The sequence below is a fragment of the Ensifer sp. EB106-05-01-XG146 genome (assembly GCF_058791875.1).
Map to the genome: position 1 here is coordinate 3,510,924 of NZ_JBYTDX010000001.1, position 54,387 is coordinate 3,565,310.

General features: G+C 63.1%; 56 protein-coding genes, 1 tRNA gene and 1 riboswitch (1 of these 58 cut by a window edge). Of the genes, 32 read left to right on the plus strand and 25 right to left on the minus strand.

The window, feature by feature from the left end; genetic code table 11:
• Positions 1 to 60 precede the first annotated feature (60 nt).
• Entirely contained in the window at positions 61 to 495 is a 435-nt protein-coding gene (locus tag AC3WVQ_RS17385; RefSeq protein WP_034802708.1) for a metallopeptidase family protein, read from the plus strand.
• Positions 496 to 770: 275 nt separating this feature from the next.
• Here the strand turns inward: AC3WVQ_RS17385 and AC3WVQ_RS17390 are convergent, their stop codons facing one another.
• Complete coding sequence (locus tag AC3WVQ_RS17390) at positions 771 to 977, minus strand: DUF1737 domain-containing protein (RefSeq protein WP_034802710.1); 207 nt, start codon at positions 975 to 977, stop codon at positions 771 to 773.
• The gene (locus AC3WVQ_RS17395; protein ID WP_090295273.1) at positions 974 to 1,879 is read right to left on the minus strand and encodes an HpcH/HpaI aldolase/citrate lyase family protein; all 906 of its coding nucleotides are present in this window, start codon (positions 1,877 to 1,879) and stop codon (positions 974 to 976) included. The genes AC3WVQ_RS17390 and AC3WVQ_RS17395 overlap by 4 nt, the downstream gene beginning before the upstream one ends.
• A gap of 125 nt (positions 1,880 to 2,004) precedes the next feature.
• Between AC3WVQ_RS17395 and AC3WVQ_RS17400 the strand changes: the two genes are divergently transcribed.
• From AC3WVQ_RS17400 to AC3WVQ_RS17440, 9 genes are all read left to right on the plus strand, one after another.
• Complete coding sequence (locus AC3WVQ_RS17400; protein WP_060521435.1) at positions 2,005 to 2,259, plus strand: hypothetical protein; 255 nt, start codon at positions 2,005 to 2,007, stop codon at positions 2,257 to 2,259.
• A 217-nt stretch (positions 2,260 to 2,476) separates the two neighbouring features.
• Entirely contained in the window at positions 2,477 to 2,893 is a 417-nt protein-coding gene (locus AC3WVQ_RS17405; protein ID WP_034802718.1) for a VOC family protein, read from the plus strand.
• A gap of 155 nt (positions 2,894 to 3,048) precedes the next feature.
• Positions 3,049 to 3,654 carry a 3-isopropylmalate dehydratase small subunit gene (leuD, locus tag AC3WVQ_RS17410; RefSeq protein WP_034802725.1) on the plus strand — a complete coding sequence of 202 codons (606 nt, stop codon included), beginning with the start codon at positions 3,049 to 3,051 and terminating at the stop codon, positions 3,652 to 3,654.
• A gap of 9 nt (positions 3,655 to 3,663) precedes the next feature.
• Positions 3,664 to 4,044, plus strand: coding sequence for a RidA family protein (locus AC3WVQ_RS17415; RefSeq protein ID WP_492382879.1), 381 nt, complete (start codon positions 3,664 to 3,666; stop codon positions 4,042 to 4,044).
• A 104-nt stretch (positions 4,045 to 4,148) separates the two neighbouring features.
• The gene (locus tag AC3WVQ_RS17420) at positions 4,149 to 4,988 is read left to right on the plus strand and encodes an AAA family ATPase (RefSeq protein WP_034802731.1); all 840 of its coding nucleotides are present in this window, start codon (positions 4,149 to 4,151) and stop codon (positions 4,986 to 4,988) included.
• Positions 4,985 to 5,428 (plus strand): NUDIX hydrolase, encoded by a 444-nt coding sequence (locus AC3WVQ_RS17425; protein WP_090295271.1) that lies wholly within the window; start codon positions 4,985 to 4,987, stop codon positions 5,426 to 5,428. The genes AC3WVQ_RS17420 and AC3WVQ_RS17425 overlap by 4 nt, the downstream gene beginning before the upstream one ends.
• 242 nt (positions 5,429 to 5,670) lie before the next feature.
• A riboswitch (SAM riboswitch) is annotated at positions 5,671 to 5,748 on the plus strand.
• 61 nt (positions 5,749 to 5,809) lie between these two features.
• Complete coding sequence (gene metA, locus AC3WVQ_RS17430; protein WP_034802737.1) at positions 5,810 to 6,736, plus strand: homoserine O-acetyltransferase MetA; 927 nt, start codon at positions 5,810 to 5,812, stop codon at positions 6,734 to 6,736.
• Positions 6,737 to 6,742: 6 nt separating this feature from the next.
• Complete coding sequence (locus AC3WVQ_RS17435; RefSeq protein ID WP_090295270.1) at positions 6,743 to 7,927, plus strand: vWA domain-containing protein; 1,185 nt, start codon at positions 6,743 to 6,745, stop codon at positions 7,925 to 7,927.
• Between the two features lie 263 nt (positions 7,928 to 8,190).
• A complete protein-coding gene (locus AC3WVQ_RS17440) occupies positions 8,191 to 9,207 on the plus strand; it encodes an aldose epimerase family protein (protein ID WP_034802744.1) in 1,017 nt (338 codons plus the stop codon).
• A gap of 166 nt (positions 9,208 to 9,373) precedes the next feature.
• Here the strand turns inward: AC3WVQ_RS17440 and AC3WVQ_RS17445 are convergent.
• Positions 9,374 to 9,448, minus strand: a tRNA-Gly gene (locus AC3WVQ_RS17445).
• A gap of 251 nt (positions 9,449 to 9,699) precedes the next feature.
• Here AC3WVQ_RS17445 and AC3WVQ_RS17450 point away from each other — a divergent pair.
• The 4 genes from AC3WVQ_RS17450 (at position 9,700) to AC3WVQ_RS17465 (ending at position 12,315) form a co-directional block, all read left to right on the plus strand.
• A complete protein-coding gene (locus AC3WVQ_RS17450) occupies positions 9,700 to 10,209 on the plus strand; it encodes a prolyl-tRNA synthetase associated domain-containing protein (protein WP_082572987.1) in 510 nt (169 codons plus the stop codon).
• Positions 10,210 to 10,267: 58 nt separating this feature from the next.
• Positions 10,268 to 11,242, plus strand: coding sequence for a thioredoxin (gene trxA / locus AC3WVQ_RS17455; protein ID WP_034802750.1), 975 nt, complete (start codon positions 10,268 to 10,270; stop codon positions 11,240 to 11,242).
• 192 nt (positions 11,243 to 11,434) lie between these two features.
• The gene (locus tag AC3WVQ_RS17460) at positions 11,435 to 12,115 is read left to right on the plus strand and encodes an LON peptidase substrate-binding domain-containing protein (protein WP_034802753.1); all 681 of its coding nucleotides are present in this window, start codon (positions 11,435 to 11,437) and stop codon (positions 12,113 to 12,115) included.
• Positions 12,116 to 12,126: 11 nt separating this feature from the next.
• Positions 12,127 to 12,315, plus strand: coding sequence for a Trm112 family protein (locus AC3WVQ_RS17465; protein ID WP_034802755.1), 189 nt, complete (start codon positions 12,127 to 12,129; stop codon positions 12,313 to 12,315).
• Positions 12,316 to 12,481: 166 nt separating this feature from the next.
• Here AC3WVQ_RS17465 and AC3WVQ_RS17470 read toward each other — a convergent pair whose 3' ends face one another.
• Positions 12,482 to 13,696, minus strand: a complete 1,215-nt coding sequence (locus tag AC3WVQ_RS17470) for a ubiquinone biosynthesis hydroxylase (RefSeq protein WP_034802758.1) — start codon at positions 13,694 to 13,696, stop codon at positions 12,482 to 12,484.
• Between the two features lie 84 nt (positions 13,697 to 13,780).
• On the opposite strand from AC3WVQ_RS17470, the gene tesB reads away from it, so the two are divergent.
• The 7 genes from tesB to AC3WVQ_RS17505 all read left to right on the plus strand — a co-directional run bounded on the left by tesB (position 13,781) and on the right by AC3WVQ_RS17505 (position 23,795).
• Positions 13,781 to 14,665: an acyl-CoA thioesterase II gene (gene tesB / locus AC3WVQ_RS17475; protein WP_060521446.1), complete on the plus strand. Its 885-nt coding sequence runs from the start codon at positions 13,781 to 13,783 to the stop codon at positions 14,663 to 14,665.
• 234 nt (positions 14,666 to 14,899) lie between these two features.
• On the plus strand, positions 14,900 to 15,238 hold the full coding sequence (locus tag AC3WVQ_RS17480; RefSeq protein WP_034802765.1) for a P-II family nitrogen regulator: 339 nt from the start codon (positions 14,900 to 14,902) through the stop codon (positions 15,236 to 15,238).
• Positions 15,239 to 15,266: 28 nt separating this feature from the next.
• Complete coding sequence (locus AC3WVQ_RS17485; protein WP_060611213.1) at positions 15,267 to 16,628, plus strand: ammonium transporter; 1,362 nt, start codon at positions 15,267 to 15,269, stop codon at positions 16,626 to 16,628.
• A gap of 236 nt (positions 16,629 to 16,864) precedes the next feature.
• Complete coding sequence (locus tag AC3WVQ_RS17490) at positions 16,865 to 19,522, plus strand: FtsK/SpoIIIE family DNA translocase (protein WP_110818896.1); 2,658 nt, start codon at positions 16,865 to 16,867, stop codon at positions 19,520 to 19,522.
• A 206-nt stretch (positions 19,523 to 19,728) separates the two neighbouring features.
• The gene (locus AC3WVQ_RS17495) at positions 19,729 to 20,391 is read left to right on the plus strand and encodes an outer membrane lipoprotein carrier protein LolA (protein WP_492382880.1); all 663 of its coding nucleotides are present in this window, start codon (positions 19,729 to 19,731) and stop codon (positions 20,389 to 20,391) included.
• A 180-nt stretch (positions 20,392 to 20,571) separates the two neighbouring features.
• Positions 20,572 to 21,378 (plus strand): exodeoxyribonuclease III, encoded by an 807-nt coding sequence (locus AC3WVQ_RS17500; protein WP_060611217.1) that lies wholly within the window; start codon positions 20,572 to 20,574, stop codon positions 21,376 to 21,378.
• A 143-nt stretch (positions 21,379 to 21,521) separates the two neighbouring features.
• Positions 21,522 to 23,795 (plus strand): TonB-dependent siderophore receptor, encoded by a 2,274-nt coding sequence (locus tag AC3WVQ_RS17505; protein WP_492382881.1) that lies wholly within the window; start codon positions 21,522 to 21,524, stop codon positions 23,793 to 23,795.
• 19 nt (positions 23,796 to 23,814) lie between these two features.
• Here the strand turns inward: AC3WVQ_RS17505 and AC3WVQ_RS17510 are convergent, their stop codons facing one another.
• Complete coding sequence (locus AC3WVQ_RS17510) at positions 23,815 to 24,270, minus strand: cyclic nucleotide-binding domain-containing protein (RefSeq protein ID WP_492382882.1); 456 nt, start codon at positions 24,268 to 24,270, stop codon at positions 23,815 to 23,817.
• A 123-nt stretch (positions 24,271 to 24,393) separates the two neighbouring features.
• Positions 24,394 to 25,077 carry a response regulator transcription factor gene (locus AC3WVQ_RS17515; protein WP_034802783.1) on the minus strand — a complete coding sequence of 228 codons (684 nt, stop codon included), beginning with the start codon at positions 25,075 to 25,077 and terminating at the stop codon, positions 24,394 to 24,396.
• 143 nt (positions 25,078 to 25,220) lie between these two features.
• On the opposite strand from AC3WVQ_RS17515, the gene AC3WVQ_RS17520 reads away from it, so the two are divergent.
• A complete protein-coding gene (locus AC3WVQ_RS17520) occupies positions 25,221 to 25,769 on the plus strand; it encodes a L,D-transpeptidase family protein (protein WP_090295264.1) in 549 nt (182 codons plus the stop codon).
• Positions 25,770 to 25,787: 18 nt separating this feature from the next.
• Here the strand turns inward: AC3WVQ_RS17520 and AC3WVQ_RS17525 are convergent, their stop codons facing one another.
• The 5 genes from AC3WVQ_RS17525 to rplS form a co-directional block, all read right to left on the minus strand.
• Positions 25,788 to 26,324: a SixA phosphatase family protein gene (locus AC3WVQ_RS17525; protein ID WP_034802788.1), complete on the minus strand. Its 537-nt coding sequence runs from the start codon at positions 26,322 to 26,324 to the stop codon at positions 25,788 to 25,790.
• Positions 26,325 to 26,455: 131 nt separating this feature from the next.
• A complete protein-coding gene (gene leuC / locus AC3WVQ_RS17530; RefSeq protein WP_060521449.1) occupies positions 26,456 to 27,865 on the minus strand; it encodes a 3-isopropylmalate dehydratase large subunit in 1,410 nt (469 codons plus the stop codon).
• Positions 27,866 to 28,108: 243 nt separating this feature from the next.
• The gene (locus AC3WVQ_RS17535) at positions 28,109 to 28,930 is read right to left on the minus strand and encodes an amino acid ABC transporter permease (RefSeq protein WP_060521450.1); all 822 of its coding nucleotides are present in this window, start codon (positions 28,928 to 28,930) and stop codon (positions 28,109 to 28,111) included.
• Between the two features lie 9 nt (positions 28,931 to 28,939).
• On the minus strand, positions 28,940 to 29,749 hold the full coding sequence (locus AC3WVQ_RS17540; RefSeq protein WP_034802798.1) for a transporter substrate-binding domain-containing protein: 810 nt from the start codon (positions 29,747 to 29,749) through the stop codon (positions 28,940 to 28,942).
• A 126-nt stretch (positions 29,750 to 29,875) separates the two neighbouring features.
• Positions 29,876 to 30,394, minus strand: coding sequence for a 50S ribosomal protein L19 (gene rplS / locus AC3WVQ_RS17545; protein ID WP_043625625.1), 519 nt, complete (start codon positions 30,392 to 30,394; stop codon positions 29,876 to 29,878).
• 327 nt (positions 30,395 to 30,721) lie between these two features.
• Between rplS and AC3WVQ_RS17550 the strand changes: the two genes are divergently transcribed.
• The gene (locus tag AC3WVQ_RS17550) at positions 30,722 to 31,468 is read left to right on the plus strand and encodes a sulfite exporter TauE/SafE family protein (RefSeq protein WP_060521571.1); all 747 of its coding nucleotides are present in this window, start codon (positions 30,722 to 30,724) and stop codon (positions 31,466 to 31,468) included.
• On the opposite strand, the gene trmD is transcribed toward AC3WVQ_RS17550, so the two are convergent.
• The 6 genes from trmD to AC3WVQ_RS17580 form a co-directional block, all read right to left on the minus strand.
• On the minus strand, positions 31,450 to 32,142 hold the full coding sequence (trmD, locus tag AC3WVQ_RS17555; protein WP_060521572.1) for a tRNA (guanosine(37)-N1)-methyltransferase TrmD: 693 nt from the start codon (positions 32,140 to 32,142) through the stop codon (positions 31,450 to 31,452). The two genes, AC3WVQ_RS17550 and trmD, sit on opposite strands and share 19 nt — an antisense overlap.
• An 11-nt stretch (positions 32,143 to 32,153) precedes the next feature.
• Entirely contained in the window at positions 32,154 to 32,717 is a 564-nt protein-coding gene (rimM, locus tag AC3WVQ_RS17560; protein WP_034803120.1) for a ribosome maturation factor RimM, read from the minus strand.
• A gap of 145 nt (positions 32,718 to 32,862) precedes the next feature.
• Positions 32,863 to 33,225 (minus strand): 30S ribosomal protein S16, encoded by a 363-nt coding sequence (gene rpsP / locus AC3WVQ_RS17565; RefSeq protein ID WP_060521452.1) that lies wholly within the window; start codon positions 33,223 to 33,225, stop codon positions 32,863 to 32,865.
• Between the two features lie 37 nt (positions 33,226 to 33,262).
• Entirely contained in the window at positions 33,263 to 33,598 is a 336-nt protein-coding gene (locus AC3WVQ_RS17570) for a chorismate mutase (RefSeq protein ID WP_492382883.1), read from the minus strand.
• Positions 33,599 to 33,612: 14 nt separating this feature from the next.
• Positions 33,613 to 35,178: a signal recognition particle protein gene (gene ffh / locus AC3WVQ_RS17575; protein WP_492382884.1), complete on the minus strand. Its 1,566-nt coding sequence runs from the start codon at positions 35,176 to 35,178 to the stop codon at positions 33,613 to 33,615.
• A gap of 255 nt (positions 35,179 to 35,433) precedes the next feature.
• On the minus strand, positions 35,434 to 35,916 hold the full coding sequence (locus AC3WVQ_RS17580) for a MarR family winged helix-turn-helix transcriptional regulator (RefSeq protein WP_090295261.1): 483 nt from the start codon (positions 35,914 to 35,916) through the stop codon (positions 35,434 to 35,436).
• Between the two features lie 78 nt (positions 35,917 to 35,994).
• Here AC3WVQ_RS17580 and AC3WVQ_RS17585 point away from each other — a divergent pair, with 78 nt between their 5' ends.
• The 6 genes from AC3WVQ_RS17585 to AC3WVQ_RS17610 all read left to right on the plus strand — a co-directional run bounded on the left by AC3WVQ_RS17585 (position 35,995) and on the right by AC3WVQ_RS17610 (position 42,447).
• Entirely contained in the window at positions 35,995 to 37,008 is a 1,014-nt protein-coding gene (locus tag AC3WVQ_RS17585; protein WP_034802812.1) for an MBL fold metallo-hydrolase, read from the plus strand.
• Positions 37,009 to 37,100: 92 nt separating this feature from the next.
• Positions 37,101 to 38,012, plus strand: a complete 912-nt coding sequence (gene dapF, locus AC3WVQ_RS17590; protein WP_110818917.1) for a diaminopimelate epimerase — start codon at positions 37,101 to 37,103, stop codon at positions 38,010 to 38,012.
• Positions 38,009 to 39,283, plus strand: coding sequence for a tRNA (N(6)-L-threonylcarbamoyladenosine(37)-C(2))-methylthiotransferase MtaB (gene mtaB / locus AC3WVQ_RS17595; RefSeq protein WP_090295259.1), 1,275 nt, complete (start codon positions 38,009 to 38,011; stop codon positions 39,281 to 39,283). Before dapF ends, mtaB begins: the two co-directional genes overlap by 4 nt.
• An 18-nt stretch (positions 39,284 to 39,301) precedes the next feature.
• Positions 39,302 to 41,116, plus strand: a complete 1,815-nt coding sequence (gene ftsY / locus AC3WVQ_RS17600) for a signal recognition particle-docking protein FtsY (protein WP_492382885.1) — start codon at positions 39,302 to 39,304, stop codon at positions 41,114 to 41,116.
• 108 nt (positions 41,117 to 41,224) lie between these two features.
• Complete coding sequence (locus tag AC3WVQ_RS17605; RefSeq protein ID WP_090295448.1) at positions 41,225 to 41,857, plus strand: septation protein A; 633 nt, start codon at positions 41,225 to 41,227, stop codon at positions 41,855 to 41,857.
• A gap of 5 nt (positions 41,858 to 41,862) precedes the next feature.
• Positions 41,863 to 42,447, plus strand: coding sequence for a DUF2585 domain-containing protein (locus AC3WVQ_RS17610; protein WP_060611309.1), 585 nt, complete (start codon positions 41,863 to 41,865; stop codon positions 42,445 to 42,447).
• A gap of 259 nt (positions 42,448 to 42,706) precedes the next feature.
• Here the strand turns inward: AC3WVQ_RS17610 and AC3WVQ_RS17615 are convergent, their stop codons facing one another.
• The 5 genes from AC3WVQ_RS17615 to ccmA form a co-directional block, all read right to left on the minus strand.
• Positions 42,707 to 43,315, minus strand: coding sequence for a DsbE family thiol:disulfide interchange protein (locus AC3WVQ_RS17615; protein ID WP_060521458.1), 609 nt, complete (start codon positions 43,313 to 43,315; stop codon positions 42,707 to 42,709).
• Positions 43,312 to 43,488 carry a heme exporter protein CcmD gene (gene ccmD, locus AC3WVQ_RS17620; RefSeq protein WP_090295256.1) on the minus strand — a complete coding sequence of 59 codons (177 nt, stop codon included), beginning with the start codon at positions 43,486 to 43,488 and terminating at the stop codon, positions 43,312 to 43,314. Before ccmD ends, AC3WVQ_RS17615 begins: the two co-directional genes overlap by 4 nt.
• Positions 43,485 to 44,255 carry a heme ABC transporter permease gene (locus AC3WVQ_RS17625; RefSeq protein ID WP_060611226.1) on the minus strand — a complete coding sequence of 257 codons (771 nt, stop codon included), beginning with the start codon at positions 44,253 to 44,255 and terminating at the stop codon, positions 43,485 to 43,487. The genes ccmD and AC3WVQ_RS17625 overlap by 4 nt, the downstream gene beginning before the upstream one ends.
• 164 nt (positions 44,256 to 44,419) lie before the next feature.
• Positions 44,420 to 45,079: a heme exporter protein CcmB gene (gene ccmB, locus AC3WVQ_RS17630; protein ID WP_034802831.1), complete on the minus strand. Its 660-nt coding sequence runs from the start codon at positions 45,077 to 45,079 to the stop codon at positions 44,420 to 44,422.
• Positions 45,080 to 45,142: 63 nt separating this feature from the next.
• Complete coding sequence (gene ccmA / locus AC3WVQ_RS17635; RefSeq protein ID WP_090295254.1) at positions 45,143 to 45,793, minus strand: heme ABC exporter ATP-binding protein CcmA; 651 nt, start codon at positions 45,791 to 45,793, stop codon at positions 45,143 to 45,145.
• A gap of 271 nt (positions 45,794 to 46,064) precedes the next feature.
• On the opposite strand from ccmA, the gene acnA reads away from it, so the two are divergent.
• The 3 genes from acnA to AC3WVQ_RS17650 all read left to right on the plus strand — a co-directional run bounded on the left by acnA (position 46,065) and on the right by AC3WVQ_RS17650 (position 50,453).
• Complete coding sequence (gene acnA / locus AC3WVQ_RS17640) at positions 46,065 to 48,755, plus strand: aconitate hydratase AcnA (RefSeq protein ID WP_034802837.1); 2,691 nt, start codon at positions 46,065 to 46,067, stop codon at positions 48,753 to 48,755.
• A gap of 205 nt (positions 48,756 to 48,960) precedes the next feature.
• Positions 48,961 to 49,734 carry a DUF1223 domain-containing protein gene (locus tag AC3WVQ_RS17645; protein ID WP_090295252.1) on the plus strand — a complete coding sequence of 258 codons (774 nt, stop codon included), beginning with the start codon at positions 48,961 to 48,963 and terminating at the stop codon, positions 49,732 to 49,734.
• 314 nt (positions 49,735 to 50,048) lie between these two features.
• A complete protein-coding gene (locus AC3WVQ_RS17650; RefSeq protein ID WP_176960281.1) occupies positions 50,049 to 50,453 on the plus strand; it encodes a DUF2794 domain-containing protein in 405 nt (134 codons plus the stop codon).
• A gap of 118 nt (positions 50,454 to 50,571) precedes the next feature.
• On the opposite strand, the gene AC3WVQ_RS17655 is transcribed toward AC3WVQ_RS17650, so the two are convergent.
• The 3 genes from AC3WVQ_RS17655 to AC3WVQ_RS17665 form a co-directional block, all read right to left on the minus strand.
• Positions 50,572 to 51,126: a GNAT family N-acetyltransferase gene (locus tag AC3WVQ_RS17655; protein ID WP_034802847.1), complete on the minus strand. Its 555-nt coding sequence runs from the start codon at positions 51,124 to 51,126 to the stop codon at positions 50,572 to 50,574.
• A gap of 123 nt (positions 51,127 to 51,249) precedes the next feature.
• Positions 51,250 to 51,996, minus strand: a complete 747-nt coding sequence (locus tag AC3WVQ_RS17660; RefSeq protein WP_090295248.1) for a Bax inhibitor-1/YccA family protein — start codon at positions 51,994 to 51,996, stop codon at positions 51,250 to 51,252.
• Between the two features lie 221 nt (positions 51,997 to 52,217).
• Positions 52,218 to 54,387: the 3' portion of an ABC transporter permease gene (locus AC3WVQ_RS17665; RefSeq protein ID WP_110818895.1), read on the minus strand. It continues 383 nt past the right edge of the window; 2,170 of the gene's 2,553 nt are visible here — the last part of the coding sequence; the start codon falls outside the window, past its right edge; it ends in the stop codon at positions 52,218 to 52,220.

Here is a 54,387-nt window from a genome sequence, read left to right on the forward strand (position 1 = left end):
GAATTCAACACTCGAAAAACAAAGGCAAAATCGCTATATGGAGGGCAACAAGGAGTGCCTATGGCCCGCATTGACCAGACCGATGATTGGCGGGAACGCCACGCACCGACGCTTACCACTTTCGAGCAGCTTGCGCTGGAGGCCTATGGCCACCTGCCGCAGGAATTCCGCCAGCTGACGACCGACCTTATCATCGAAGTTGCCGACTTCCCGAGCGACGACGTTTTCGAGGACATGGCGCTGGAAACGCCTTTCGACCTGCTCGGCCTCTTCGAAGGCCGCGGCATCAGCGAACGCTTCACCATGGAAACCGGCCAGTTTCCGAACCGCATCACCCTCTACCGCCGCCCAATCATCGACTATTGGGCGGAGAACGAGGAGACGCTGGGTGACATCATCACCCACGTGCTGATCCACGAGATCGGCCACCATTTCGGCCTCTCCGACGACGACATGGAACGGATCGAGGCCAGCGTCGAGCACGTCGGCGGCTGACACTTCATTTGCCTATCATCGCGCGGTGAGGGCCGCCCCTCATCCGCACGGTGAGGAAGCCTCTCATCCGCCTGCCGGCACCTTCTCCCCGCAGGCGGGGCGAAGGAAACTCGCGATACGCATCCCAATCGGAGCACGACCGATTCCAGAAAGCAGGCCTCACACGCCGATTGTGAGCATCAACCGCGTCCCCTCGCCCCGCCTGCAGGGAGAGGTTAGTCCTCGGGCTAAACCCGAGGAGAGGGGCAAACCTGCGCGACGGCAAACAGCCTCGACTACTGCTCCGACAGCTTGATATCCGGGGTGTATTCCTTGCCTTCGACCTCCTTCACCACCGCCTGGCCGCACTGCATGTGCTGCGTGTCGGCATTGAAAGCATAGGTGGGCGAGCCATGCAGGCTCCAGCCCTGGTTTAGCGCCGCCGTCACCTTGTGGCAGAAGGAAGCGTCGTCAGGGCCGGTCAGGAAGCGGAAGAGTTTCAAGATCTTGTCTTTCGTTTTTCGATGAGGTCCGCCTTGGCGGCAAGCGTGACGGCCTGGTCGAGGTGCAGCCGCTCGACCATCCGCCCGCTGAGGTTGATGACGCCCTTGCCGGCGTTTTCGGGCAGCGCGAAGGCGGCGATGATCGCGCGCGCCTCGTCGACGGCGATCTGATCGACGCCGAAGCGCTCGTTCGCCGGGCCGATCTGCGCTGGATGGATCAGCATTTTGCCGTCATAACCCATGTCGCGGCCCTGCCGGCATTCCTCGTCGAAACCGGCACCATCGCGGAAATCGTTGAACACGGCGTCGATGACATCGAGCCCGCCGCCGCGCGCGGCAAGCAGGATCTGCATCAGCCAGGGGATGAGATAGGGCCGGCCCGGACGATCCGGAACGCCGGTCTCCTTGCGCAGGTCGTTGAGGCCGACGACGAAACAATCGAGCCTGCCACTGAAGGTACGGCCGGCCTCGGCGATTGCCGGCGCGTTGATCACCCCGCGTGGCGTCTCGATCATTGCCCAGAGGCGCAGCGTCTCCGGCGCATCGTTCTCGTCGAGCCAGTCGGCCGCCGCCTGGATATCCGCCGGGCTTTCGACCTTCGGCAACAGGATGGCGTCGGGATTGGCCGCAAGCGCCGCAGCAAGATCGCCCTGACCATAGTCGGAGCCGATCGCATTGATGCGAATGACAATCTCGCAATCCGGCCGGCTCGCCGTCAGATACTGCACCAGCGCCGCACGCGCTTCCACCTTGCGCTCGGGCGCTACCGCATCCTCGAGATCGAAGATCGCGACATCCGTCGCGAGTTCCGCGACCTTGGCAAGCGCGCGGGCATTGTCGGCCGGCACGCAAAGCACCGAGCGGCGCAGGCGTACAGGGTGATGTTCGCTCGATTTGTTCATGCTTCAGTTGTGCCCGCCTTTGCCGCGTTCCGCAAGACGAGGCGAACCGCCGCACCCCTTTCGAAAGCCCGCCTCTTGCAAGTCCGAAGGCGCGCCCCCACATCGCCATCAGAAAGGTGACGATTATGCAAAGCATTCGCTCTGTTCTCTTTACGGCCGCAGCCCTGACCATCACGTTCGCGGCCTTTGTGCTTACCGCCTCGCTGGCGCTGGCACTGGCCGGCATCGCCGCCGTCGTCGTGGTCGGCAGCGCCATTGCCACCCGGCTGAATTTCAGGCCTGCCCGCGCCACCGCGCGCCCGGCTGCCGCAGGTGCGGCCCAGGGCCAGCGCGAGATGCGCATCTGGAACGACGGCCGCGGCACGATCATCGACCTCTGATCCCCCTGGGTGTCGAAATCGATCCCTGGGCGTCGGAATCGATCCCCGGCGATCATTGCAATCGGGCCGATCCGTGATCGGCTCGAACCCTGTTGGCGGCCTTGAAAAACGTCATGGCTGCGATTTTTTTTCGACCCCATGTCGGATCGGAGATTCCATGTCCGTCCTTGAGGCAGGCCAGCACGGTCCTGGCTCTTCGAACAGGATGGAGAACGATATGGATACCCAGACGCAGCAGCCGGCACCGGTCCTCAACGGCCTTCTGCCCTATCTTCAGGTCGATGGCGCCGCCAAGGCGTCCGAATTCTACCAGCGCGCCTTCGGGGCCAAGGAAGTGGGCCGGCACCCGCTCGACGAGCAGGGCCGCACGATGCACATCCACCTCTATGTCAACGGCAGCTCGCTGATGCTCGCCGATGCCTATCCGGAATACGGTCATCCGCTGGAAAAGCCGCAGGCCTTCACCCTGACGCTCACCGTCGACGACATCGATGCCTGGTGGGACCGTGCGGTTGCCGCCGGCACCGAGGTGGTCATGCCGATCGAGGTGATGTTCTGGGGCGACCGCTACGGCCAGCTCCGCGATCCCTTCGGCGTTCTCTGGGCCATGAACAGCCCGGTGAAGGCAAGCTAAGTCCCTGCAGACAATCGAGATCCGGACGAAGCTCTCGCCGGGCGGGCATTTTCACCCGCCCGGCGAAGCGCATTTGAACAGATTTTCCTTCATTTCGGCGCAAAACTCATCTAAACGCTAGCGCAACATTCTTCTGAAATCGAAGGCCTGAAGTTATGGAAAAATTCGTCAAGCTCACCGGTGTCGCCGCCCCCCTCCCCGTCGTCAACATCGACACGGACATGATCATTCCGAAGGACTACCTGAAGACGATCAAGCGCACCGGCCTTGGCAAGGGCCTCTTCGCCGAAGCCCGCTACAATGAAGACGGCTCGGTCAACCCGGACTTCGTGCTCAACAAGCCGGCCTACCAGAACGCCAGCATTCTCGTTGCCGGCGATAACTTCGGCTGCGGCTCCTCGCGCGAGCATGCTCCGTGGGCGCTGCTCGACTTCGGCATCCGCTGCGTGATCTCCACGTCCTTTGCCGACATCTTCTACAACAACTGTTTCAAGAACGGCATCCTGCCGATCGTCGTCAGCCAGGCTGACCTCGACAAGCTGATGGACGACGCCTCGCGCGGCTCCAACGCCATCCTCTCGGTCGACCTGGAATCCCAGGAAATCACCGGTCCGGACGGCGGTTCGGTCAAGTTCGAGGTCGACGCCTTCAAGCGTCACTGCCTCTTGAACGGCCTCGACGACATCGGCCTGACGCTGGAAAAGGCAACCGCCATCGACAGCTTCGAAAAGACGGTCGGCGCCGCGCGCCCCTGGGCATAAAACGAAGATATGGCGCGCAAGCTCATCTCCTCGGGCTCGCCCTTCGAAAAGACGGCAGGCTATTCGCGTGCCGTCGCGATGGGTGACTGGTGCTTCGTCTCCGGAACGACCGGCTATGACTACGCCACCATGACCATGCCCGAGACGGTGGAAGAGCAGGCGCGCAATTGCCTGAAGACGATCGAGGGCGCGCTGAAGGAAGCGGGCTTCTCGATGAAGGACGTGGTGCGCAACCACTATTACGTCACCGATGCCAGCTTCGCCGACCGGGTGTTCCCGATCTTCGGCGAAGTCTTCGGCGAGATCCGCCCGGCCGCAACGATGATCGTCTGCGACCTGATCCGCCCGGAAATGCTGATCGAGATCGAGATCACCGCGCTTCGCGGCTGACCCCCCTGATCGCGCCCACCCTCAAAACGATTCCGATTTAAGCCATTATGCGATAGTCCATAGGGCATGACTTCGCCTGACTTACGCTGAACCGGAAGACGCCCATGCAATTTCAAGGCACCGCCGACTATATCGCCGACAAGGACCTGATGATCGCCGTCAACGCCGCGATCCGGCTGGAGCGGCCGCTGCTGGTCAAGGGCGAGCCCGGCACCGGCAAGACCGAGCTTGCCCGCCAGATCGCCGCCGCCCTTGGCCTCGAACTCATCGAATGGAGCGTCAAGTCGACGACCAAGGCACAGCAAGGCCTCTATGAATATGACGCCGTGTCGCGGCTGCGCGACAGCCAGCTCGGCGACGAGCGTGTCAACGAGGTCCGGAACTATATCCGCAAGGGCAAGCTCTGGCAGGCCTTCGAGGCCGATCGCCGCGTGGTGCTTCTGATCGACGAGATAGACAAGGCCGACATCGAGTTTCCGAACGACCTGTTGCAGGAGCTCGACCGCATGGAATTCCATGTCTACGAGACCGGCGAGATGATCGGCGCGCGTCACCGGCCGATCGTCATCATCACCTCCAACAACGAGAAGGAGCTGCCGGACGCGTTTCTGCGCCGCTGCTTCTTCCACTATATCCGCTTCCCCGATGCAGACACGCTCGCCCGCATCGTCGAGGTGCATTATCCCGGCATCCGCAAGACGCTGCTTTCGGCGGCGCTCGCCGCCTTCTACGACATCCGCCAGGTGCCGGGGCTGAAGAAGAAGCCCTCCACGTCAGAGGCGCTCGACTGGATCCGCCTGCTCGTCGCCGACGAGGTCGATCCGGCCGACCTCAGGGCCGATGCCAAGACCATGTTGCCGAAGCTGCACGGTGCGCTCCTGAAGAACGAACAAGACGTGCACCTCTTCGAGCGCCTCGCCTTCATGGCCCGCCGCGACGGATGAGGCCGGACGCGCACAAGGTCCTGATCTACGCCACCTGGCAGGACCGCCTGCTGGTCTTCGACGAGCCGGATTTCCCAGAGATCGAGCTGCAGGTGCCCGGCGGTACGATGGAACCAGGCGAAAGCCCGGAGACATCGGCTCAGCGGGAATTCATCGAGGAAACCGGGCTGACGCCGCCGGAAGCACTCACCCATCTCGTCACGCAGGACTACCACTACCCGAAGGACGGCAGGACGATCTGTCATCGGCGGCACTACTTCCACATCGCCCTTGCCGGCGAGCAACGGCAGACCTGGATACATCAGGAAATGACGCCCTTTGGCGGCGGTGACCCGATTCGCTTTCGTTTCTTTTGGCTCGGTATCGATCAGGCTGACCGCCGGCTGGGTTATGGCATGCGGGATGCTCTAAGCCTGCTGCAGACCAGCCCCTCTCCCTGACCCTCTCCCCGCGGGCGGGGAGAGGGGACGAGGACGACGGCTGCCCCCAAGCCGAGACGTGCCGACAGCGAACCCGGCTGCCAAGATGGGCCGAACGGTCGCTGAGCTTAGCTCGTGGAACGATCGGGTGCGGCAAGGCCGCTTCTCCCCGCCAGCGGGGAGAAGGTCGCGGCAGCGGGATGAGGGGCAGCCGCCCCCTACGCGAATCGTTTTTCTTGACCCCCGCGGCCCACTCGCGCTATCAAATTCTCCGTGGTGATTTGGCCGGCCGGCTTGCAGCCACGTTAAACAAGTCGCTAAAGGGCCGAGGAAAGTTGGATTTCCGAGGACCGGTCGCGATCAATCGCCGCCGGTTTTTTTGTATTGATCGAGTGGAAGCCCATGCCCATCAAGATTCCCGATACGCTGCCCGCCTTCGAAACCCTCGCGCATGAGGGCGTGCGGGTGATGACCGAGACCGTGGCGATCCGTCAGGATATCCGCCCGCTCCAGATCGGGCTCCTGAACCTCATGCCGAACAAGATCAAGACAGAGATCCAGATGGCGCGCCTGATCGGCGCTTCGCCGCTGCAGGTGGAACTGTCGCTGGTGCGCATCGGCGCTCACCGCGCCAAGAACACCTCGGAAGATCACCTGCTCTCCTTCTACGAGACCTGGGAAGAAGTGCAGGGCCGCAAGTTCGACGGTTTCATCATCACCGGCGCCCCGGTCGAGACGCTCGAATACGAAGACGTCACCTATTGGGACGAGCTGAAGCGCATCCTCGACTGGACCGAGACCAACGTGCATTCGACGCTCAACGTCTGCTGGGGCGCGATGGCGGCAATCTATCACTTCCACGACGTGCCGAAGTATCCGCTGAAGGAAAAAGCCTTCGGCGTCTATCGTCACCAGAACCTCAACCGCTCCTCCGTCTATCTCAACGGCTTCTCCGACGATTTCGCCGTCCCCGTTTCGCGCTGGACCGAAGTGCGCCGCGCCGACATCGACAAGGTGCCGAGCCTCGAAATCCTGATGGAATCGAAGGAGATGGGCGTCTGCCTCGTGCACGAGAAAAAGGGCAACCGGCTCTACATGTTCAACCACGTGGAGTATGATTCGACCTCGCTGTCGGACGAATACTTCCGCGACGTGGATGCGGGCGTGCCGATCAAGATGCCGCACGACTACTTCCCGCACAACGATTCGACCCTGCCGCCGCAGAACCGCTGGCGCAGCCATGCACATCTCTTCTTCGGTAACTGGATCAACGAGATGTACCAGACGACGCCCTACGATCTCGCGGAGATCGGCACCGGGAAAAGCTGAGGTCAGATGTTCATTCCCTTCTTCCTCGAACTCAAGGCAGCGAAGGTCCCGGTCACGCTCCGGGAATTCCTGTCCTTGATCGAGGGGATGGAGGCGGGCATCGCCACCTTCGACGTCGAAGCCTTCTACTATCTTGCGCGCACGGCACTGGTGAAGGACGAACGCCATATCGACCGCTTCGACCGGGTGTTCCAGCACTGCTTTTCGGGTCTCGAAGCAGTCAACCCGATGGAAGCGAGCGAAGAGGCCACCATCCCCGAGGATTGGCTGCGCAAGCTCGCAGAGAAGCATCTGAGCGAGGAAGAAAAACGCCTGATCGAGGCACTCGGCGGCTTCGACAAGCTGATGGAGACCTTGCGCCAGCGGCTGCAGGAGCAAAAGGGCCGCCATCAGGGCGGCTCGAAATGGATCGGTACCGCCGGCACCTCGCCTTTCGGCGCCTATGGCTACAATCCCGAGGGTGTGCGGATCGGCCAGGACCAGTCGCGCCACCGCCGCGCCGTCAAGGTTTGGGACCGGCGCGAGTTCAAGGATTATGACGACACGATCGAGCTCGGCACGCGCAACATCAAAGTGGCCCTGAAGCGGCTCCGGCGCTGGGTGCGCCAGGGTGCCGCCGACGAACTCGACCTCTCCGGCACGATCCGCGCCACCGCCGAACACGGCTATCTCGACGTGGTGACGCGGCCGGAGCGCCGCAATGCGGTGAAGCTTCTGATGTTCTTCGATATCGGCGGATCGATGGACGATCATATCCGCATCGTCGAGGAGTTGTTTTCAGCGGCTCGCAGCGAGTTCCGCCATATGGAGCATTTCTACTTCCACAATTGCGTCTACGAGGGCCTGTGGAAGGACAATCGCCGCCGCCGTGTCGACATTACCCGTACGACGGAAGTGCTGCGCACCTACGGCGGCGACTATCGCGCCATCTTCGTCGGCGACGCTTCGATGAGCCCCTATGAAATCAGCCACCCCGGCGGCTCGGTGGAGCACTGGAACGACGAGGCGGGCGCCCTCTGGCTCTCTCGTCTGACGGCACATTTTCCGCGCTCCATCTGGCTCAATCCCGTGCCCGAACAGCACTGGGGCTATACCCAGTCGATCACGATGGTGAAGGGCCTGTTCGAGGGACGAATGTTCCCCTTGACGCTCGCCGGCCTGCAGGAGGCGACCAAGCAGCTGTCGCGCTGACATGTCTGCCGAGAGGTCGCTATAGCACCTTGAATAGCTGGATGTTTTTGCTCTCAGGCCGGAGACGGCGCCAGGCCGCATTTAGTATGATTTTCCGGTTGCCGTGCCTTTGGAAATGACGCAGGTTGCTGCGATCGCACCGTTGCATGTTTCCTTGGATCCTAACCGAGCCAAGGACAAAACATGCAGCAATTCAAAAGTGTACGGCGACCTTTGTGCGTCTGCGGAGACGCGCAGCGCTGTAGTGGGAGCCAGCGGTGAATATGCATCAGAACACGGAAATCTTCGGCCACCTGCCATCCGGCGAGCCGGTCCATCGTGTGGTGCTCTCCGGTGGCGGCCTCACCGCCCATGTCTTGACCTGGGGCTCGGTGATCCAGGACCTGCGCCTGGAAGGCCATGAGCCGCCGCTGGTGCTCGGTTTCACCGATCTCGAAAGCTATCTCGCCCATTCGCCCTATCTCGGCGCCACGCCTGGACGCTGCGCCAATCGCATCGGCAACGGCCGCTTCACGCTCGATGGCGAGGCCTACCAGCTCGAACTGAACGAGAAGGGCGTCACGCATCTGCACGGCGGCAGCGACAATATCGGCAAGCGCAACTGGACGATCCTAAAGCAGACGCCCGACAGCATCACGCTCGCCATTACCGACCCGGATGGCCGCGCCGGTTATCCCGGCAACTGCAAGGTCACCTGCACCTACCAGCTGAAGCCCGGCGGCGTCTTGAGCGTCGTCTACGAGAGCGAAACCGACCAAGCGACGCTCGCCAATGTCTGCCAGCACAGCTATTTCAATCTCGACGGCAGCGCCGACGCCCTCGGCCACGACATCATGATCGCTGCCGACCATTATCTGCCCACCAGCGAACGCCAGGTGCCGACGGGCGAGATCCGCCCGGTCGAGGGCACTGCCTTCGATCTGCGGGAAATGACGCGGCTCAGCCGCCAGACCGAAGGCGAGCGTATCGCCTACGACCATAATTTCTGCCTTTCGAACGAACGCATGGCGAAACATTCGGTGGCGCTTGCTCGCAGCATCGATTCGGGTGTCACGATGGAAGTGCTGACGACCGAGCCCGGCGTGCAACTCTATACCGGCGCAAAGCTGAACATCCCCGTCCCCGGCCTCGAGGGCCGCCGTTACGGCGCCTTTGCCGGCTTCTGTCTCGAAACCCAGATCTGGCCGGATGCGGCCAACCACGCCGGCTTCCCGAACGCGGTACTTCGCCCCGGCGAGATCCGCCGGCAGGAGACGGACTACGTGTTCATGAAGAGCTGAGCGCGGAAACGGCGACCGGCTTTACCAACAAAGGCAAAATGCAAAAGGAGCCGTCTCGGCGGTCCGAACCACATGGTGCGGACGGCACTATCGGCGCATGGAATGCCTGACGGCAAATGCCGTTTCATTCCAGAAATGACTGTGAAATGAAGTGGTTGGGAGAAATTGGAGCGGGTGAGGCGATTCGAACGCCCGACCCCAACCTTGGCAAGGTTGTGCTCTACCCCTGAGCTACACCCGCTCATCATCCAAGGTCCGGGGGTAGTCGGTGGACCGTGGCGTCGGCGCTGTCTTGCGGCGACGGGCGGTATATGGCCTAAGCGATTTTGGAATGCAACAGGGAAATGACGAGAAATCGAATATTTTTTTGGACACCCTTCGCAAAGCCCGGAAATGCCGCGTTTTCGGCCGGCCTCGCCGCCTGTGAGATTGCGTCCTGACGGCCTTCTCCCCTAAAGCAGAGACGAAACGAACGCCGTGGGGATGAGAATCATGCGTGAATCACAGCCGAAAACCGCCGAAGACCTCTTCAATTTTCTCGATGGACTTGGAATCGAGTATAAGACGAAGAACCACGCTCCGGTTTTCACCGTGGCCGAATCGGTGGCGCTTCGTGACGAGATGCCCGGTGGCCACACGAAAAACCTCTTCGTGAAGGACAAGAAGGACAACTATTTCCTGCTCACCGTCGAGGAGCACGCGACGGTGGACCTGAAGACCGTGCACCAGGTGATCGGCGCGGCAAGCAAGGTATCCTTCGGCAAGCCGGAGAAGCTGATGGAGTATCTCGGCGTCATTCCGGGGGCCGTAACCGCCTTCGGCGCGATCAACGACACCGGGGGCAACGTCAAGGTCATCCTCGACGAGGCGCTGATGACGTTCGATATCGTCAACTGCCACCCGCTTTCCAACGACGCAACGACCTCGATCGCTTCGAAGGATCTGTTGCGCTTCATGGAAGCGACCGGACACGAACCGCTTGTCTTGAAAGTCACGGCCTGACATACGATCTTTGGCGCGAATGCAGTAAGCTGGCGGACGAGCCGGCGAGGAGAGAAGAATGACGGGCAGCGACAATCCCTATGCAGGGTCTTTCGGCACTCAGATGACGGCTTCGGCCTCCTTCGGCCAGCCGGCGCCGGCGGCCGCGTCGGGCGGTGACCTGATCAAGGAAACCACCACTGCCAACTTCACCAAGGACGTGCTCGAAGCCTCCAGGCAGCAGCCCGTTCTCGTCGATTTCTGGGCGCCCTGGTGCGGTCCCTGCAAGCAGCTGACCCCTGTCATCGAAAAGGTGGTCACGGAAGCCGCAGGCCGCGTCAAGCTCGTCAAGATGAACATCGACGATCATCCCTCGATCGCCGGCCAGCTCGGCATCCAGTCGATCCCGGCCGTCATCGCCTTCGTCGGCGGACGCCCGGTCGACGGCTTCATGGGCGCAGTTCCGGAAAGCCAGATCAAGCAGTTCATCGAAAAGATCGCCGGTCCCGCCGTTGACGACAGCAAGGCCGAGATCGAGGCGGTTCTCGCCGACGCCAAGGCGCTCATCGATGCCGGCGATGCCGAGAACGCCGCCGGCCTCTATGGCGCCGTGCTGCAGGCCGACCCGGAAAATGTCTTGGCGATCGCCGGCATGGTCGATTGCATGATCGCGCTCGGCCAGCTTGCCGAGGCCCGCGAGGCGCTGTCCAGCCTACCGGAAGATCTTGCCAAGGATGCCGGCATTGCCGCCATCGGCAAAAAGCTCGACCAGATCGAGGAAGCCCGCAAGCTCGGCGATCCCAACGAGTTCGAACGGCGCCTCGCCGCAAACCCCGATGATCACGAGGCGCGCGTGCTGCTCGCCAAAATCCGCAACGTCGAGGGCGACCGGATGGCTGCGGCCGACCATCTGCTCACGATCATGAAGCGCGACCGGGCTTACGACGACGACGGCGCGCGGCGCGAGCTGCTTTCGTTCTTCGAGGTTTGGGGCCCGAAGGATCCGGCAACCATCGCCGCGCGACGCAAGCTCTCGTCGATCCTGTTCTCCTGAGCCGTCAGACATGTTTTTGAAAGGGGCGCTATCTGCGCCCCTTTTCGTAAGCGGATCCGATCACGATCCATCTTCACCTGTGAAGATCGACGGGCTCGTCCCTTGAGATTTTCAAGCAGCGCACCATCTTTTGATCTGGTTGACCACGCTTCCTTGGCGGGGCAAAGCGAATACCGGCAGGGTCTATCGGAAATGCACGTCGGAAATGCACGCTATCTCGGTCCGAAGGACTTGCCGGAGATCATTCCGGTGTTTCCGCTGACCGGTGCATTGCTGCTTCCCGGCGCCCAGCTTCCCCTCAACATCTTCGAGCCGCGCTACCTCGCCATGCTCGATGACGCCCTTTCCGGCAACCGCCTGATCGGCATCGTACAGCCGTCCTTCTGCGAGGGCCGCAACGACACCGCCACCGGACCGATGCAGGCGCTCTGCGAGGTCGGCTGCATCGGCCGCATCACCTCCTTTGCCGAGACCGGCGACGGCCGCTACATCACCTCGCTCACAGGCGTCTGCCGCTACCGGCTGTTTTCGGAAGTCGGGGGCACCCGCGGCTACCGTCGCTTCCGTATCGGCCCCTTTGCGGCAGATCTCGAAAACCGCGACGACGAGACCCTCGTCGACCGGGCAGCGCTTCTGGCCGCCTTCAAGGCCTATCTCGAAGCCAACAAGCTGAAAGCCGACTGGGAAAGCGTCGAGCGGGCGAGCAACCGCACGCTCGTGAACTCCATGGCGATGATGTCGCCCTATGGCCCGGCGGAGAAACAGGCGCTGCTCGAGGCTCCCGATCTCAAGACCCGCGCCGAAACCCTGATCGCCATCACCGAAATCGTGCTTGCGCGCGACTTCGGCGATATGGACAGCATTTTGCAGTGAGCAACGGATAGATGGATATCAACGCCAGCAAGGTCGATCCGAAACTGCTCGAACTGCTCGTCTGCCCGCTGACCAAGGGACGCCTCAGCTATCACGCCGAAGCCAATGAACTGATCTCGGAAAAGGCGCGCCTCGCCTATCCCATCCGCGACGGCGTACCGATCATGCTGATCTCGGAAGCACGCAAGATCGAGGATTGAGGGCCGCGTCGACCCGTTACCCGTAGAGTTCTCGACTGCCCCTCATCCGGCCTGCCGGCCACCTTCTCCCCGCAAACGCAGCGAGGCGTCCCCTCTCCCATCCTGCGAGGAGAGGGCTAGTCCTCGGGTTTAACCCGAGGAGAGGGGCAACCCCAGCCGTAAAGCCTCAGATCGGCTGACCCGACAACAACCGCGGATCGGTCTCCCCGGCAATACCGGCCGCCTGGCGGATAAAGAAGCTCTTGAGAGATGGCAGCCGGTCGACGAGGCCCAGGCCGAAATCCCTGGCGATCCGGACCGGGGTGATGTCGTTGGAAAACAGCCGGTTGAGCACGTCGGTCGTAACACCCATGCGGAACGTGTCGAAACGCCGCCAGCTCTGGTAGCGCTCAAGCACCGCGAGCGAACCGATGTCGAGCCCGAGACGATCCGCCTCGACGATGGTTTCGGCAAGTGCTGCCACATCCTTGAAGCCGAGATTGAGCCCTTGCCCCGAGATCGGGTGAATGCCATGGGCGGCGTCACCGGCAAGCGCGAAGCGTGGTTTCACGAAATCGCGGGCAAGCGTCAGGCCGAGCGGAAAGGCCCGCCGTCCGCCGACCACCTTCAGGTGACCAAGCTTGTGGCCGAAGCGGCGCTCCAGTTCTTCCTCGAACAGGAAATCGTCGCCCTTGACCAGGCGTTCGGCGTCCTCGGTGCGCTCGGTCCAGACCAGTGACGAGCGATTGTTCTTGAGCGGCAGGGTGGCGAAAGGCCCGGCCGGCAGGAAATGCTCCTCCGCCGTGCCCTCGTGCGGCCGCTCATGCTCGACGGTGGTGACGATGCCGGACTGGCCATAGTCGAATTCGACGGTCTTGATGCCGGCGGCATCGCGCAGCTTGGAGCGCACGCCGTCACAGGCAACCAAAAGACGGGCCTCCAGTTCTTCGCCGCCGGCAAGCGTAACGGCAACTGCGTGGTCGCCGCTCTTGAAGCTCTCGACCATGGTCGACTGGCGATTGACCACGCCGAGCGCCGAGCAGGCACCGCGCAGTGCGCCGACCATCGCCGTATTAGGCACCATATGGGCAAACGGACGACCCTCGCCGCCGTCACCGTCGAAGGTCAGGAACACAGGCCGCACCGGATCGGCCGCCTTCGAATCGGTAATCACCATGCGGCGGATCGGCTCGGCCTCCGGCGCGATCTCATCCCAGACGCCAAGCACGTCGAGCATGCGCTCGGCCGCGGACGCAACGGCGGAAGCGCGCTGGTCCTTCTTCCAGGCGCCTTCCGGCGCGCCGTCGATCACCATCACGTCGAGATGAGGCGCCGCCTTCTTCAGCGAAACCGCGAGCGAAAGGCCGACATAGCCGCCACCGGCAATCAAGACATCGAGCATCGGCTTTCTCCGTCGCACTTGAGCATCGTTTTATGTCTATATAGATCAATGCCATCGACGTTCCTACCATCGGAGAAAGCCGAAATGTCGCGCCCCACCGAGACCTCCACCCCCATGGATGCGCTGCTGGCCATTCTCGATCTCGAAAAGCTCGAGGAAAACCTGTTCCGCGGCCGTAGCCCGCAGGTCGGCTGGCAGCGCGTCTTCGGCGGCCAGGTGATCGGCCAAGCGCTGGTGGCAGCGCAGCGAACCGTTGATGAGGGGCGTTACGTGCATTCGCTGCACGCCTATTTCATGCGGCCGGGCGATCCTTCCGTACCTATCATCTATGAAGTCGACCGCATCCGCGACGGTTCGAGCTTCGCCACCAGGCGGGTGGTCGCCATCCAGCATGGCAAGGCGATCTTCTCCATGTCCGCCTCTTTCCAGTATGACGAAGATGGTTTCGACCACCAGATCGACATGCCTGATCTCGCCATGCCCGAGACGCTTCCGGGCGAACAGGAACTCAAAGAGAAGTTTCTCGTCCACGCGCCCGAAGCAATCCGGCGCTATTGGGAAAGGCCGCGGCCGATCGAGATCCGGCCGGCGTCGCTGCAGCACTATTTTACCCGCAACGACGGCAAGCCGATCCAGGACGTCTGGGTCAAGGCGGTCGGCACCGTTCCCGACGAGCGCCATATCCAGGCAGCGATCCTTGCCTATCTCTCCGACATGACCCTGCTCGACACCTCGCTCTATGCGCACGGCACTTCGGTCTTTGACCGGAACCTGCAGGTGGCGAGCCTGGATCACGCCATGTGGTTCCACCGCCCCTGCAAGATGGACGACTGGCTGCTCTATACCCAGGACAGTCCGAGTGCACATGGTGCCCGCGGGATGACCAGAGGCAGCCTTTTTACGCGTTCCGGTGTGCTGATCGCCTCTGTCGCCCAGGAAGGGTTGATCCGGAAAAAGGCATCTGAATAGGAAATAAGCAGAATCTTCGTTCTGCCTATTTTTTAATCTTATAAAGTGACGATTTTTTGATGCGCCGCAGCAATCGTGCTGCGGCTTTCTTTTTTTCTATTTGTTTTCATTACCTTAAGTCGAGCGTCAGAATCTGGCACGCCCCTTGAATGTCATGGTTCGGTTGCACGGCGCTCTGGCGCTCCGCAGCAAGGAGAGACGGCCTCCGCCGGAGGCGAACAAGGATGAAACCAGATGAAAATTGTGATGGCCATTATCAAGCCGTTCAAGCTCGATGAGGTTCGCGAAGCCCTCACTGCTGTCGGCATCCAGGGCCTGACCGTGACCGAAGTCAAAGGCTACGGCCGCCAGAAGGGACATACCGAAATCTACCGCGGTACCGAATATGCCGTGAGCTTCCTGCCGAAACTGAAGGTCGAGATCGCCGTTCCTTCAGAACTCGTCGACAAGGCCGTTGAAGCGATCGCCGCAGCCGCCAAGACCGGCCAGATCGGCGACGGAAAGATCTTCGTCTACGCCATTGACCATGCGGTGCGCATCCGCACCGGCGAAACCGATTCAGAAGCGTTGTAAACCACGCCGTTCAGGGAGCACTACCTCGATGTCATCACTTAAGCTTTCCACCTCTCTTGGACGCCTGGGCGCAATGACCGCCGCCCTGCTTGCGCCGGCCGTGGCCTTCGCGCAGGAAGCGGCACCGGCGGCGGCCGCAGCCGCAGCCGTACCGGTGCCGGACAAGGCCGATACCGCCTTCATGTTCATCTCGACGCTTCTCGTCTTCTTCATGCTGATCCCGGGCCTCGCGCTGTTCTACGGCGGCCTGGTGCGCGCCAAGAACATGCTCTCGGTGCTGATGCAGTGCACCGTGATCGGCGCGACGATGATGATCGTCTGGGTCGTCTACGGATACTCCTTCGCCTTCGGCGGCTCGACCAGCCCTTATTTCGGCGGCTTCGCCAAGATGTTCCTCGCCGGCGTCACCACTGAGAGCACGTCGGCCACCTTCTCGGAAGGCGTCGTCATTCCGGAATACATCTTCATGCTGTTCCAGATGACCTTCGCGGCACTGACCCCGGCGCTGATCGTCGGCGCCTTTGCCGAGCGCATCAAGTTCTCCGCAGCCGTGCTCTTCTCGGTGCTCTGGGCGACCTTCGTCTACTTCCCGATCGCCCACATGGTCTGGGACGGCAACGGCCTGCTCTTCGGCATGGGCGCGCTTGACTTCGCCGGCGGCACCGTCGTTCACATCAATGCCGGCGTTGCTGGCCTGATCGGCGCGATCATGGTCGGCAAGCGCACCGGCTACGGCCGCGACATGATGGCACCGCACTCGATGACGCTGACGCTGGTTGGTGCTGCCATGCTCTGGTTCGGCTGGTTCGGCTTCAACGCCGGCTCAAACCTCGAAGCCTCGGGCGGCGCCATGCTCGCGACCGTCAACACCTTCCTTGCAACCGCAGCCGCCATTCTCTCCTGGTCGGCCGTCGAAACCTTCACCCGCGGCAAGGCCTCGATGCTGGGCGCCGCCTCGGGCATGATCGCCGGTCTCGTCGCCATCACGCCCGCCGCCGGCATTGCCGGCCCGATGGGCGCGATCGTCATGGGCGTGCTCGTCTCGCCGCTCTGCTACTTCTTCGTCTCTGTCGTGAAGAACAAGTTCCACTATGACGACACGGCAGACGTCTTCGGCGTCCACGGCGTCGGCGGCTTCTTCGGTGCGCTTGCCACCGGCATCTTCGCCTCCTCGTCGCTCGGCGGCATCGGTTATGCCGACGGCGTCACCATGGGCGGCCAGTTCATGACCCAGCTGACCGCGGTTGCCATCACCATCGTCTGGTGCGGCGTCGTCTCCGTCATCCTCTACAAGCTGGTGGACTCGATCGTCGGCCTGCGCGTCTCCGTCGAAGCCGAACGCGAGGGCCTCGACCTCTCGTCGCACGGTGAAGCCGCCTACCACAGCTAAGCGGATCGCGGCGCCGGCAATTCGGCGCCGCCTACAGTCCCGTCGCGATCCGCCCCACGCGGATCGCCCTTGGCCCGGATCGGAAGCTCCGGGCCTTTTTTCGTGCCGATCGGTCCGGCTGCGACTGCTATTTTAGCGCCAACTACGCATGGTTAATGTCGCATTAACCGTACACCGCTTAGGTTGATTCCATGGCGCGCAATGCGCCGTGAAGATCGAGACGGGCAGCAGGCAACATGAGCAGAAGCAATCCGGCAGCGCTTGACAGCCGTTCCAACCGGTTCGTGCTAACCACCTTCGTTTGGCGACAGATCGCGTCGCTGGCGGGCTTTGCGCTGTTCGGCGCATTGGCGCTGGCCGTCGCAGCGCTCTCGACATGGAACGTCGCCGATCCCAGCTTCTCCTACGCCACGTCACAAGCGCCGACCAACGTGCTCGGTTACACGGGTGCTGCCTTTGCCGACATCTTCATGCAGTTCTTCGGGCTGGCCAGCGTCGTCGCCCTCCTGCCGGCCGTCGCCTGGGCCCTGGTGCTGATCGGCGGCAAACGTTTCGACAAGGTCTTCAAGCGCCTCGGTCTCTGGTTCGTCGGCTCGGTGCTTGCCGGCGCAGCACTCAGCTGTGTTCCCGCCCCCATCACCTGGCCGCTGCCCAACGGCCTTGGAGGCGTCTTCGGCGACATGATCCTGCGCTTCCCCGCGCTCTTTACCGGCGCCTTCCCGACCGGCACGCTTGCGACCATTCTTGCCTGCATCTTCGCCGTCCCCGCCGCCTGGTGCCTGGTCTATAGCGCCGGCCTGATCGGCGTCAGCGACGAGGAGGAGGAAGAGGAAATTGCCGAGCCGACGCCGAGCAAGGCGCGCACCGTGCGCGACGAACTGGACGAGGACGACAGCGAAGGTCCCTTCACCCTGCTGATGGGCTCTTTTGCCCATATGCGCTACACCATGCACGCGCGCATGCGCCGCATTTTCGGCATGAGCGGCACCCGCGCCACGCCCAAGCGCCAGTACGACGAACCCTATGATTTCAACAACGACGAGTTCGGCACGCTGAACGAACCCGCCCGGCCGAAGCCGCTGGCCGCCGGCGACCGCATCGAGCCCTCGCTCGACCGCTCCGAGCGCCGCATCCTCACCCCGCCGCCGATCATGGCCGACGACGAGGATGACGACCTGCCCTTCGACATTGACGAGCGCCGCCCCGCCGGCATTCTGCCTGACGACGAAGACTACGATGCAGCCGCCGACTGGGCGCCGAAGGCGGCACCGCCGAAGCAGGGCCTGCCCAAGGGCGGCTCGCGCGTTTCGACGCCTGCTCCTCGCCCGAAGACGGGCCAGCGCGTCGAGCGCGAAGCCCAGCGCTCCTTCGTCGACGACAACGATGGCGACTTCACGCTGCCGCCGATGCATTTCCTTGCCGAGCCGAAAAACGTCGGTCGCGACGCCTCGCTCTCGCCCGATGCGCTGGAGCAGAACGCCCGCATGCTCGAAGGCGTGCTTGAAGATTTCGGTGTCAAGGGCGAGATCATCCACGTTCGCCCTGGCCCGGTCGTTACCCTCTACGAACTGGAACCGGCGCCGGGCATCAAGTCCTCCCGCGTCATCGGCCTTGCCGACGACATCGCCCGCTCGATGAGCGCGATCGCCGCGCGCGTCGCCGTCGTTCCCGGCCGCAACGCCATCGGCATCGAACTGCCGAACCAGCGGCGCGAAACCGTCTATCTGCGCGAACTCATCGGCTCGCGCGATTTCGAGACCTCCAAGGCCCGCCTTGCCATGGCGCTCGGCAAGACGATCGGCGGCGAGCCCGTCGTCGCCGATCTCGCCAAGATGCCGCATCTGCTCGTCGCCGGCACCACCGGTTCGGGCAAATCGGTCGCGATCAATACCATGATCCTGTCGCTGCTCTATCGGCTGAGCCCCGATCAGTGCCGCCTCATCATGATCGACCCGAAGATGCTCGAACTTTCCGTCTATGACGGCATCCCGCACCTGCTTTCGCCGGTTGTGACCGACCCCAAGAAGGCGGTCGTCGCACTGAAGTGGACGGTGCGCGAGATGGAAGAGCGCTACAAGAAGATGTCGAAGATCGGCGTGCGCAACATCGACGGCTTCAACAGCCGCGTCGAGCAGGCGCTTGCCAAGGGCGAACAGATCACCCGCACGGTGCAGACCGGCTTCGACCGCCAGACCGGCGAAGCCATGTACGAGACGGAAGAATTCGATCTGGCGCCAATGCCCTACATCGTCGTCATCATCGACGAAATGGCCGACCTGATGATGGTCGCCGGCAAGGACATCGAGGGCGCAGTGCAGCGGCTCGCCCAGATGGCCCGCGCCGCCGGCATCCATGTCATCATGGCGACGCAGCGCCCCTCGGTCGACGTCATCACCGGCACGATCAAGGCCAACTTCCCGACCCGCATCTCGTTCCAGGTGACCTCGAAGATCGACAGCCGCACCATCCTTGGCGAACAGGGCGCCGAACAGCTGCTCGGCATGGGCGACATGCTCTACATGGCCGGCGGCGGCCGCATCCAGCGCGTCCACGGCCCCTTCGTCTCCGACACCGAGGTCGAAGAAGTCGTCGCCTACCTGAAGACGCAAGGCGTACCGCAATATCTCGATGCCATCACCGAGGATGACGACGAGGATGGCGAGGGCGGCGGCCCGGCCGGCACCTCCAATCTCGCCGATTCCGACGATCCTTACGACCAGGCGGTTGCGGTCGTCCTGCGCGACGGCAAGGCCTCGACTTCCTACGTGCAGCGTCGCCTCGGGATCGGTTACAATCGTGCCGCATCGCTGATCGAGCGCATGGAGCAGGAAGGCATCATCGGCCCGGCGAACCACGCCGGCAAACGCGAGATCCTCGTTCCGACCGAAGAGTAAGTCACCGGACGACAGGGCAATTCCCGCAGATTCGCGTGAGGCGAATGCATTGATAGAAAAGACGCCCGGCGGATGCGGGCAGAGGCCCTGCATAAAGGGTCAAACCGGTAACAGTCATGTGAGAGCGCGAGCGAAAAAGCTCGAAAATGGCGCCTTGAAGGCGCCGCACTTGCGCTCCAGATGATTCGTAAATGAAGGAGACCGAGATGACAGAGACTAAGACTGGCGAGCGCAACCACCCGGTGATGTCGCGCCGCCTCTTCGTGTGCGGGCTTGCGGCACTTGGCGGCATCGGCGGCACCGGTCTCGACCTCGGCCAGGCCTTTGCCCAGGCCCCGAGCGCTGCCCAGAAGATCGCCGACCATTTCTCCTCGGTGAAGACCATGGCCGGCGAATTCGTCCAGTTCGGCCCGCGCGGCGAGCAGACCGGCGGCAAATTCTATATCCGCCGCCCCGGCCGCATCCGCTTCAACTACGAGGCCCCCTCGCCGATGCGCGTCATCGCCGACGGCAAGTCCGTCGTCATCGGCAACATGAAGCTCAAGACCTGGGACATCTATCCGCTGTCGAAGACTCCGCTCAACCTGCTGCTCAGCGAGAGGATCGACCTGACCGGCAAGATGGTGCGCGACGTCAAGGAAGAGTCCGACCTCATCACCATCGTGCTTGGCGACCGTTCGATCTTCGGCGATTCGACCATCACCCTGATGTTCGACCCGAAGACCTACGATCTGCGCCAGTGGACCATCACCGACGCGCAGAAGAAGGACACCTCGGTCATGATCTTCAATGTCAAGACCGGTATGGCGCTGGACGACAAGGTCTTCCAGATCCCCTATGACGAGGTCCGCAACAAGCGCGGCGGCTGAGCGACATCATGCGCCAAGCCGACCTTCGCGCGTCCATAGGACGCGCGGTTTTTAGTGCGGCCTCGTTCAGGCATTCCTTGTCCCGGCGCGCCGGACCTGCTTAAAGCTCGGGTCAAACATCCATCCCGAGCCGGCCTTCCCTTCGCGAGCGTCCGGCCCCAGCCGATCAGGGAATGACGCATGGCCCTTTCCGTCGCCACTTGGAACATCAACTCCGTTCGCCTGCGCATGCCGCTGGTCGAGCATCTGCTGCAGACTTGGCAGCCTGACATCCTCTGCCTGCAGGAAACCAAGTGCCCGAACGACCAGTTTCCCTCCAAGCCCCTGAAGGCGCTCGGCTACAATCATATCGAGATGCACGGCCAGAAGGGCTATCACGGCGTGGCGACGATCTCGCGCCTGCCGCTGCATGAGCTTAGCGATCGCCGCGACTATTGCGGCATCGGCGACGCCCGCCATCTCTCGGTCGTTTTCGAAGCCGGCGGCAAGAAGATCCGGCTGCATAATTTCTACGTGCCTGCCGGCGGCGACGAGCCGGACCGCACCATCAATCCGAAATTCGGCCACAAGCTCGATTTCGTCGAGGAGATGAAGCTGCTGCACGCCGAAGCCGAAGCCGGCATTTCCTCGATCCTCGTCGGCGACCTCAATATCGCGCCGCTGGAAGACGACGTCTGGTCGCACAAGCAGCTCCTGAAGATCGTCAGCCATACGCCGGTCGAAACCGAGGGGCTGACCACGGTCATGAACGGCGGCGGCTGGGTCGACCTGATGCGCCAGCACACGCCATCCCCGACCAAGCTTTACACCTGGTGGAGCTACCGGGCGAAGGACTGGGAAGCTGCCGACCGTGGCCGCCGGCTCGACCATATCTGGTCGTCCGCCGACCTCGCGCCGGCGCTCAAAAACGTCGATATCCTGCGGGAAGCGCGCGGCTGGGAGCGCCCCTCAGACCACGTGCCCGTCATCGCGCACTTCGACATCTAGGACGTCATTTTCTGGGCGGCGGCACGCGCCTTCGGCGCCCGCCGTTCCATCAAGAAAAACATGACTAAAAGAATCATATTTTTCTTGATGCGCATTTCCAAACGGACTATCCCTCTTGTCGGGCGGCGGGGACACCGCCTCCGATGGCCGCTCAGCCGTCGTTTTCACTGATATTCGGGTGCTTTGCTCTGGCTTTGGCCGGAGGGTTTTCGTGCGCCCGCAAGAGGGCCAGAGATGCCAAAGACCTTGCCGACCACCTTCCTGCGCGCCTCGCGCCGCGCGCTGTCCGCGACCACCGTGCTCGCCGCAAGCGCTGTCGCCGTGACCTTTCGCCGACAGCGACCCATGCGCAATCGGCCGAAAGCCAGAAGACCACCCGTCTGGAAAAGATAGAAGCGACGGCCGGCAAGGCAGCTGCGACGATCGCCGAGGATAACGACACGATCGTGCCGACACGCAACGTCTCGGCGCTGAAGACCGACACCCCGCTGATCGAAACGCCCCGCTCGGTCTCGGTGGTCACGCGCAAGGAGCTCGAAGAACGCGGCGTGCAGGACATGATCCAGGCAACGCGTTATGCCGCCGGCGTCACGACCGGCGCCTTCGGCTTCGATCCGCGTTTCGACCAGATCTATATCCGCGGCTTCGAGACGACGACGACCGGCGATTTCCGTGACGGCCTGCGCCAGCCCTACATGAACTACGGCACCTTCCCGACGGAGGTCTACGGCCTCGAGCGGATCGAGATCCTGAAAGGTCCGGTCTCGGTCATGTACGGTGCTGCCGGCGCCGGCGGCATCGTCAACCGCATCTCGAAGATGCCGGAGGAGGAGCCCCACCGCGAGGTCGAGCTGCAATATGGCACGATCGGTCGCGCCCAGGCCGCCTTCGATGTCGGCGGACCGGTAACGGCTGACGGCGACGTCCTCTATCGCATCGTCGGGCTTCTGCGAAACGGCGAGACCAACTACGACGTTGCCGACGATCGTTACCTGCTGCAGCCCTCCTTCACCTGGAAGCCGGACGAAGGCACGTCGTTGACGGTCTACGGCCTGGGGCAGAAGGGCGAAAGCGACGCCAGCCCGCGGGTGCTCGAGCATGAGGGCCGGCTGCTGCGCTACAGCGACCCGGACTATGACTACCAGAAGGTCGGGCAGGTCCAGGCCGGTTACAAGTTCGAGCACGAGTTCGACAACGGCCTGACCTTTCGCCAGCACGGCCGCGTCAGCGATCTGGACCTCAAGGCCCGTTACCTGCAGTTCGGGACGGAGGTCGCGCCCGGCGTCTTTGACCGCTCGCCCGTCGCCATCAAGGACGACCAGCGCGCCTACCAGATCGACAACCAGCTCGAAGCCAACTTCGACACCGGTGCGGCCTCGCACACACTGCTGACCGGCCTCGATTACACCTGGATCACCTCGGACTTCGGCCTCGGCTTCGGCGCCGTCGATCCGGCCTATCGCTTCGATCTCAACAACCCGACCTTCGGCGTCGGCGGTCCGACGCCAGCACTTACCAGCTTCAGCGGGCGGGACCTGCGGCAGACGGGCATCTATGTCCAGGATCAGCTGGAGGTAGGCAACTGGCGCGCCATTGGTGGCCTTCGCTACGACTGGGTCGACCAGACCAGCACCAACAAGAACACCGGCGTCGTCGATCGCAAGGACGATGGCGAGCTCACCGGACAGGCCGGCCTGCTCTACCTCTTCGACAACGGCATCGCGCCCTATGCCAGCTACAGCACCTCCTTCGTGCCGCGCACAGAGCTTTCGGCCGATGGCCGCGTGCTCGATCCGACGACCGGCGAGCAGGTCGAACTGGGCGTGAAGTACCATCCGGAAGGCGAAGCCTATTCACTGAGCGCGGCCTATTACCGGATCGTCGAAAGCGGCGCGCCGCAATACGTGTCCGACCCGTCCCTTCCCGTCGGCTACTACTACAAGTCGGCCGGCGAGGTGACGACCAATGGTTTCGAGGTGGAAGGACGCCGGGAGTTCGACAACGGCCTGAGCTTCATCGCCGCCTACAACTACAACGACGCTGAAATCACCGGAAACGTCGATCCGTCGCTGATCGGCAACGTGCCGTCGACGAAGCCGCGCCATGTCGCATCGCTGTGGGTGAACTATCTTTTGCCCGAAGACACGCAGCTTGCGGGCCTCAGCCTCGGCGGCGGCGTACGGCTGGCGTCAAGCTCCTACACGTCCGATGCCAACACCGCCAAGAACGGCGGCGCCGTCTATTTCGACGCCTCGATCGCCTACGACTTCGGCGTCAAGAATCCCGAACTCGACGGACTGTCGCTCGCCGTCAGCGCTACCAATCTCGGCGATCGCCGCGAAGAGGTCTGCACCGATGGCTACTGCTATTTCGGCCAGGGCCGCACCGTGCTCGGTTCGCTGAAGTATCGGTGGTAGCGGGAAACCGTAGCGCGGTTCAAGCAAAACGGCCGGCGAGCGCGCCGGCCCGGCGGATCATCGCCTGCAGGTTTTCGCGGATGCGCGCTTCGACGAGCTCGGCCACTTCAGGATATTCCTCCAGCATGCGGCGGAAGAGCGGCCGATTGATGCGAATGACTTCGCTGTCTTCCTCGGCCGTTGCCGTGAACTTACGCTCGACCATCGAGATCAGCGCCAGTTCCGACAGAAGCGCTCCGCGACTGACGGTCGAGACCGTCGTCTCAGAACCGTCGAAACCGGCCTTCGACAGGGACAAGCTGCCGCTGGCGATCGCATAGGCGCAATCGGCCGGCGCCGCCTCGCGAAACAGCTCCTGTCCCTTGAAGATGCGGCGCCGCTCCGCGCCGAAGGCGATCAGCCTCAGCTTGTCCTCGCTGATATCGGCAAACAGCGGCACGTTGGACAGAAGCACGATATCGTCGTTGAGCGCCAAGCGGCTAACCTCCCACGGTCACGCCAGTGCCGGTCCCGATGGACCGGATCGCGCACGCGACCGATGCAAACAACAGTCTACGGAGAACGCGCGAGAAGTGGTTTGCCACCCTGCGCACCCCGGCTACGGAACGATCTTGTAGCCGCCGTTCTCTGTCACCAAAATCTCGGCATTGGAAGGGTCCCGCTCGATTTTCTGGCGCAGACGATAGACGTGGGTTTCGAGCGTGTGGGTGGTCACGCCGGAATTGTAGCCCCAGACTTCTTCCAAGAGCACGTCGCGCGTCACCACCTTCTGGTCGGCGCGGTAGAGATAGCGGATGATCGCCGCTTCCTTTTCGGTAAGCCGGATCTTCTGGCCGTTTTCGAGCGTCAGCAGCTTCTGGCTCGGCTTGAACGTGTAGGGCCCGACGCTGAAGGTTGCGTCCTCGCTCTGCTCGTGCTGGCGCAGCTGCGCGCGGATGCGGGCGAGCAGTACGGCGAAACGGAACGGCTTCGTCACATAGTCGTTGGCGCCGGCCTCAAGGCCGAGAATCGTATCGGAATCGGTGTCGTGGCCGGTCAGCATGATGATCGGCGCCTTGAAGCCGCCCTTGCGCAGCAGCTTCACCGCTTCGCGACCGTCCATGTCCGGCAGGCCGACATCCATGATCAACAGGTCCACCTGCTGGGCACGCGCCGTCTGGATGCCCTTGCCGGCAGTCGCTTCCTGGATGAGGTCGAATTCCTCGTAGAGCGAGAGCTGCTCGACCAGGGTCTCGCGCAGGTCATTGTCGTCATCGACAAGAAGAATGGTACGGGTCGCCATGGGACAATTCCTGTTTGCTTCCGTTTTCAAACTAGCTCAAATGCCTGTGTTGGCAAGCGAACCAGCGTTGCTACCTCTTTATATCCGTAACCGTGCTTATGGTGCCCCCCAAATCACGGGCAAAGCAAAAATCCGTGAGAATGATGCTCAAGAAAACGTCGGGAAGAAGACCAGCCAAATCTGTCATCACCGTGCGCGCCGCACCGCGCGATCGCAAGCGAGCACTTGTCTCGTTCGACGGCCGCGTCGAGCACGCCGCCATCGGGCGAAGTGGCATTACCAGCCTGAAGCGCGAGGGCGATGGCGCCACGCCACGCGCCGCGATGAAGCTGATCGGCGGCTATGTCAGGCGCGACCGCCTCCTCCTGCCGCCGACGCCGCTGCCGACCCGGACGACGCGCACGGGCATGCTGTGGTGCGACGCGACGCGCCACGCGCTCTACAATCGTCCGGTCAAGGCACCCTTCCAGCCGAGCCATGAGGAATTAATGCGTGACGACGGGCTCTACGACATCTGCCTGGTGATGGACTGGAACCTGCTCGCGCGCCGGCGAAATGCCGGTTCGGCGATCTTCTTTCACCTGATCCGGCCGGGCTACGAGCCGACGCAGGGCTGCGTCGCCGTCAGCCTGCCGGCGATGCGTCGGCTGATCCCGCATATGCGCCGCGGCACCGTCGTGAAGGTAATCTGACCTCGACGTCCGATCGGCTCAATCGAGCGAACGCGGCGTCACGAAGCGCGCGAGCCTGGCCCCGCCGGACAGAAGCTCACGCCAGCCAGTCGCTTCGAATTCAAGGACGGCAAGCGCCGCCGTCGGAAACTTGTCCGCCATGCGCATACGCAGATCCGCATCGCCAGAGCCGACGAGTTCATGCGCCAGGTCCTCCATGCCGGGATTGTGGCCGACGATCAGCAGCGTCCTGATAGCCGGGTCGGTTGCACGAAGCACGCTGAGGATCTGGGCGGCCTCCACCTCATAGATCGCCCGGGTGTTTTCGACCGTGATGCCGGGCGGCAAGGCAGCGGCTACCAGTGTCCAGGTCTCCTGCGCCCGTTTCGCGGTCGAGACGAGGGCGAGATCCGGCACGAGCGCATGCCGAGCCATATAGCCCCCCATCAGTGGCGCCGCCTTGCGGCCTCGCTCGCCGAGCGGTCGGTTGATGTCGGCAACGCCGTCCGGCCAGGCGGACTTGGCATGGCGCAACAGCAGCAGACGGTAGCGTTGCACAGGCAGATCGTCGCTCATCCCATCATTCTCCCCAAGGTGCCTCGGCCCGCACAGCTTAACCCATTTCAGGCGCGCGGGCGGGGAGAGCGCCAAATAAAAAAGGCCGCCCCGAAGGGCGGCCATTGACGCCGGAAAAGCTCAGACCCGGCCTATTTCCATTCGCGGATATCGACGAAATGACCCGCGACCGCAGCGGCTGCCGCCATCGCCGGCGAGACCAGATGCGTGCGGCCCTTGAAGCCCTGACGGCCCTCGAAGTTGCGGTTCGATGTGGAGGCGCAACGCTCGCCGGGCTTCAGCCGGTCGTCGTTCATCGCCAGGCACATGGAGCAGCCCGGCTCGCGCCAGTCGAAGCCCGCTTCGCGGAAGATCTTGTCGAGGCCTTCGGCCTCGGCCTGTTCCTTCACGAGGCCGGATCCCGGAACGATCATCGCCGAAACGGTCGAGGCGACCTTGCGGCCTTCGACCACCTCGGCCACGGCCCGGAGGTCCTCGATGCGGCCGTTGGTGCACGACCCGATGAAGACGCGGTCAACGGCGATGTCGGTGATCTTCGTGCCCGGCTTCAGGCCCATATAGTCGAGCGCGCGCCACTTGGAGGCCCGCTTGTTCTCTTCCTGGATCTCATCCGGATTGGGAACGATGCCCTGAACCGAGATGACGTCTTCCGGCGACGAGCCCCAGGAGACGATCGGCGGCAGGTTGGCAGCGTCGAGCACGACGACGCGATCGTAATGCGCACCCTCGTCCGTGTGCAGCGTCTTCCAGTAGTCGAGCGCCATGTCCCAGGCCTTGCCCTTCGGTGCGCGCGGCTTGTCCTTGATATAGGCGAACGTCGTTTCGTCAGGCGCGATCAGGCCGGCGCGGGCGCCGCCTTCGATCGTCATGTTGCAGATGGTCATGCGGCCTTCCATCGACAGCGAGCGGATCGCTTCGCCGGCAAACTCGATGACGTGGCCGGTGCCGCCGGCAGTGCCGATCTCGCCGATGATGGCGAGGATGATGTCCTTGGCGGTGACGCCCGGCGGCAGCTGGCCGTCGACGCGCACCAGCATGTTCTTCGCCTTCTTCTGGATCAGCGTCTGGGTCGCGAGCACGTGCTCGACTTCCGACGTGCCGATGCCGTGGGCCAGCGAACCGAAGGCGCCATGCGTCGAGGTGTGGCTGTCACCGCACACGATGGTCATGCCCGGCAGGGTGAAGCCCTGCTCGGGGCCGACGATGTGCACGATGCCCTGGCGCTTGTCGTTTTCCGAGTAGTATTCGACGCCGAAGTCGGCGGCGTTCTTGGCGAGCGCCTCGACCTGGATGCGGCTTTCCTCGTTCTTGATGCCGAGGTGACGGTCGGCCGAAGTCGGAACATTGTGGTCGACGACAGCGAGCGTCTTTTCAGGCGCACGGACCTTGCGGCCGGCCATGCGCAGACCTTCGAAGGCCTGCGGACTCGTCACTTCGTGAACGAGGTGACGGTCGATGTAGAGAAGACAGGTGCCGTCGTCCTGTGCGTTGACCAGGTGATCATCCCAGATCTTGTCATAGAGGGTACGCGGTGCGCTCATGGCGGTATATCCATCGAGTTTTCAAAAAAAGTAGGAAAGCCGGCGGCAAGGCGGCCGGAAGCACTGATCAGGAGATCAGGATAGGCGGCTTGTAAGCGCCCCGTGGACGCGCGCAAAGAAGCGTGCCGGCAGGCGCTTGTGGTCCTGCAGCACGACGATTTTCTGCTCGCTACATCCGAATTTGGATTCCATGGCCGTGTTCATATCAATTTTCTGACAGGTCGGCAATTGCTGGAAACGGACTCAGCGCTGCTCCGCGCGCCTGAGCCGCCGCTCCAGCCCCCGCAATCCCAGCGACAGACCGATGGTCAGCACGAGATAGACATAGGCAACGATCGAATAGGTCTCGAAGAAGCGAAAGGAGCCGGAGGCATAGACCTTGCCCATCTGCGTGATGTCGGCGACGCCGAGCACCGAGACGAGCGAACTGTCCTTGACCATGGCGATAAAGTCGTTGCCAAGCGGCGGCAGGATCACGCGGATCGCCTGCGGAAAGATGACGAGACGAAAGCGCTGGTAGCGTGAAAGCCCGAGCGCCTTGGCGGCTTCGACCTGCCCCTTGTCTACCGAGAGGATACCCGCCCGGAACACTTCGGCGATGAACGCAGAATAGCCGATCATCAGCGCCAGGATCGCCCGCCACATCAATGAGATGTCGCGCACGACAACCGGCTCCATCCAGCCGGCGCTGATCAGCGGTGCTGAGATGAAATTGGCCGCGACGACGAGCCCCGGCGCGCCGACGAAGGCAATGTAGAACAGAAGCACCAGGATCGGCACGCCGCGGATGACTTCCGTATAGAAGCGGGCGATCTGCCGAAGGGACGAGTGCTCGGAGAGCGCCATCAGCGCGATGCCGAGGCCGAGCGTCGTCGCCAGCACGAAGCCCATGAGGGTCACGAAGACGGTGACGCCAAGGCCCTTGAAGACGACGGTGAAGACTTCCGAGAAGATGTCATTGCTGATGATCACGGCGGCGAGCGCCACAGCGATCACAACAAGGGCGACCAACCACCAGGGATAGTCGCCCTTGCCGGACATGTCTGAAGATTGTGGAGCGGCCATAGCCTGCTATCAGCCGCCCATCTTGTATTCGAGGAACCACTTCTTATCGAGGGCGTCGAAGGTACCGTCTTCCTTCAGCGCCTTGATCGCGGCGTTGACCGGAGCCACGAGATCCGAGCCCTTCGGGAAGATGAAGCCGAAATCCTCGGTGCCGAGCGGCCCACCGACGACCTTGAGCTTGCCTTCGGAGGAATCGACATAGCCCTTGGCGGCGACGCTATCGGTCAGGACCACATCGACGTCGCCGGCCTTCAGCGCCTGAACGGTCGCGCCGAAGGTCTCAAACAGCTTGATGCGCGGGTTCTGCTCGTTGCCGTCGAGCATTTCGTAGACGGCGGTGTAGAACGGCGAGGTACCCGGCTGTGCGCCGACGAGACCGTCGGCAAAGGCGCCGAAGCTCTTGCCATCGTTGAAGCGGGCCTCGTCGCTGCGCACCAGCATGAACTGCTGCGAGCGCATGTAGGGGTCCGAGAAATCGACCTTTTCCTTGCGGTCGTCCTTGATGGTGATGCCCGTCATGCCGATCTGGTACTGACCGTCATGCACCGCCTGGATCATCGCGTCCCAACTGGTGTTCTGGTATTCGACCTTGAAATTCAACCGCTTGGCGATCTCGTTCATCGCGTCGTACTCCCAGCCCTTGGCTTCGCCGGACTTCGGATCGACAAACTGCAGCGGCGGGTAGGCGTTCTCCGTGACGACGACGACCGTCTTGCCGCCGAGGTCAGGCAGGTCGGCGGCCAGCGCCGGTGCAGAAAACGCAAAAGGTGCTGCAAGTGCGGCTGCGATGCCCGCAAGCACGTGGCGACGGATTGTCATTGGAGGAGCTCCCGAAAAGTGTGGCAGCGGAAAATGTCACAAATTCCGTCGAAAAGACAAGCGGATAGTACCAAAAAAGAAAGGCGGCCGAGGCCGCCTTTCCAACAATCCCTAGGGATTGAAATGTTATTCTGCTGCGGCTTCCGCTGCTGCCTTTGCTTCGGCGGCTTCGGCTGCTGCCTTCTCGGCGGCGAGCGCCTGAGCTGCTGCAACCTTTTCAGCCTCGATGCGTGCCTTTTCCTCGGCAATCGCCTGACGCTCGGCTTCGTTCAGCTTGCGGGCGCGCGTGCCGGTGTTCTCTACGATACGAGCCGACTTACCGCGACGGTCGCGCAGGTAGTAGAGCTTGGCGCGACGGACCTTACCGCGGCGAACCACTTCGACGCTCTCGACGAGCGGAGAGTAAACCGGGAATACGCGCTCGACGCCTTCGCCGTAGGAGATCTTGCGAACGGTGAAGCTTTCGTTGATGCCGCCGCCCGAACGAGCGATGCAAACGCCTTCATAGGCCTGGACGCGGGTACGGTTGCCTTCGACAACGCGGACGTTGACGCGGAGCGTGTCGCCTGCGGAGAATTCCGGGAGCGTGCGCTTGGCGGCGATCTTGGCGGCCTGTTCGGCTTCCAGCTGCTGGATGATGTTCATCGGTCTAACCTTTCAAGTTCTTCTGAAACAGCCAGAGCGCTCTCGATGAACCTGTCGGGCCAGCCTTCAGGTCTTGCCGGATACCGGCAGGAGCGGATTCGCCATTCTTTGTTTTGGTCGACGGGCATGGAACCCGAACCGGGGCGGCACTTACACCAATCGCACTGCCTTGTCATCCCCGAAGGCCATAATTTCTAAGGCATCCGCGCCAGGAAAGCCGAATTTATCAGAAAATACGCAAACACGCGCGTGATGATTGTCCGATGCAACGGACTTGCGGCCGGCACAACCACCGGCTATCCCGAGCATGAGGGGTCGGGGGAGACCATGAACATCTTCGAAATACTCATGCTGTTTGCGGCCGGCTTCCTGTCCGGCGTCGTCAATGCCATTGCCGGCGGCGGAACGTTCCTGACCTTCGGGGCGATGACGCTTGGCGGTCTCTCGCCAATCGTCGCCAACGCGACCTCGTCGATCATCCAGTTTCCAGGCTACATCACCTCGGCGCTCGCCTATGCCAAGGAGATCCGCGCCGACAAGCGCTATGCGATCCTGCTCGGCGTCATCTCCGCACTTGGCGGTCTGGCCGGCGCGCTGCTGCTCATCTCGCTCTCCAATGCCTCCTTCCGCGCGCTTGTGCCCTGGCTGCTGCTGGCGGCAACGGCGATCTTCGCTGCCGGGCCGCTCCTGAAGCCTAAGGCCCGCGTCGACGAGCATGCGATCAATCCGGTCGGCATCGGCGCCCAGTTCGTCACCTCCATTTACGGCGGCTTCTTCGGCGCCGGCATGGGCATCATGATGCTGGCAGTGCTGGGGCTTGCGACCGGCGGCGGCTATCACCGGCTGAACGCGCTCAAGAACTTCATCTCGATCGTTATTGCCGCGATCGCCATCGTCGTCTTTGCCGCCGGCGGGGTCGTGTCCTGGCTGCACGCGGCAATCATGGTGCCAGGGGCCGCCCTTGGCGGCTACAGCGGCGTCTGGGCAGCAAGACGCGTGCCGCAGGCGGTCATCCGCGCGCTGGTCGTCGCCGTCGGCCTGCTGCTTGCCGCCTATTACTTCTTCACGGGCTGATTAAGAAGATCGGGCCGGCGCTCGGCGGTCAGCCGCCGCGCCTCCGCCTCGCGCCATTTGGCAATGGCGCCGTGATTGCCCGAGGTCAGCACTGCCGGGATTTCGCGGCCTTCGAAGACCTGTGGGCGGGTGTAGTGCGGATGCTCGAGCAGCCCGCCTTCGAAGCTCTCATGCACACCCGAAAGCTCGTTGCCCATGACACCCGGCAGAATGCGCACCACGGCATCGAGCAGCGTGAGGGCCGCCGGCTCGCCGCCCGAAAGAATATAGTCGCCGATCGAAACCTCTTCGAGGCCGCGGGCGTCGATCACCCGCTGATCGACACCTTCGAAGCGTCCGCAAACGATGACGACGCCGGGGCCGGCGGCGAGTTCACGCACCCGCTCCTGTGTCAGCGGTCGGCCACGCGGGCTCATCAGCAATCGCGGCCGATCGTCGTTCTCCGAGACACGATCGATCGCGCGCGCGAGCACATCCGGCTTAAGCACCATGCCGGCGCCGCCGCCAGCCGGCGTGTCGTCGACAGTGCGATGCTTGTCCTCGGCGAAATCACGGATCTGCACCGGCTCGATCGACCACTGGCCACGCTCGAGCGCCTTGCCGGAAAGCGAGGCGCCGAGATGGCCCGGAAACATTTCGGGATAGAGCGTCAGGATGGTCGCGCGAAACGTCATGGCCGCAATGCTCACTTGCGCTTCGCGGAAAACGGACTACCCGGATCCTGGTCCTTGTCGTCGGTCAGGCCGGCCGCAACCGGATCGACCAGCAGCCGCCCCGCTTCCAGATCGATCTCCAGCACCGACCATTCGGTAAACGGGATCAGCACCGGACGTCGGCCTGGCCCCTTCAGCTCAAGGAGATCGCCGGCGCCGAAATCGAAGACACCGCTGACCTTGCCGTAGCTCGTGCCATTGCCGTCGATCGCTTCCAGGCCCTCGAGATCGGCATAGAAGAACTCGTCCTCGTCGAGATCGTCGTCGGGCAGGTTGTCGCGCTCGATGAACAGGTCGAGACCGTTGAGCGCCTCGGCGGCATTGCGGTCATTGACGCCGCGAAAGCGAACGATGACCACGTTTTTCGCCTCGCGAATCTCCAGCACCTCGAACACACGGCCGTCTGCGCTGTGCAGATTGCCATACTCGCCGAGCGCCGTCGGATCATCGGTAAAGGACTTGACCCTGACCTCGCCGCGCAGGCCCTGCGCCGCGCCAATCGTCGCCATCAGAACCGGGTTTTCGAGTTTGCTCATCGTCCGCGTCCGTTTCGGTATATCTCGGTGCACATAACGGAAAACGGGCGGCATGGAAATGCCACCCGTTTCCTTAAGTCACGGCCAGCCGGAGAGCTGCGTCGGCAGATGACCGCCGATCACTCTCCGGACCGTTCGCCGGCTGTTATTCAGCAGCAGCAGCAGCGGCGTCTTCAGCCTTCTGCTTGGCTTCAGCAGCGCGCTCCTGAGCCTTCTTGCCCGGGGCACCCTTGGTCGGGTTGTTGCGAGCCGGGCGCTTTGCGAGACCGGCCTGGTCGAGGAAGCGCAGAACGCGGTCGGTCGGCTGGGCGCCCTGGGCGATCCAGTGGTTGACGCGCTCGGCGTCGAGCTCGACGCGCTTTTCGTCGTCCTTGCCGAGCATCGGGTTCCACGAGCCGATCTTCTCGAGGAAGCGGCCGTCACGCGGGCTGCGGGCGTCGGCAACGACGATCTGGTAGTAAGGACGCTTCTTGGAACCGCCACGGGCGAGACGAATTTTCAGTGCCATTTGAGTAACTCCTTGCAGGCTTTCTTGACCGCTTGGTTCAAGCGGAATGGTTTGTGCCGGCGTTGCCCGCGGAATGCGAGCGATCGGCGGCGATGGCTTCATGATGCCGGATGACTTCCTTGATGATGAAGTTCAGGAACTTCTCGGCGAAATCCGGATCCAGATTGGCATCCTTGGCCAGGCGGCGCAGGCGTTCGATCTGGTATTCTTCGCGCGCCGGGTCGGCCGGCGGCAGTTCGTGCTTGGCTTTCAGAACGCCGACTGCCTGGGTGCAGCGGAAGCGTTCAGCCAGCATGTGGACGAGCGCGGCATCGATATTGTCGATCGACTGCCGGTAGCCCGCCAATTCCCTTTTGATTTCGGGATCAATCATCTTTTAAGCGATCCTCACTTCTTCTTCGGCAGGCCGGGAAGGCCGGGGAAGCCGCCACCAAGACCCGGAAGCTTGGCGCCGCCCAGACCTGGCAGGCCACCGTCGCCAAGGCCCGGCATACCGCCCGGCTTCAGACCGGCGGCTTCCGCCTGCTTCTGCAGGGCTTCGAGCTGCTTCGGGTCGAGCTTCGAGAGATCAGGCATGCCGCCGCCACCGAGGCCGCCAAGGCCCATCTTGTTGGCAAGGCCGCCCATCATCTGCTTCATCATGCCGCCTTTGCCCTTACCGCCCATCATCTTCATCATGTCCGCCATCTGGCGGTGCATCTTCAGAAGCTTGTTGATGTCGGCGGCATCGGTGCCGGAACCGGCGGCGATGCGCTTCTTGCGCGAGTGCTTGAGCAGATCCGGGTTGGCGCGCTCGGCCTTGGTCATCGACGAAATGATGGCGAGCTGGCGCTTGAACAGGCTGTCGTCGAGGCCGGCCGCGGCCATCTTGTCCTTCATGCCGGCCATGCCGGGCATCAGGCCCATGATGCCGCCCATGCCGCCCATCTTCTGCATCTGGCCGAGCTGGTCTGCGAGGTCGTTCAGGTCGAACTTGCCCTTGGCCATCTTGGCGGCCATGGCAGCCGCCTTCTCGGCGTCGATGTTCTCGGCAGCCTTCTCGACGAGCGAGACGATGTCGCCCATGCCGAGGATACGGTCGGCGACGCGGCGGGGGTGGAACTCTTCGAGTTCGCCCATCTTTTCGCCGACGCCGATGAGCTTGATCGGCTTGCCGGTGACCGCACGCATCGACAGCGCTGCACCGCCACGGCCGTCGCCGTCCATACGGGTGAGCACCAGGCCGGTGATGCCGACGCGTTCGTCGAAGTTGCGGGCGAGGTTGACGGCGTCCTGACCGGTCAGCGCATCTGCCACGAGCAGGATTTCATGCGGATTGGACTTCCGCTTGATCTCCGCCATCTCGATCATCAGCGGCTCGTCGATATGGGTACGGCCCGCCGTGTCGAGAATGACGACGTCGTGGCCGCCGAGCTTGGCAGCCTGAACGGCGCGCGCAGCGATATCGGTCGGCGACTGGCCGGCAATAACAGGCAACGTGTCGACGCCGGTCTGCACGCCGAGCTGGCGAAGCTGCTCCTGGGCTGCCGGACGACGCGTGTCGAGCGATGCCATCAGGACCTTCTTCTTGTCCCTGGCCTTCATCCGGCTGGCGATCTTGCCGGTGGTCGTCGTCTTACCGGAGCCCTGCAGACCGACCATCATGATGACGACCGGCGCCGGCGCATTGAGGTCGATCGTGACGCCCTCGGAGCCGAGCATCTCGACGAGCTGATCATGGACGATCTTGACGACCATCTGGCCGGGCTTGATCGACTTCAGGATCTCGGCGCCGACGGCCTTTTCACGAACCTTTTCGGTGAAGGAGCGCACGACGTCGAGCGCGACGTCGGCTTCGAGCAGCGCACGGCGAACCTCGCGGAGCGCAGCGGAAACATCGGCTTCCGACAATGCGCCGCGGCCGGTCAGTCCATTCAATATGGAACCAAGGCGGTCCTGGAGGCTCTCGAACATTCTCACTTCCTTCTGGTTTCCGGTGGCGATCAACTCGCCGGAAACGTGGGTTCCTTCGCGCAGAAAACAAGGCGCAAAGCCAAAAACCACCCGAGGGCGCCACGCGCTGTCGGGTGTTGACCTCCGGGTTCTCTTTATACCTCTACGGGACCCGGTCGGTGGCTTCGAAGACTTGAGCTTGCGAAGGAATTGGCGCGGATAAACAGGAAAGCGCGGCAAAAGTCAAGGACGGCAGGCAAATGAGGCGCTTTCGGCTCAGAGCGCCCCGTCCTTGCCGGCGTCGTCGAGTTCGCCGGCCAGCTGCTCGAAGGCGGTCGACACCCGCGTCATCACCCGAAGTGCGGCCACCACTTCGGTCTGGTTGATATCGCCGAGCAGGGCATGCAGCAACTCCACCTCGCGGCGATGGATTTCCGCGAACAGATCACGCCCGGCCGCCGTCGGCGCGCAAAGATAGGCGCTGCGGTGTTCCGGGTTCGGCCGTCTTTCCAGCAACGTCTTGTCCATCAGCCCGTTGACGACCCTGAGCACGAACTGCCGTTTCATCGACAGGCGCCGTCCGGCTTCCGGCACCGTCAGCGGCGTTTCGCAAAAAAGTTCGAGAACCGCCCGCTCCGCCACTGATATGCCGGCACCATCGAGCATATGTTCTGCCGAGCGCTGCATATTGAGATGGATGGAGCGGACCAGCTTCAGGGTCTTGTAGAGACGTTCTTGCGGGTCGAATCGAACGAGCATGGAACCACGATAGCAATCCAGTTGCTGTCTTCAAGAATTTATTAAACCTTGACCTTTCAACCAAGGCGAACCGCCCGGATGAAGACACGCAATCCCTATTACCAAGGTCCCGTCACCGATCATTTCGACGGCACCAGGTTCTTCAATCCCGACGGCAAACCGCCCAAGGGCGCGGCAGATCTCCTGCGCTGGCAGTTCGGCAGCGGCAAGGTGCGCTGGCCCGCGCACAATCCAAGCCCGTTCGCGCCGGTGAAGCCTGAACTCAGCGTCGAAGGCGATCGCCTGCGCGTGACGATGGTCGGACACGCGACGCTGCTCATCCAGGTGCATGGGCTCAACATTCTCACCGACCCCGTCTGGTCGCATCGCGCCAGCCCGTTTGCCTTTGCCGGCCCGCAGCGCCGCAACGCGCCCGGCATCGAACTCGACGACCTGCCGCCGATCGACATCGTGCTCGTCACCCACAATCACTACGACCACCTCGATGTCGAGACGCTGGCAGCCCTTCACGAGGAACATGCTCCCCGCATCGTCACGCCGCTCGGCAACGACACGATCATCCGCCGCGCCGTTCCCGACGTCGAGATCGACGTGGTCGACTGGGGCGACCAGCTCGATTGCGGCGATGACGTCATTCTTCACGCCGAGCCCTGCCACCACTGGTCGGCGCGCGGCTCGCGCGACCGGCGCATGGCGCTCTGGGCCGCCTTCGTCGTGGAGACGCCGGCCGGCAAGATCTACCACGTCGGCGATACCGGCTTTCACGACGGCATCAACTATCGCGCCGCCCGCGAAAAACACGGCGCCTTCCGCCTCGCCAACCTGCCCTTCGGGGCCTACGAGCCGCGCTGGTTCATGCAGGACCAGCACCAGAACCCGGAGGAAGCCGTGCGCGGCATGGTCGATTGCGCCGCCGCCCATGTCGCCGGCCACCATTGGGGTACGTTTCGCCTGACCGACGAAGGCGTCGAAGAGCCGCGACAGGCGCTGGAACGGGCGCTCGATGCGGCGGGCATCGCCCGCAGCCGCTTCCGGCCGCTTCGCCCCGGCGAAATCTTCGATGTACCGACCGGCGGCGAGGGAGCCGAATAAAGGCGGCACTGGTATTTTCCGGGCTTTTCCGCCATATACAGCCCGAATGAAGGATGGCCCGCCCGGAGCGGGCCCGTTTGGACAATCGCGACATGACCGACAACGTGCAATTTGCCAGGATGAACGGGCTTGGAAACAAGATCCTCGTCGTTGACATGCGCGGTCGGAAGGATCGGGTGACGCCGGCCGCTGCGATCGCGCTCAATGCCGATCCGGCAACCGCCTTCGACCAGATCATGGCGATCCACGACCCCAAGGCTCAGGGCACCGACGCCTGGATCGATATCGTCAATTGCGACGGCTCCATGGCCCAGGCCTGCGGCAACGGCACGCGCTGCGTCGTCCAGGCACTGGCCGCCGAAACCGGCAAGAAGGCCTTCACCTTCCAGACCATTGCAGGCATCCTCAACGCCATCGAGCATGAGGACGGCACGATCTCGGTCGACATGGGCAAGCCGGTCTTTGCCTGGGACAAGATCCCGCTTGCCGAGGAATTTGCCGATACGAGCCGCATCGAACTGCAGATCGGACCGATCGACAATCCCGTCCTGCACTCGCCCTCGGCCATGTCGATGGGCAATCCGCACGCCGTCTTCTGGGTCGACAAGGACCCGATGTCCTTCGATCTCGATCGTTTCGGCCCGCTGCTCGAAAACCATCCGATGTTTCCCGAGCGCGCCAACATCACGCTGGCGCAGGTGCTTTCGCCCTCGTCGCTGCGCACCCGCACCTGGGAACGCGGCGCCGGGTTGACGCTTGCCTGCGGCTCGGCGGCTTGCGCGGCTGCGGTCAGCGCCGCGCGCACCGGCCGCACCGGCCGCAAGGTGGTGATCGACGTCGCATCAGCCCCTGCCCCGGCAAAGCTCACGATCGAATGGCGTGAGCACGACGATCATGTCGTCATGACGGGACCTGCCGAATGGGAATGGTCCGGCACGCTGAACCCGACGACCGGAACCTGGCAGCGCGACGAGGCCGAAGCGGGCGGAGCCCGGGCGCGTTGAGCGGCGTCGAGGTCATAACCTTCGGCTGCCGTCTCAATACCTACGAATCCGAAGTGATGCGGGCGGAAGCCGAAAAGGCGGGGCTGAACAACGCCATCCTCGTCAACACCTGCGCCGTCACCGGCGAGGCCGTGCGCCAGGCGCGCCAGGCGATCCGCCGTGCCCGGCGCGACAATCCGCATGCCCGCATCATCGTCACCGGCTGCGCCGCCCAGACCGAAAAAGAGACCTTCGCCGAAATGGTCGAGGTCGACGCCGTGCTCGGCAACGAGGAGAAGCTGAAGAGCGCCTCCTATCGTTCACTGCCGGATTTCGGCGTCTCGGCTGAAGAAAAGCTGCGGGTCAACGACATCATGAGCGTGCGCGCCACCGCACCGCAGATGGTCAAGCACATCGATGGCCACGTGCGCGCCTTCATCCAGGTGCAGAACGGCTGCGACCACCGCTGCACCTTCTGCATCATCCCCTATGGCCGCGGCAATTCCCGCTCCGTGCCGATGGGCGCCGTCGTCGACCAGGCACGCAGGCTGGTTGAGAGTGGCTATTGCGAGATCGTCTTGACCGGCGTCGACGCCACCAGCTACGGCGCCGACCTGCCGGGCACGCCGACCCTCGGGCTGCTGGCGAAGACGCTTCTGAAACAGGTTCCGGAAATCCGCCGCCTGCGGCTTTCCTCGATCGACGGCATCGAGGCCGACAAACACCTCTTCGACCTGATCGCCGACGAGGCGCGCTTCATGCCGCACCTGCACCTGTCGCTGCAGCATGGCGACGACCTGATCCTGAAGCGCATGAAGCGCCGTCATTCGAGCGCCGACGCCCGCGCCTTTGCCGATCAGGTCCGGCGCTTGCGCCCCGATATCAGCCTCGGTGCCGATATGATCGCCGGCTTTCCGACCGAGACCGAAGAGATGTTCGAAAATGCCGCGAGCCTCGCCGAGGACTGCGGCATCGCGCATCTGCACGTCTTTCCCTACAGCCCGCGTCCCGGCACGCCGGCGGCACGCATGCCGCAGCTCGACCGGGCGCTCGTCAAGGATCGCGCTGCGCGGCTTCGCGCCGTCGGCGCGACGCTCTACGCCCGCCACCTCGAAGGTATGGTCGGCAGCGAGCAGACGATCCTGGTCGAGAACAACGGGCTTGCCCACACACAAAACTTCACGCTCGTCGACGCGGCTGACCTGACGCCCCGTGCGCTTGTCCCGGTCTCAATCACCGGCCACAATGGCAAGCATCTGACGATGCAGGTAAAACAGATGGCTGCGGCCTGATTTATGCGGAATTCCTGAATGGCAATGGGTTTCATCAAGAGGATCTTCACCTTCGGCAAGGGCGCGGTGGAGGAAACGAAGCCGCCGGAAGGTGTACCGGAGGAGACGATCGTCTCTGCGCCCGAAGTCGAGGCGCAACCGGAGCCGAGCGCCGAGGCGGTCGAACCGCCTGCCGCCGCTGCCGAGGCAGAGATCGTCGAAGAGAGCCCGGAAACCGCCTTCGAACCACCTGTCGACATCGAGACCCTGCCGTTGTCCGACGACGATCCGGTGCTTGAGGCCGAGATCGAGACGGCCGGTGGCCCGGCCTCCGACGACGCCGAAGAGCTGGCGCGTGACGAAGCCGCCCCGGTCGAAGCTGTGGTAACGCCGGCCGAGACTGAAGCCGCGATACCCCCCTCTGTCCCTTCGGGACATCTCCCCCTCAAGGGGAGAGAGCAGACGGAGACCGAGGCCACAGCTGAGGAAGCAACAGCTGCCACCGAGACTGCGGCGCCTGTTGCGCACAAGGCGCCTGCTCCCTCCGATGAGATCATCGTAGCCTCCCGCGAGGCCGAAATCGTCGAGAGAATCGAGGAAGCTGCTGACGATGCCGAACCCACGGCAAGCGACGTCACGACTGCCGAAGCAGACGAGGTCACGCCAACCGAAACGCTTGCTTCCGAACTCGAGAGCGAGCCCAGCGTGATCTCCGCCCCTGTGGGGGAGATGCCCGGCAGGGCAGACGGGGGTGAAGCCGCAGCCCTCCGCGAAAGCATCGAGACCGCAGAAGCCAACGCAGCAGATGCCGCCACCGACGTCGCGCCGACCGAGACAGCCGAGGCCGAGCCCACTGCTACGCCCGCTTTGCCCAAGGGCTTCTCCGCCACAGAGCGCAAGCCCAAGGAAGAACCCGTCGCCGCGCCGAAGGAAAAGCTCAGCTGGTACCAGCGCCTGCGCCGCGGCCTCGCGCGCACCTCGTCGCAACTGACCGGCCAGATCGCCAGCCTGTTTACCAAGCGCAAGCTCGACGAAGCGACGCTGCAGGATCTCGAAGACCTGTTGATCCAGGCCGACCTCGGCGTCGAAACGGCGATGCGCATCACCGACACGCTCGCCTCGGAACGCTACGGCAAGGATGTCTCGGGCGAGGACGTGTCGCGCATTATGGCCGGCGAGATCACCAAGGTGCTTTCGCCCGTCGCCAAGCCGCTGGAACTCGATCTCAGCCACAAGCCGCACGTGATCCTGGTGGTCGGCGTCAACGGCACCGGCAAGACCACGACGATCGGCAAGCTCGCCGCCAAGCTTTCCGGCGCGGGCCTGAAAGTCATGCTCGCCGCCGGTGACACCTTCCGGGCCGCAGCGATCGAGCAGCTGAAGATCTGGGCCGAGCGCACCAACTCAGAAATCGTCTCGTCCAAACTCGGCGCCGATGCCGCTGGCCTTGCCTACGAGGCTTTCCAGCAGGCGCGCGAGAAGAAGTCCGACGTCCTGATCATCGACACCGCCGGCCGCCTGCAGAACAAGGCGGAACTGATGGCCGAACTCGAAAAGATCGTGCGCGTGCTCGGCAAGCTCGATCCGGATGCGCCGCACACCGTGCTGCAGACGCTCGACGCCACCACCGGCCAGAACGCGCTGCAGCAGGTCGAGATCTTCCGCAACGTCGCCGGCGTCAGCGGGTTGATCATGACCAAGCTCGACGGCACAGCGCGCGGCGGCATCCTCGTCGCCATCTCCGCCAAGCACAAGTTGCCGGTCTATTTCATCGGCGTCGGCGAAGGGATCGACGATCTCGAGCCGTTCGAAGCCAAGGATTTTGCCGAGGCGATCGCCGGCGTTGCCGCCTGACGGGGCGATCGGGCCTGCGCGTAGTTACGCCGGCCCGTTGCCTTGATATGGTTTTGCCGCAAAGCTGGTGTTATGAGCAGCAGGTACATGCAGAAACAGGACCCCCAGATGTCGTCGATCGAGGCTGCCAAGCCGCAGAAGGAAGTCAGCCCCTTGCTCAAGTTGGTGCTGGAGCTTGGGCCGCTGATGGTCTTCTTCTTTACCAATTCGCGTGGCGAATGGTTGGCCGGGCATTTTCCGGCGCTCGCCGAACTCGGCGGTCCGATCTTCATCGCCACCGGCCTGTTTATGGCCGCGACCGCAATCGCGCTTGCCGTCTCCTGGCTGCTGACCCGCACCCTGCCGATGATGCCGCTGATTTCGGGCATCGTCGTCTTCGTCTTCGGCGCGCTGACGCTCTGGCTGCAGAACGACACCTTCATCAAGATGAAGCCGACGATCGTCAACACGCTGTTCGGCACGATCCTGCTCGGCGGCCTGCTGTTCGGCAAGTCGCTGCTCGGCTACGTCTTCCACTCCGCCTTCAAGCTGGATGAGGCCGGCTGGCGCAAGCTGACGCTGCGCTGGGGCCTGTTCTTCCTGGTTCTCGCCGTGCTCAACGAAGTGGTCTGGCGCTCGTTCACGACCGATTTTTGGGTCGCCTTCAAGGTCTGGGGCACGATGCCGATCACCATTCTCTTTACGCTCGCCCAGATGCCGCTGATCATGAAGCACTCGCTTGACCAGGAGAACGCCGAGTGAGCACGATGCTCGAGGAGAATGACAGCCGCAACCGGCACGCACTCCTCTGGCTCGCCGCCTGTTTTGCTGTTCTCATCATCCAGATCGTCACCCAGCATCTGATGGGTCGCCTCTGGATCTGCGAATGCGGCTACGTCAAACTGTTCGAGCCCGTGGTCAAATCCAGCGGCAACTCGCAGCATATCGCCGACTGGTACACGCCGTCGCACATCATCCACGGCTTCCTGTTCTACGGCCTCGGCCATCTGCTCCTGCGCGGCAAGCCGCTGACGGCAAAGCTCTTCCTTGGGACCGTGATCGAATCGGCCTGGGAGATCGCCGAAAACACGCCGATGGTGATCAACCGCTACCGCTCCGCAACGATTTCGCTCGACTATTTCGGCGACAGCATCCTGAATTCGACGATGGATACACTGGCCATGGCCGCCGGCTTCCTGTTTGCCGCCCGCATGCCCGTCTGGCTGACCGTAACGGTCGCCATCGTCTTCGAACTCTTCACCGGCTGGCTGATCCGCGACAATCTCACACTCAACGTGCTGATGCTCGTCTGGCCGCTTGATGCGGTCCGGGACTGGCAGGCGGGGATTTAAGCGGGCTTCGGTCGCCGTCGCAGCCCCTCATCCCGCATCCGCGACCTTCTCCGGCAGATGGGGCGAAGGGACTGAGGCACTCACTTTCATTCCACGACTGCCCGGCAGGGAAAGCACGGTTTTATGCCGTCGATGCGATGCGAGAGTTTAGGGCAACCGAGCGCTAAGTGTCTTCTTCGCCCCGCTTGCGGGCAGAACGCCGGCAGGCGGATGAGGAGCAAATCCCTCCCATCCGAATGAGAGCTAATGCCGGGAGCGGTTACGAACCCGCAGTCGCCTTTTCGATCGCCGGCAGCAGACCCGTCTTCACGCTGTTTTCGTCGAACGGGCCGACGCGCTTGTAGAGGATCGTGCCGTCAGCGCCGACGAGATAGGATTCCGGAATACCGTAGACGCCCCAGTCAATCGCCGCCTTGCCGCGCGGGTCGACGCCGATGGCGGAGAAGGGATTACCGAGTTCGCCGAGGAACCTGAGCGCGTTTTCGTTCTGGTCCTTGTAGTTGATACCGACGACGGTCAGCCGCGGATCCTTCGACAGTTCGAGGATGAAGGGATGCTCCTGCCGGCAAGGCACGCACCAGGAGGCCCAGACGTTGACGAGCGTCAGCTTGCCCTTGATCGCCGCATCGGTCAAAGCCGGCATCGGCTGGCCATCGCGCGTCGCACCTTCGAGCGCCGGCATGTCGAGTTTCGGCGCCTTGGTGCCGATCAGCGCGGAGGGGATTTCGCTCACGTCCTTGCCGGAATTGAGCTGGCTCCAGAAGATCGCCGCAAGCCCGGCGAATATGACGAGCGGCAGCGCCGCCAGCACGAAACGCATGGGGCCGGGTTTGCGCTCCTCGTTACCCGGAGCGGGTGCGTTGCTCATCGTGTTTCTCCGGTAGCCGGTTCGGCCGAGCGCCGGCGGATGCCTGCGGCTTCGAGTTCGGTGAGTTCACGCCGGCGGGCACGACCGTCGAGCACGACCCAGGCAATCAGACCTAGGACCGTCAGCGTGGCTATTCCATAGCTCGTGAAAACGTAGGCGGCGTGGCTCATCATTGTGCGCGGGCTCCCCGTCCGGCAGCACGGGCCGCAAGGCGCCTGAGCGCCGTGACGCGCCGGCGCAGGATTTCGTTGCGCATGGCGGCGATGTGCAGCGTGAAAAACAGCAGTGTAAACGCGACCGCCATCACGATCAGCGGCCACAGGAACTCCGGATCGATCGTCGGTCCGTCGAGCCGCATGACGCTCGCCGGCTGATGCAGCGTGTTCCACCACTCGACCGAGAACTTGATGATCGGGATGTTGACGAAGCCGACGAGAACCAGAATGGCCGAAACCTTGGAGGACCGCGCCGGATCGTCGATCGCGCGGTTGAGCGCCATCAGTCCGAGATACATCAGGAACAGCACGAAGACCGAGGTCAGCCGCGCGTCCCAGACCCACCAGGTGCCCCACATCGGCTTGCCCCAGAGCGAGCCGGTGACGAGCGCCAGGAAGGTGAAACAGGCGCCGATCGGAGCTGCCGCGCGCGAGGAGACGTCGGCAAGCGGATGGCGCCAGACGAGCGTACCGAGAGCTGCCAAGGCCATCACCGAATAGCACATCATCGACAGCCAGGCCGCGGGCACGTGCACATACATGATGCGCACCGTTTCGCCCTGCTGGTAATCACCTTCCGTCGTGAAGGAAAGCCAGACGCCGGCAACGAAGAACAGCGCCGTCAGCCCGGAAAGCCAGGGCAACAGACGGTCAGCCAACGCCAGGAACCGCGTCGGGTTGGCGAGATCGCTGAATTTGCGGATGGCCAGGCTGTTTTCGCTCATGTTGGCTCTTTAACGCTTAAGGCGCCCGCCTGCAATTGATCCGCGTCAATCGCCCGATCACGATCGAGTTGGAACGCGGATCATAAATGTTATCGATCTGAACGGCTTAGCGACAAATCCATGGGAATGCCGCAAACACTTTCGCCCGTTCTGGCCCGATTGCGTCAATCGGACGCGTGCCGAAGTGCTGCGGCGGCGGCAACCGGGCCGATGACGGCGAAGAACAGGGTGATTGCCGCAAGGATCATCAAAGGTGGCAGGAACGGCGCCGGATCCTCGATCGCCGCATAGACAGCGCTGACACCGAAGATCAGCACCGGGATCGCCAACGGCAGAACAAGGATCGAAACCAGCAGCCCGCCACGCGGCAGCGACACGGCAACGGCCGCCCCCACTGCACCGATGAAGGTGATCGCCGGCGTGCCGATCAGAAGCGTCAGCATGGTGGCGCCGATGGCGATCTCGCTCATGTTCATGAAGAGGCCGAGCAAGGGCGAGGCAATCACCAGCGGCAGGCCGGTCGCCGCCCAATGCGCCGCACATTTGACGAAGACGGTGAAAAGCAGCGGCGTTTCCTGCATCAGCATCAGGTCGAGCGAGCCGTCGTCGCGCTCCGCCTGGAACAGCCGGTCGAGGCCGAGCAGCGAGGCGAGCAGCGCGCCGATCCACAGGATCGCCGGTCCGATGCGCGAAAGCAGGTTCAGGTCGGGACCGACACCGAAGGGAATGACTGCCACCACAGTCATGAAGAAGAGCACGCCGATCATCGCCCCGCCGCCGGCGCGGATCGACAGTTTGAGATCGCGGAAAAAGAGCGCGATCATAGCGGCAACCTCCGGATCGGCACGCGCGCGTTTTCCGGCAATGGGCTTCCAGGCATTGCGACCCTATGCATCATGCCAGCGATCTCCTGCCAGATGCTCGAACCCCGTCATGTGCAGCTCCTTCGTGCGGTCGAGCCCGAGTGGCTGGTGGGTCGCCGCAATGACGATGCCGCCTTTGCCAAGATGCGCCTTCACCAGATCGGCAAACAGCCGGTCGGCGCCGGCGTCAAGCGCTGCGGTCGGCTCGTCGAGGATCCAGATCGGGCGATAGGCAATGACCAGCTTGGCCATCGCCATGCGCCGCTGCTGGCCGGCCGAGAGATAACCGAAGGGCAGATGGGCGATATCCGGCAGGCCAACCGCTTCGACCGCCTCGGTGAGCGTGGCGCCGCGCGCCCCGGGCGAATCACCCATGAAGTCTCGCCAGAAGGAAAGATTTTCCGCGACGGTCAGTTCACGCTTCATCGCGTTGCGGTGTCCGAGATAGTGGCTGAGCTCGGATGGATGGGCGATTTCCGGGGGGCCATTCTCAAGTTTCAGGTGCCCGCTTTCGGGCCTCAACAACCCCGCAAGAACCCGCAGCAAAGTGGACTTGCCGGAGCCGTTCGGACCCGTCACGACAAGGGCTTCCGAGGCGTCGAGAATAAAGGAAATATCGTTAAAAATCAGGTCCTCACCGCGCTTCGCGCTCAACCCTTCAGCCATGAGGCGCATGAATTTTCAGCTTCCCTTCACTCTCTTTGCCGCAGGGCAAAAAAAAGTCCCGTTTCGACCTTCGTTGCTCTGGCACGTTTTGGAGAAATTATCTATAAGGCGGCCAACACGCCAGCGGTCGGCGTGAATTTCATCCTAGCGCCGAACATGGAATGAATTTCCACGTACGGACAGCGGAAATGGCCGCACCCGCATCCCAATTCGCGCTTCACAGGCGCTCGGGCGTTCGTACGTCAGTTTTTGGCGATCAGACGGAACGGGGTATTATCCAGTGTCCAAATCCCTAGACAGCTTCAATTGTCGCTCCACGCTCACCGTCAACGGTGTCGACTACGTCTATTACAGCCTGCCCAAGGCTGAGGCGAACGGTCTCGCCGGCGTTTCCAAGCTGCCCTATTCGATGAAGGTTCTGCTCGAGAACCTGCTGCGCAACGAAGATGGCCGCTCCGTCACCAAGAAGGACATCGAGAACGTTGCCGCCTGGCTCAACGACAAGGGCACGGCTGAAAACGAAATCGCCTACCGCCCGGCCCGCGTTCTGATGCAGGACTTCACCGGCGTGCCTGCTGTCGTCGACCTCGCGGCGATGCGCGACGCCATGGTCTCGCTCGGTGGCGACCCGGAAAAGATCAACCCGCTCGTCCCCGTCGACCTCGTCATCGACCACTCCGTCATCGTCGACGAATTCGGCACCCCGAACGCCTTTGCCCGCAACGTCGAGCTCGAGTACGAGCGCAACGGCGAGCGCTACCGCTTCCTGAAGTGGGGCCAGCAGGCGTTCAAGAACTTCCGCGTCGTTCCGCCCGGCACCGGCATCTGTCACCAGGTCAATCTGGAGTATCTGGGCCAGACCGTCTGGACCCGTGAAGAAGATGGCGTCGTCACCGCCTACCCGGACACCTGCGTCGGCACCGACAGCCACACCACCATGATCAACGGTCTCGGCGTTCTCGGCTGGGGCGTGGGCGGCATCGAAGCGGAAGCTGCCATGCTCGGCCAGCCGGTCTCCATGCTCCTGCCTGAGGTCATCGGCTTCAAGCTCACCGGCAAGCTCAAGGAAGGCGTCACCGCGACCGACCTCGTGCTTATGGTCGTGCAGATGCTGCGCAAGAAGGGCGTTGTCTCGAAGTTCGTCGAATTCTTCGGCCCGGGCCTCGACAACATGACGCTCGCCGACCGCGCCACCATCGGCAACATGGGTCCGGAATACGGTGCCACCTGCGGCTTCTTCCCGGTCGACAGCGAAACCATCAACTACCTCACCATGTCCGGCCGTGAAGAGCAGCGCATCGCTCTCGTCGAAGCCTATTCCAAGGCTCAGGGCATGTGGCGTGACGGTGACGGTTCCGAGCTCGTCTTCACCGACACGCTCGAACTCGACCTCGGCGACGTCGTTCCGGCCATGGCTGGCCCGAAGCGTCCGGAAGGCCGCATCCCGCTCGAAAGCATCGCATCGGGCTTCGCAACCTCGCTTGAAGGCGACTACAAGAAGCCGGGCCAGCTTTCGAACCGCTATGCCGTCGAAGGTACCGATTTCGATCTCGGCCATGGCGACGTTGCCATCGCTGCGATCACGTCCTGCACCAACACCTCCAACCCGTCGGTCCTGATCGCTGCCGGCCTGCTCGCCCGCAACGCGGTCGCCAAGGGCCTGAAGTCCAAGCCGTGGGTCAAGACCTCGCTCGCACCGGGATCGCAGGTCGTCGGCGAATACCTCGCCAAGTCCGGCCTGCAGAAGGACCTCGACGCGCTCGGCTTCAACCTCGTCGGCTTCGGCTGCACGACCTGCATCGGCAACTCCGGCCCGCTGCCGGCGCCGATCTCGAAGACGATCAACGACAAGGGCCTGATCGCCGCCGGCGTTCTTTCGGGCAACCGTAACTTCGAAGGCCGCATCTCGCCGGACGTCCAGGCGAACTACCTCGCTTCGCCGCCGCTCGTCGTCGCCTACGCGCTTGCAGGTTCCGTCCAGAAGGACCTGACCAACGAGCCGCTCGGCGAAGACCAGGACGGCAAGCCGGTCTTCCTCAAGGACATCTGGCCGACCTCCAAGGAAATCCAGGAGTTCATCTTCAAGTACGTCACCCGCGAACTTTACGCGACCAAGTACGCCGACGTGTTCAAGGGCGACGAAAACTGGCAGGCCGTTCAGGTTCCTCCGGGCCAGACCTATGCCTGGGACGACGGTTCGACCTACGTGCAGAACCCGCCCTACTTCGTCGGCATGGGCAAGTCCGGTTCGGGCATCTCCGACATCAAGGGCGCCCGCGTGCTTGGTCTCTTCGGCGACAAGATCACCACCGACCACATCTCGCCGGCCGGTTCGATCAAGGCGGCCTCGCCGGCCGGTGCCTACCTCATCGGTCACGGCGTCGGCGTTGCCGACTTCAACCAGTACGGCACGCGTCGTGGCAACCATGAGGTGATGATGCGCGGCACGTTTGCCAACATCCGCATCCGCAACCACATGCTCGGCCCGAACGGCAAGGAAGGTGGCTACACCATCCACTATCCGTCCAAGGAAGAGATGTCGATTTACGACGCCGCCATGCAGTACAAGGAAGAGGGCGTTCCGCTCGTCATCTTCGCCGGCGTCGAATACGGCAACGGTTCGTCGCGCGACTGGGCTGCCAAGGGCACCAACCTGCTCGGCGTCAAGGCCGTCATCGCGCAGTCCTTCGAGCGTATCCACCGCTCGAACCTCGTCGGCATGGGTGTCATTCCCTTCGTCTTCGAGGAAGGCACGACCTGGGAATCGCTTGGCCTCAAGGGCGATGAGATCGTCACGATCGAAAACCTCGCCAATGTCCAGCCGCGCGAAAAGCGCGTTGCCAAGGTAACCTACGGCGACGGCAGCGTGAAAGATGTGCCGCTCGTCTGCCGTATCGATACGCTGGATGAAGTGACCTACGTCAACAACGGTGGCATCCTGCAGACGGTTCTGCGCGACCTCGCCGCCTAATCGCGCGAGCGCATACGAGGCTCCGGAGCCGGGACGCCGAAAGGCGCCCCGGCTCTTTCTTTGAGGTGCACCTGCCGACGATCCGGTGCCGGGTCGCGCTCACTTGCCACCTCACTCCAACGTGACTTCCCGTTGATGCAGGGGCGTCGTATGTAGTGAACTCCCCCACAAGGAGTAGGCCGACGGCCGGTAACGAAGTGACGCCATGACATCCGCAGACCGTTCTTTCATTCGCCCTGTTGCACTGGCTTTCGGGCTGCTCGCAGCCGCCGGTGCCCCTGCCGGGGCGCAGGAGAAACAGGCGGTCAAGGGCGTTGTCGAACTGTTCACCAGCCAGGGCTGTTCGTCCTGTCCGCCGGCGGATGCGGCGCTGAAGTCGCTGGTCGACGAGGGCGATGTGGTGGCGCTCGCCTATCACGTCGACTACTGGAACTATCTCGGCTGGGCCGACACGCTGGCATCGAAGGAAAACACCGAGCGGCAATATGCCTATGCGCGCATGCTCGGGCGCAACGGCGTCTACACGCCCCAGGCGATCCTGAATGGCCGCGACCACTTGAACGGCGGCAATCTGCAGGCAATCAAGACGCGGCTGGAAACGATGAAGGCGGAAGGCAAAGGGCTTGCCGTTCCCGTCGGCGCCAAGATCCTCGGCGAAGAAATCCAGATCACCATCGGTAGCGGCATCGGCAAGGCCAACGTCGTCGTCGTCTATTTCGACCGCGCCAAGATCGTGAAGATGGAGAAGGGGGAGAACCGCGGCAAGGAAGTCCCCTATTGGCATGCGGTGCGTGACATACAGACGATCGGCATGTGGGACGGCCAGCCCGCGTCCTTCACGCTGCCGGCGACGGTGCTGACCGAGCGCCCGGGAAACAGCGGCTGCGCGATCCTGCTGCAATCGATGAAGGACAAGGAAACGCCGGGTGCCATCATCGGCGCTGCGGCCGTGCTCGCCGGCCCTCAGGGCAAATTGTAGGGACGGCGAAGCGCAAGGGGTTGGTTCGGCCCGGCAGCATCGAGGGGCTGGGGCTGAGGGTTCGAAGTTACCGGACCGAACCGGCCATAACTGCGTTCGGTGAACTCCCGCAGCATGACGATCTGACCGGACATACGGTGGCAACGACTCTGTCCGTCAGCGCCCGCGAGTTTTGCGATGAATTGGGGCGCCGGTTTGACTGAAATGGGGCAGAGGCAAGAAATGACCTCATCGTCCCATGGCTTCCAGCTTGCTTTTCGGCTCGTGTCAGGCACACTGTAATCGTTCTGTCACAACAGAAGGCCGGATTGCCGATGACCGATGAGCCGGATTTGCCGCAAGGCGAGGCGCGCCATCAGCGCGAGACCACTTCCGAAGTGGTCATCGATCTACACGAATACAAGAACGCCAAGAACGCTCCCCCCATCACTTTCCATCGTCGCGAATTGGATCAGATCCTGTGGGTCTACGGCCGTATGGTCGGCGAAGGCGAGTGGCGGGACTACGCGATCGACCACCTGAGGGACCGCGCGGTCTTCTCAGTGTTCAAGCGTTCGGGCGAAATGCCGCTCTACCGGATCGAGAAGAACCCGAAACTGGCCGCGAAACAGGGCGCCTATAGCGTGCTGAACATTCACGGCACGATCCTGAAGCGCGGTCACGAGCTCGCCCAGGTGCTCAAGGTATTCGACAAGGTGCTGAGGCTGGTGGAAACCTGACCAGCGGGAAAGGGTGCCATCAGGAGACGCACGCCGACGTCACGGGCAGCAACGGCACGACCTGCCTACGGCGCGCTGCGAGGCGCTTCGCCGACTGACATTCTTCAGCAAGCGATGGTCACTGGTAGAGGGTGTCCGGATAGACGTCTTCCGGCGGGTCGGTCGCCTGGCCCTCGCCGAGCGCGAGCTGCATGATCGTCGTGTCGAGCCAGCGGCCATGCTTGAAGCCGGTCGCTTTCATCGTGCCCTGGAGTTCGAAGCCGAGCGACCGGTGCACGGCGATCGAGGCCGGATGGGCACCGCCGATCACCGCGACCATCTGGCGGAAGCCGAGTTCCGTGCAACGCCGGACGAGTTCGACCAGCAGCGCCTTGCCGGCACCCTTGCCGCGCGCTTCCGGCGCCAGGTAGATGGAATCCTCGACCAGGAAGCGATAGGCCGTGCGCGTGCGGAAGCCGGATGCGTAGGCATAGCCGATGATCGTCCCGCCCGCGTCTACCGCAACCATGTACGGGTAGCCGCTGCCGATGATCGTTTCGAACCGCGCCCGCATCTCCTTTTCGGATGGCGGGTTGATCTCGTAGGTCGCAACCCCGTGCAACACGGATTCGCGATAGATCTCGGTGATGACGGGAAGATCGGCCAGGGTGGCGTCGCGCAGGGTCAGGGACATGGCTAAAGACTTTGATCCCAAGGTTTCGTCGTCCTTTCACTCCCACGGAGTCCGGACGCTTTCAAGCTGCTTCAGCAAACAAAAAAGGCGGCCGAAGCCGCCTTTTCCGTGTGCTGTTCAGACTTAGTTGTTCCGGTTGCCCATGAACTGGAGCAGGAACATGAACAGGTTGATGAAGTCGAGGTAGAGCGTCAGCGCGCCCATGATCGCCTTGCGGCCGGCAACGGCGCTGTCATCGGCTTCGTAGTACATTTCCTTGATCTTCTGCGTGTCGTAGGCGGTGAGGCCAGCGAAGATCAGCACGCCGATCACGCTGATCGCGAAGGCGAGCGCCGAAGAGGCGAGGAAGATGTTGACGATCGACGCGATGATGACGCCGAACAGACCCATGATCAGGAACGAGCCCATGCCGGACAGGTCCTTCTTCGTGGTGTAGCCGTAAAGCGACAGGGCGCCGAACGAGGCGGCCGTCACGAAGAACGTCTGAACGATGCTCTGGCCGGTGTAGATCAGGAAGATCGACGACAGCGACAGGCCCATCAGGGCCGCATAGATCCAGAACGTCGTCTGCGCGGCAGAAACGCTCATGCTATTGATGCGGAAGCTCATGAAGAACACGAGCGCCAGCGGCGCCAGCATCACCACCCACTTCAGCGGGCTCGTATAGATCGCAGCACCGAAGGCAGTCAGCTGGCCATCCGAAAACGCCATTTGGAAGGCCAGGTAGGCCGCGACGCCAGTGATCGCCAGACCAAGCGCCATCAGGTTGTAGACCTTCAGCATGTATGCGCGAAGGCCTTCGTCAATCACGGCACCCGCCTGAGCGCCGGCGGGCGACATTCGGGTTTGGTAATTTCTCAGATCAGCCATTGTTTCCTCATTCAAGCTCCGGTGGAAGTTACGGTGTCGGGCGGCGAATATCGCCCTGGAAGATGAGCTTCCACGCCCAGGCGCCGCTGCGGAGCTCCAGCATGCCTGTGGACAAATATGATGCCGAAACCCGCTGCACACAAGACCCGGCACTCCCGGATTCCGTTGCACTGGACCGATTCAGACCGGCGCAATAGGGATTTACGGTTAACTCGGCCCGGTCAAAGTTCGCGCAGGACCGGCGCCGCCTTCTGCCCGAGAATGCGCCATGTACCGGCAAGTCCGATGCCGACCGTCATCACCAGCGCTGCCACAACCGTCACGATCGCCACGTCGGGCAGGAAGCTCGACGGCAGCGTCATGATGCGGTTGACGACGAACCAGGCGGCGATACCGCCGGCAAACAGCGCAAAAACTGCGGTTGCAAGACCGAGGATCGCGTATTCGTAGCTGAACGCCTTGATCAGCGTCACCCGCGTTGCCCCCAGCGTCTTCAGGACCACCGCATCATGGACGCGCGCCCGGTTGCCGGCCGCAAGCGCGCCGGCCAGCACCAGCACGGAGGCGACGAGCGCCACGGCCGCGGCCGCCCGGATCGCCGTTGCCAGCTGACCGAGCAGCCCATTCACAATGTCGAGAGCGTCCTTCACCCGTACGCTGGTGATCGTCGGATAGGCATTGGTGACGGCCTTCAGGACCGCCGCCTCCTCTTCCGGCGTCGCCGACGGATCGATCACAGTCGCCAGCCAGGCATGCGGCGCGCCGGCAAAGGTGTTCGGCGAGAACACCATGACGAAGTTGATCGACAGCGATTCCCACTCGACATTGCGGAAGTTGGCAATCTTGGCGGTGATGTTGCGGCCGAGCACATTGACGGTGACCGTATCGCCGATCTTCAGGCCGAGTTCGCCGGCCTCCTCGGACGAGAAGGAAACCAGGGGTTCGCCGCTGTAGTCGGCCGGCCACCAGGCACCTTCGGACAGCGTCGAATTCTCCGGCTTGTTCTTGGCGTAGGTGATACCGCGGTCGCCGCGCAGCACCCATTGGCCTGCAGGCGGCACGTTGCGGCTGTTCACGTCCTCACCGTTGAAGGCGGTGATGCGGCCGCGCAGCATCGGCACCTCGATGACCTTGCCCTTCGGGATCGCCTGGTTCAGCACCGAGCGGAAACCTTCAATCTCGCTGCCCTGGATATCGACGAAGAAGAAATTCGGCGCTCGCTCCGCCATGCTTCCGGTGAGTTCGCGGCGCAGATTGCCGTCGATCAGCGCCAGCGTCACCAGAAGCGCCAGACCGAGCCCAAGCGACAGCACCACCGAGGAGGTCAGCGCACCCGGACGGTGAATGTTGCCGATCGCCAGTCTGAGAGCCGGCGAATTGACCCGCGGGCTGCGGCGCGCGAGCCAGGCGATCGCGAGCGCAACGGCCCTGAGCACGATGAAGGCGAAGGCAATCGCGCCGAGGAAGACGAGCGAAATATAGCGGTCGTAAGCCGTAAAGATCGCCAGGCCGGCGAGCGCGGCAAGACACGCGACGGCGCCGAGCAGATAGGGCCAGGCCGGAAAACCCGAGGGATCGAAACCCTGCTGGCGGAAGAGTGCGGTCGCAGGAATGGCGCGCGCCCGTCCGAGCGGCAGGATGGCGAAGGTCAGCGCCGTCAGCACGCCGAACAGGGCGGCAAGCCCGAGCGCGCCCGGATAGAGATGGAAGGCGGTCGAAATCGGCAACAGGTCGGCCAAAAACTGCGCCGCGACAAAGGGGATCAGAGCTCCGAGCGCGAGCCCGATAACGATGCCGATCAAGGCGATCATCAGGATCTGTGCGAGATAGATCATCGCCACCAACGCAGCGGGCGCGCCCAGGCATTTGAAGGTCGCGATCACGCTGCGCTTGGCATCGAGATAGGCGCGCACCGCATTGGCGACGCCGACGCCGCCGACGATGAGCGCCGTCAGGCCGACAAGCGTCAGGAACTGCGAGAAACGCGTGATGTTGGCCGTCAGCGCCGGTGCTGCGTTGCCGCTGGTGCGGATCGACCAGCCGGCTGCCGGCTGGCTTTTCTCCGCCTCGGTGCGAACGGCCGCAACCCCTGCCGGATCGGCGAGCTTCACCTTGTATGTGTGCTCGACGAGGCTTCCGGTCTGCACCAGTCCCGTCGCCGCCAGGGCTTCGTCCGAGACCATCAGGCGGGGCGCGAAGCCGAAGCCGTCGGAAAGCGCATCCGGCTCGCGCGTGATCGTGCCGGCGATCCGGACACGGGCGTTGCCGAGAAGGATTTCGTCTCCGACCTTAACGTCCAGGCGGTCGAGCAGCAGAGGCGCCACGACCGCACCGAAGACGTCGCCGTCGCGTGCGATGAGGTCGTGAAGCGGCCTGTCGGGTTCGCTCTCC

Excerpts from the sequence above, each read along its gene's own strand:
- AC3WVQ_RS17385 (WP_034802708.1), top strand. The coding sequence starts at position 61 with ATGGCCCGCATTGACCAGACCGATGATTGGCGGGAACGCCACGCACCG.
- AC3WVQ_RS17395 (WP_090295273.1), bottom strand. The coding sequence starts at position 1,879 with ATGAACAAATCGAGCGAACATCACCCTGTACGCCTGCGCCGCTCGGTG.
- AC3WVQ_RS17400 (WP_060521435.1), top strand. The coding sequence starts at position 2,005 with ATGCAAAGCATTCGCTCTGTTCTCTTTACGGCCGCAGCCCTGACCATC.
- AC3WVQ_RS17405 (WP_034802718.1), top strand. The coding sequence starts at position 2,477 with ATGGATACCCAGACGCAGCAGCCGGCACCGGTCCTCAACGGCCTTCTG.
- leuD (WP_034802725.1), top strand. The coding sequence starts at position 3,049 with ATGGAAAAATTCGTCAAGCTCACCGGTGTCGCCGCCCCCCTCCCCGTC.
- AC3WVQ_RS17415 (WP_492382879.1), top strand. The coding sequence starts at position 3,664 with ATGGCGCGCAAGCTCATCTCCTCGGGCTCGCCCTTCGAAAAGACGGCA.
- AC3WVQ_RS17420 (WP_034802731.1), top strand. The coding sequence starts at position 4,149 with ATGCAATTTCAAGGCACCGCCGACTATATCGCCGACAAGGACCTGATG.
- AC3WVQ_RS17425 (WP_090295271.1), top strand. The coding sequence starts at position 4,985 with ATGAGGCCGGACGCGCACAAGGTCCTGATCTACGCCACCTGGCAGGAC.
- metA (WP_034802737.1), top strand. The coding sequence starts at position 5,810 with ATGCCCATCAAGATTCCCGATACGCTGCCCGCCTTCGAAACCCTCGCG.
- AC3WVQ_RS17435 (WP_090295270.1), top strand. The coding sequence starts at position 6,743 with ATGTTCATTCCCTTCTTCCTCGAACTCAAGGCAGCGAAGGTCCCGGTC.
- AC3WVQ_RS17440 (WP_034802744.1), top strand. The coding sequence starts at position 8,191 with ATGCATCAGAACACGGAAATCTTCGGCCACCTGCCATCCGGCGAGCCG.
- AC3WVQ_RS17450 (WP_082572987.1), top strand. The coding sequence starts at position 9,700 with ATGCGTGAATCACAGCCGAAAACCGCCGAAGACCTCTTCAATTTTCTC.
- trxA (WP_034802750.1), top strand. The coding sequence starts at position 10,268 with ATGACGGGCAGCGACAATCCCTATGCAGGGTCTTTCGGCACTCAGATG.
- AC3WVQ_RS17460 (WP_034802753.1), top strand. The coding sequence starts at position 11,435 with ATGCACGTCGGAAATGCACGCTATCTCGGTCCGAAGGACTTGCCGGAG.
- AC3WVQ_RS17465 (WP_034802755.1), top strand. The coding sequence starts at position 12,127 with ATGGATATCAACGCCAGCAAGGTCGATCCGAAACTGCTCGAACTGCTC.
- AC3WVQ_RS17470 (WP_034802758.1), bottom strand. The coding sequence starts at position 13,696 with ATGCTCGATGTCTTGATTGCCGGTGGCGGCTATGTCGGCCTTTCGCTC.
- tesB (WP_060521446.1), top strand. The coding sequence starts at position 13,781 with ATGTCGCGCCCCACCGAGACCTCCACCCCCATGGATGCGCTGCTGGCC.
- AC3WVQ_RS17480 (WP_034802765.1), top strand. The coding sequence starts at position 14,900 with ATGAAAATTGTGATGGCCATTATCAAGCCGTTCAAGCTCGATGAGGTT.
- AC3WVQ_RS17485 (WP_060611213.1), top strand. The coding sequence starts at position 15,267 with ATGTCATCACTTAAGCTTTCCACCTCTCTTGGACGCCTGGGCGCAATG.
- AC3WVQ_RS17490 (WP_110818896.1), top strand. The coding sequence starts at position 16,865 with ATGAGCAGAAGCAATCCGGCAGCGCTTGACAGCCGTTCCAACCGGTTC.
- AC3WVQ_RS17495 (WP_492382880.1), top strand. The coding sequence starts at position 19,729 with ATGACAGAGACTAAGACTGGCGAGCGCAACCACCCGGTGATGTCGCGC.
- AC3WVQ_RS17500 (WP_060611217.1), top strand. The coding sequence starts at position 20,572 with ATGGCCCTTTCCGTCGCCACTTGGAACATCAACTCCGTTCGCCTGCGC.
- AC3WVQ_RS17505 (WP_492382881.1), top strand. The coding sequence starts at position 21,522 with ATGGCCGCTCAGCCGTCGTTTTCACTGATATTCGGGTGCTTTGCTCTG.
- AC3WVQ_RS17515 (WP_034802783.1), bottom strand. The coding sequence starts at position 25,077 with ATGGCGACCCGTACCATTCTTCTTGTCGATGACGACAATGACCTGCGC.
- AC3WVQ_RS17520 (WP_090295264.1), top strand. The coding sequence starts at position 25,221 with ATGCTCAAGAAAACGTCGGGAAGAAGACCAGCCAAATCTGTCATCACC.
- AC3WVQ_RS17525 (WP_034802788.1), bottom strand. The coding sequence starts at position 26,324 with ATGAGCGACGATCTGCCTGTGCAACGCTACCGTCTGCTGCTGTTGCGC.
- leuC (WP_060521449.1), bottom strand. The coding sequence starts at position 27,865 with ATGAGCGCACCGCGTACCCTCTATGACAAGATCTGGGATGATCACCTG.
- AC3WVQ_RS17535 (WP_060521450.1), bottom strand. The coding sequence starts at position 28,930 with ATGGCCGCTCCACAATCTTCAGACATGTCCGGCAAGGGCGACTATCCC.
- AC3WVQ_RS17540 (WP_034802798.1), bottom strand. The coding sequence starts at position 29,749 with ATGACAATCCGTCGCCACGTGCTTGCGGGCATCGCAGCCGCACTTGCA.
- rplS (WP_043625625.1), bottom strand. The coding sequence starts at position 30,394 with ATGAACATCATCCAGCAGCTGGAAGCCGAACAGGCCGCCAAGATCGCC.
- AC3WVQ_RS17550 (WP_060521571.1), top strand. The coding sequence starts at position 30,722 with ATGAACATCTTCGAAATACTCATGCTGTTTGCGGCCGGCTTCCTGTCC.
- trmD (WP_060521572.1), bottom strand. The coding sequence starts at position 32,142 with ATGACGTTTCGCGCGACCATCCTGACGCTCTATCCCGAAATGTTTCCG.
- rimM (WP_034803120.1), bottom strand. The coding sequence starts at position 32,717 with ATGAGCAAACTCGAAAACCCGGTTCTGATGGCGACGATTGGCGCGGCG.
- rpsP (WP_060521452.1), bottom strand. The coding sequence starts at position 33,225 with ATGGCACTGAAAATTCGTCTCGCCCGTGGCGGTTCCAAGAAGCGTCCT.
- AC3WVQ_RS17570 (WP_492382883.1), bottom strand. The coding sequence starts at position 33,598 with ATGATTGATCCCGAAATCAAAAGGGAATTGGCGGGCTACCGGCAGTCG.
- ffh (WP_492382884.1), bottom strand. The coding sequence starts at position 35,178 with ATGTTCGAGAGCCTCCAGGACCGCCTTGGTTCCATATTGAATGGACTG.
- AC3WVQ_RS17580 (WP_090295261.1), bottom strand. The coding sequence starts at position 35,916 with ATGCTCGTTCGATTCGACCCGCAAGAACGTCTCTACAAGACCCTGAAG.
- AC3WVQ_RS17585 (WP_034802812.1), top strand. The coding sequence starts at position 35,995 with ATGAAGACACGCAATCCCTATTACCAAGGTCCCGTCACCGATCATTTC.
- dapF (WP_110818917.1), top strand. The coding sequence starts at position 37,101 with ATGACCGACAACGTGCAATTTGCCAGGATGAACGGGCTTGGAAACAAG.
- ftsY (WP_492382885.1), top strand. The coding sequence starts at position 39,302 with ATGGCAATGGGTTTCATCAAGAGGATCTTCACCTTCGGCAAGGGCGCG.
- AC3WVQ_RS17605 (WP_090295448.1), top strand. The coding sequence starts at position 41,225 with ATGTCGTCGATCGAGGCTGCCAAGCCGCAGAAGGAAGTCAGCCCCTTG.
- AC3WVQ_RS17610 (WP_060611309.1), top strand. The coding sequence starts at position 41,863 with ATGCTCGAGGAGAATGACAGCCGCAACCGGCACGCACTCCTCTGGCTC.
- AC3WVQ_RS17615 (WP_060521458.1), bottom strand. The coding sequence starts at position 43,315 with ATGAGCAACGCACCCGCTCCGGGTAACGAGGAGCGCAAACCCGGCCCC.
- ccmD (WP_090295256.1), bottom strand. The coding sequence starts at position 43,488 with ATGATGAGCCACGCCGCCTACGTTTTCACGAGCTATGGAATAGCCACG.
- AC3WVQ_RS17625 (WP_060611226.1), bottom strand. The coding sequence starts at position 44,255 with ATGAGCGAAAACAGCCTGGCCATCCGCAAATTCAGCGATCTCGCCAAC.
- ccmB (WP_034802831.1), bottom strand. The coding sequence starts at position 45,079 with ATGATCGCGCTCTTTTTCCGCGATCTCAAACTGTCGATCCGCGCCGGC.
- ccmA (WP_090295254.1), bottom strand. The coding sequence starts at position 45,793 with ATGCGCCTCATGGCTGAAGGGTTGAGCGCGAAGCGCGGTGAGGACCTG.
- AC3WVQ_RS17645 (WP_090295252.1), top strand. The coding sequence starts at position 48,961 with ATGACATCCGCAGACCGTTCTTTCATTCGCCCTGTTGCACTGGCTTTC.
- AC3WVQ_RS17650 (WP_176960281.1), top strand. The coding sequence starts at position 50,049 with ATGACCGATGAGCCGGATTTGCCGCAAGGCGAGGCGCGCCATCAGCGC.
- AC3WVQ_RS17655 (WP_034802847.1), bottom strand. The coding sequence starts at position 51,126 with ATGTCCCTGACCCTGCGCGACGCCACCCTGGCCGATCTTCCCGTCATC.
- AC3WVQ_RS17660 (WP_090295248.1), bottom strand. The coding sequence starts at position 51,996 with ATGGCTGATCTGAGAAATTACCAAACCCGAATGTCGCCCGCCGGCGCT.